The organism is Pseudomonas sp. AL 58, from assembly GCF_036348395.1.
GTDB lineage: Bacteria > Pseudomonadota > Gammaproteobacteria > Pseudomonadales > Pseudomonadaceae > Aquipseudomonas > Aquipseudomonas defluvii.
The window spans coordinates 1-46,551 of record NZ_JAZBQR010000009.1; the positions used below are offsets into that span (position 1 = coordinate 1).

The window sequence follows — 46,551 nt, forward strand, 5'->3', positions numbered from 1 at the left end:
GTGCCTGTGAGTGCGCGGCGTCTGTATCGCGGGCAAGACCCGCTCCCACAGCTAGCGCGGACTCTGTTGGAGCAGGCTTGCCTGCGATGGCCTCGGCTCGGTGCCTGTGAGTGCGCGGCGCCTGCATCGCGGGCAAGACCCGCTCCCACAGCTAGCGCGGCCTCTGGGATGCCTGCATCGTTAGCCTAAAAACAAACCCCCGCTAAAAAGCGGGGGTTTGTCAGCAGCCTGGTTCTGTTACCCCGGCATCAGAGCGTCGACTGACCGCTCAACGCCAGGTCCACCAGTTCACGGTTGGCCACGGCATACATCGCGTAGTCCGTCCCCGTCGCCGCACGCAACTCCTCAAGCATGACGCGCCAGCGCTGCACCATCACCGCATGCTGCCCCATCCACAATGCCACCCGGGCGTCCATGTCCTGCGGGGCATCGACCATCTGCAATACCGAGATGGTAATTGCTCGCTGCTGCAGGTCGATGTCGTCACGGAACGCTTCGCGTGCCAGGGCCTGCCAGTTGTTTTCCACTGGCAGGTTGCTGATTTCCTGCAGGTACCAGGTCAGGTCCAGGGCGCTGCCCACGGCGAAGAAGGCCTTGGCCACTTCGGCCGGGTCTTGCCCGGTCACGTCGGACGCTTCGATGATCGGCAACAGTGTGTACAGGTGCGTCGTACCGGCAACCATTCGCGCCAGCAACTCCGGCACACCGGCTTCGACGAAGCCCTGGTAGCGGGCCTGCCAGCGTTCACGGGTCGGGCCTTCCAGCAGCTCGTCCAGTTTCAGGCCCAGCGCAGCGATTTTCGGCCCGAAGTGCGCCGCGTCGCGCCCGGCATCCTGTTCGTTACGACGGCTACGCAGGAACCAGCGAGTAGCGCGACGCCCAAGACGCATCAGCTCGTCCATCAGGGTCAACTGCACCTCGGCCGAAACCTGATAGTCCAGTGCCTCGATCTGGCGGAACCAGTGCGGCAGGTGGAAGATGTCGCGCACGATGACATAGGCGCCGGCAACGTTCGCCGGGCTCATGCCCGTGGACTCCTTGAGCCGCTGGACGAAGGTGATGCCCATGTTGTTGACCAGGTCGTTGGCGATCTGGGTACTGACGATCTCGCGTTTCAGGCGATGGCGACGCATGGCCTCGGCGAACTTGTTGACCAACGACGGCGGGAACGCCGTCTCCATGTCACGGGTCAGGTAGTCGTCGTCCGGCACCAGCGACTTGAGCAGCGCCTCCTTGAGGTCGATCTTGCTGTAGGAGATCAGTACCGACAATTCAGCGCGGGTCAGGCCCTGGTTTGCCGCCAGACGCTCAGCCAGTTGCTCTTCGCTCGGCAGGAACTCGATGGCGCGGTCCAGCTTGCCACGGCTTTCCAGGTCAGCCATCAGGCGCTTGTACTCGGCAATGCGCTCCTTGGCACGGCGTGCGGCCAGCGACAACGCCTGGGTCTGCTTGTAGTTGTTGCCCAGCACCAGCGCGGAGACTTCCTCGGTCATGCTGCCCAGCAGCTGGTTGCGCTGCTTCTCGGTCATGTCGCCAGCCTGCACCACTTCGTTGAGCAGGATCTTGATATTGACCTCGTGGTCAGAGCAGTCCACGCCACCGGCGTTATCGATGAAGTCGGTGTTGGTTGCACCGCCGTTCAGGCCGAACTCGACACGGCCAAGTTGGGTCATGCCGAGGTTGCCGCCCTCGCCCACCACTTTGCAGCGCAACTCGTTACCGTCGACGCGCAGGGCGTCGTTGGCCTTGTCGCCCACATCGGCGTGGCTCTCTTCACTCGATTTGACGTAAGTGCCGATACCGCCGTTCCACAGCAAGTCAACCGGCGCCTTGAGCAACGCATTGAGCAACTCGGTCGGGGTCAGCTTGTCGGCTTCGATGGCAAAGCGCGCTTTCATCTGCGGGGTAATCGCGATGCTTTTGGCGCTGCGCGGGAAGATCCCGCCGCCCTCGGACATGATGCTGGTGTCGTAGTCGCTCCAGGCTGAACGCGGCAAGTCGAACAACCGCTTGCGTTCGGCGAAGCTGCTGGCGGGCTCCGGGTTCGGATCGATGAAAATGTGCAGGTGGTTGAATGCCGCGACCAGTTGCAGCTTGTCGGACATCAGCAAGCCGTTACCGAAGACGTCACCGGCCATGTCGCCAATGCCGATCACACTGATCGGGTCTTCCTGGACGTTGATACCGCGCTCGCGGAAATGCCGCTGCACACCAACCCAGGCGCCGCGGGCCGTGATGCCCATCTTCTTGTGGTCGTAACCGGCCGAGCCGCCCGAGGCGAAGGCATCGCCGAGCCAGAAGCCGTAGTCGATGGCAATGCCGTTGGCGATGTCGGAGAAGGTCGCGGTGCCCTTGTCGGCCGCGACCACCAGGTACGGGTCATCGTCGTCGTGGCGCACCACATTGGCCGGCGGCACCAGGGCGCCGTCCTTGAGGTTGTCGGTAATGTCCAACAGGCCAGAGATGAAGATGCGGTAGCAGGCGATACCTTCAGCCTGAATATCATCACGGCTGCCGCCCAGCGGCAGGCGACGCGGGAGGAAACCACCCTTGGCACCGACCGGGACAATCACCGAGTTCTTCACCTGTTGCGCCTTCACCAGGCCCAGCACTTCAGTCCGGTAGTCTTCCTCACGGTCGGACCAGCGCAGGCCACCGCGCGCTACGTTGCCGAAACGCAGGTGCACACCCTCGACCCGTGGCGAATAGACGAATATCTCGAACTTCGGCACTGGTTTTGGCAGTTCAGGGATCAGCTTCGGATTGAACTTGAAGCTGAAGTAGGACTTGTTATGGCCATTGGCATCAGGCTGGTAGAAGTTGGTCCGCAGGGTGGCCTTGATCAGGTCCAGGTAGCGTCGCAGGATGCGGTCTTCGTTGAGCACCTGAACGTCGTCCAGGGCACTGAGGATCGCCTGCTCCAACCGTTGCTGCTTGTCGTCCAGGTCTTCAACGTTGAGTTTGCGCGCCAGGTAGAAGCGGGTCTTGAACAGTCGCACCAGCTCGCGGGCGATATCCGTGTGGTTGTTCAAGGTACTGGCGATGTAGCCCAGATCGAAGCCCAGGCGAATCTGCTTGAGGTAGCGGGCATAGGCACGCAGCAGCGCAACATCGCGCCATGGTAGGCCTGCAGTCAGTACCAGACGGTTGAACGCGTCGTTCTCCGCATCGCCATTGACGATGTGGACAAAGGCATCCTGCAAGGTGTCGTTGAGTTGCTGGATGTCCAGGTTCAGGCCTTCGCTGTAGGTGAAGGCGAAGTCATGAATCCAGAATTCGCGACCATTGGCATGACGCAGGCGATACGGGAACTCGCCCAGTACGCGCAGGCCAAGGTTTTCCAGGATCGGCAGCACGTCAGACAGCGCCAACGGCGTATCGGCGTGGTACAGCTTGCAAAACAGTTGATGCTTACCGGTCTGGGTCAGCGGCTGATAGAAACTCATTACCAGCGGCTTGTGCTCGGAAAGCGCCAGCAGGTGCTGCATGTCGACCACCGCCGAATGGGCGGCAAAGCGCTCGCGGTAACCGGCCGGGAAGCCTTTAGGGAAGTCCGCCAGAACATTGGTGCCCTGAGCTTCACCAAAGCTTTCTACGGTCAGGCTGACGTAGTCGTCCTGCCACGAACGGCAGGCCTGAATGACTTCGTTTTCCAGCTGCTGCGGATCGATTTCGATGCGGTTCTTCGGGTCAACCCGCAAAATCAGCTGCACACGCGCCAGCACGGACTCGGAGAAGAAGGTCCAGAACTCGCAATCGGTGGCTTTCAGGCGATCCATCAGGACCTGCTGGATTTTCTGCCGCACTTCGGTGGAGTAGATGTCACGCGGCACATAGGCTAGGCAGTAGCAGAAGCGGCCGTAAGGGTCCTTGCGCAGGAAGACGCGGATCTTGTTGCGTTCCTGGATCTGCACAATCGACATGACGGTAGTGAACAACTCGTCGACTGGCGTCTGGAACAGGTCGTCGCGGGGCAGGACTTCCAGCACCTGCGCCAGTTCCTTGCCCAGGTGCGCCTTGGGGTCGAAGAGCGAACGACGCTCGATTTCGGCAACCTTGCCGCGAATATAAGGAATCGCCCGCACGCTCTCCCCGTACACCGTCGAGGTGTAGAGGCCCATGAAACGGCATTCCTTGATCACCTTGCCGTCAGCATCCAACTGGCGAATCGACACGTAATCCGGGTAGGCCGGACGGTGTACCCGACTCGGATGAGCCGCCTTGGCAAAGGACAGCAGCAACGGTTCCCTGAGGTAGTTGACCGCGTAGTCTTCAATGCGCAATTCATCGACGGTCAGGCCGGTGCGCAGCAAGCGGGCCAGGCCCAGGAAGGACTGTTCGTCGTACTGCAGATGAGCGCCTTGGGCATCATTACCGACCACGAACTCCTCGTAGCCAAGGAAGGTGAAGTGGTTGCCCACCAGCCACTCGAGGAAACCCTTGACCTCGGCCTTTTCAGCCTCGGCCGGGGCATAGGCGGTCTGCTCGACCAGCGCGAGCATTTCTCGCACCTTGGCTTTCATCGGCTCGAAATCGGCAACGGCAACCCGTACTTCAGCCAGCACCTGCTCCAACTCGCGGGTCAGCAGGTTCAGCTCGGCGGCGTTGGCGCAGCGATCAATCTCCAGGTACATCAGCGATTCTTGCAGAACGCCCTCTGCCTGGGTGCCCTTGGGCAGAATGTCCAGCAGTTCGCCCTTGGCGCCGCGGCGGACACTCAATACCGTGGTCTGCAGCGTGTGGATGCTGTAGCCGCGCCGGTTCAGCTCGGTGCGTACCGAGTCGACCAGAAACGGCAGATCATGATGCAGCACTTCGACGGCGGTATGCGTCGACTGCCAGCCATGACGTTCGTAGTCGGGGTTGTAGACACGAACCTGCGGCTGGGCGTGATCGAAACGCTCCAGCATGCGCCAGGCTGAAAGGGTGCAGCCCGCCAGGTCGGAAAGGCGACGCTGGGTCAGTTCGTCCAGAGAGATGATGCCGAAGAATTGCTCGGCGAACAGCGCCACTTGTGGCAGTGCCTGTTCGCTGATGTGCTGCGCCAGGGCCGCTTGCAGTTGATGCTGGAAGTCGGCTTTGCTGGCTGCGGTGAAGAACGCCATCTGTGGTACTCCGCTTGGGCTTTATTATTGAGAGAAGCGTCGTGCGCGTGCGCCTGATACGGGTCAACGATAGCCAACCCTGAGCAGGAAGACGGTAAAACCATTGGTCACATTCACCAATTCAACGGATGAGCATCTGCAAAAACGACTGCCGCTCCAGAGCTAGGCTGTGTCTTTACGGGTGACCATCGACAACGCAGCTTAACGAGGCCTGGGAGGCACCTGCTTGCGCCGCTGCGACATATTCGGTCATTGACGTGCAGGCTGACGTTTATCCGCCAGCTGAACACTGGCAGAATCATGCCTCACCTTATTGATCGAGCCTTCCATGCAACTGACCACCGCCCAATTGATGGCCACCCCGTGCGACGACGAAGAAGACAACATGGCGACGCTGTGTTGCATCAGTGACAAGGGCGAAATGTTCCTGATGACCCGTTACCCGGACGAAGACGAGGTGGAAATCACCCTCGATGACGAGCCTTCGACCCTCGACGGCCTGAAGATCACCCTCGGCCCGCAACGCCTGTTGATCGAGGTTGCGCCTGGCGACGCGGATGCACTGGGCGGTGACGATCACCTGGAAATCACTCACAGCACGCCGGACAGCGACCTGGCTGAAGTCGAAGAAACCCTGCAGAACATCCTCAAGGGCACCGGCACCTACGTCAGCGAACTGTAAGGAGGTTAGTCGCCGGGCCCCTGGATAGATTAAAGTATCAACCCCTGCCGACGGCTTTTTCAGACTGCACCTCGGCTCTTTATCCAGGAACCCTCGACGATGGAACATCGTGAAGCGCTGATCGCGCTGCGCACCTTTCTTTCAACCCAGATTCTTGGCCAGGAAAAACTGGTCGAGCGCTTGCTGATCGTGCTCCTTGCCGATGGCCATATGCTGGTGGAAGGCGCGCCGGGCCTGGCCAAGACCAAGGCGATCAAGGAACTCGCCGAGGGCATCGAAGCCGAGTTCCACCGGATCCAGTTCACCCCGGATCTGCTTCCGGCCGACATTACCGGCACCGAGATCTACCGTCCGGAAACCGGCAGCTTTGTCTTCCAGCAAGGCCCCATCTTTCACAACCTGGTGTTGGCCGATGAAATCAACCGGGCACCGGCCAAGGTACAGTCGGCCTTGCTTGAAGCCATGGCCGAGCGTCAGGTCAGCGTCGGGCGCAGTACCTATGAGCTCTCCCCCCTGTTCCTGGTGATGGCCACCCAGAACCCGATCGAACAGGAAGGCACTTACCCGCTGCCTGAAGCACAGCTCGACCGCTTCCTGATGCACGTGAAAATCGGTTTCCCGGATGCCGCCGTCGAGCGACGCATTCTTCAACAGGCTCGTGGCGAAGCCCTCAACGGCGAAACCAAGCCGGAACGTCGCGTCAGTCAGCAGGCCATTTTTGCCGCACGCAAGGAAATCCTCGGCCTGTACATGGCCGATGCGGTGGAGGAATACCTGGTACAACTGGTCATGGCCACCCGCACTCCCGCCAAATTCGACACCGAGATGGCCGACTGGATCGCCTATGGCGCCAGCCCTCGTGGCTCCATCGCCCTGGACCGTTGCGCACGGGCTCACGCCTGGTTGGCGGGCCGAGACTTTGTCAGCCCCGAAGACATTCAGGCAGTACTGTTCGACGTACTGCGTCACCGCATCATTCTCTCCTTTGAAGCCGAAGCCGCCGGTATTGACCAGGACCGGGTGATCCAGCGCATCCTCGACGTCGTTGCCGTGGCCTGATCCCATGCCCTCTCAACTGCTGGCGGCCCCAGGCATTCGCATCGGTCTTTCAGAACTGATCGAAATGCGGCATCGCGTGCGCGAGGTGCAGCTGTTTGCCGCCCCCGGCCAACGCAGCCCGCTGATCGGCTTGCACCATTCGAAGCTGCGCGGACGTGGCGTGGACTTCGATCAGGTGCGGGTCTATCAAGCCGGAGACGACGTGCGCAATATCGATTGGCGAGTGACGGCGCGCACCCAGGAGCCGCACACCAAGCTGTTCCACGAAGAGCGCGAGCGCCCCATCTACATCCTGGTGGAACAAAGCCAGCGGCTGTTCTTCGGCTCCGGCCTGATGTTCAAGTCGGTACTTGCCGCCCAGGCTGCGGCGCTGATTGGCTGGGCGGCGCTGGGCCACAATGATCGTATCGGTGGCCTGGTCTTCGGCGACAACGCCTATTACGAGATCAAGCCGCGGCGCAGCAAGCAAAGCCTGCTGCAGTTGCTCAACCGACTGGCCCGCGCCAATCAGGCGTTGCACACCGAAGCGCAACCGCAAGGCGATACCCTGGGCATGGCCTTGCGCCGCGCGCGGGAAGTTCTGCGCCCCGGCAGCCTGGCCATCGTAATCTGTGACGAGCGGGCGCTGAGCACCAGTGTCGAACAACAACTGAGCCTGCTCTCACGCCATTGCGACCTGCTGCTGTTGCCGCTTTCCGATCCACTGGATCATGCCCTGCCGGCAGCCGGTTTGTTGCGTTTCGCCCAACGGGGGGCGCAACTGGAGCTGGACACCCTCGACGCCAACCTGCGCCAGAGCTACCGCAGCCAGGGCGAGGCGCGCATCGAGCGCTGGGAGCTGCTGGCACAGAAGCTGAGGGTGGTGCTCATGCCCTTGAGCACCCAGAGTGAAATGATCGAGCAACTGCGCGAGTACCTCAATCCGCAACGTCCTGGGCAAAAACGATGAACGGCCTGGAACAGTTGCAACCCTTGATCGCGCCGGAGCCGATTGGTCTGTGGCCACCCGCACCTGGCTGGTGGGCCTTGCTCCTGCTCCTGCCGCTGCTCGGCTGGGGCGCCTGGCGCCTGCGTCACTGGCGGCCGGGGAAAAAACCCATCGTGCGTGCCGAGTTGCCGCTTGACCCCATACGCCTTGAGGCCCTGGCCGAGTTGGCGCGCCTGACCAAACCCTACGACGGCGCACCCGCCGGTGCCTGGTTGCAGCAGATCAATGCGCTGCTCAAGCGGCTCTGCCGCAATCATTACCCTGGCAGCCATAGCCACACCCTCAATGGTCGGCAATGGCTGGCGTTTCTCGACAATCGCTGCCCGGCTGCCGGCCTGACGCGTTGGATGGTGCTGGTCGAAGGTGCCTACAAACCCGAGTGCAAGCTCGATGACAAAGCAATCGCCGGGCTGACCCAGGCGGTTGAGATCTGGATCCGCAAACATGTTTGAGCTGGCATGGCCGTGGGTCTTCGCCCTTTTTCCGCTACCCTGGCTGGCGCGCTGGCTGCTGCCCGCCGCCGACAGCGGCGAACCGGTGCTCAAGGTTGCCTTCCTCGATGAACTGGAAGGCCTGGCCGGACGCCGCGCCCGGCTGAACCTGCCCACGTGGCGGCAACAGACGCCGTTTATCGTCGTCTGGCTGTTGCTGTTACTGGCCGCCGCGCGGCCCCAATGGCTCGGTGAGCCTGTGCCCGTGGCGGCCAGCGGCCGTGATCTTATGGTCGCCGTGGATGTTTCCGGCTCGATGGACTTTCCCGACATGCGCTGGCAGGACGACGACGTCAGCCGCCTGACCCTGGTAAAGCAGCTATTGGGCGATTTTCTCCAGGCCCGTCAGGGTGACCGCATCGGCCTGATCCTGTTCGGCAGCCAGGCCTACCTTCAGGCCCCCCTGACGTTCGACCGGCGCACCGTGCATACCTTCCTCAACGAAGCGCAGATTGGCATCGCCGGCAAGAACACCGCCATCGGTGATGCCATCGGCCTTGCCGTCAAGCGCTTGCGGCTACGCCCGACACAAAGCCGGGTGCTGATTCTGGTCACCGACGGCGCCAACAATGGCGGGCAGATCCATCCGCTGACCGCCGCACGCCTGGCAGCTCAGGAGAGCGTGAAAATCTACACCATCGGCATCGGCGCAGACCCCGAACAGAGCGGTACTGCTGGCCTGCTTGGCATCAACCCAAGCCTGGACCTGGATGAAGCCTCGCTCAAGGAGATTGCCGAGTTGACCCATGGCGCCTATTTCCGCGCGCGCGACGGCAAGGAATTGACGGCTATTGGCGAAACACTCGACCGCCTGGAGCCCGTCGCCCAACAACCGACGCAGGCCCGCACTGCCGAGGCGTTGTACAGCTGGCCACTGGCACTGGCGCTGCTGCTGAGCGTGTTGCTGGTGGTGCGTGAGCGCTGGCACGACAATCCGCTGCAACGCCTGCTCAGCAGCCGACACTTCCTGCAACCGCACCCTGAATGGCGCGAACGCCTCAAGCGTCTGCGCCTGCGGAGGCGTCGATGATCGAACTCTGGCCACAATGGCTACGCCCTGCCTGGCTGCTGGTACTACCGCTGCTGGGCTGGTTGCTGTGGAAGCTCTGGCATCGCCAAAAGCGTGCCGGGCGCTGGCAGATGATCTTGCCTCCGGCATTCCACGCCGTACTGCTGGGTGGTGGCAGCGGTCGCGACAGCAAGTTGCCGTGGGTGGCATTGGGGGTGGCGTGGCTCGTGACGGTCATCGCCTTGCTGGGGCCGAGCTGGCAGCGCCTGGAGGAAACCCGACAGCGCCCAGCCGATCCTCTGGTGGTATTGCTGGAGCTGACACCGCAAATGCTTGCGACTGACAGCCCACCCAACCGCCTGGAGCAGGCACGTCGAAAACTGCTCGACCTGCTCGAGCATCGCCGCGACAGCCAGACCGCGATCATCGTCTATGCCGGCAGCGCGCATACACTGGTGCCGCTGTCCGACGACCTGGACACCAGCCGCAACCTGCTTGAAGCCCTGGACCCCTCAATCATGCCGCAAACCGGGCAACGCGCTGACCTGGCCGTACGCAAAGGCCTGGCCCTGCTGTCACAAGCTGGCCTTGGCCAAGGCCGTTTGCTGCTGATTGGCTCCTCGTTGAGCACCGAGGAACGGCAAGGCATCGTCCAGGCGCTGGGCCGCAAGGGACCAAAGCTGCTGATGCTAGGTATTGGCAGCGCAGAGGGCGCACCGGTAAAACAGAGTAATGGCGAATTCCTCAAGGATGCCGAGGGCACGATTCTCATGCCCCGCCTGGACAGCGCAAGCCTGAGGGAGTTTGTCATGGAAACCGGCGGCAAGTACCGCCATGCCCGAATCGACGACCTGGACCTGCGCGGCCTCGGCCTGTTCGCCCCGCCCCGGGCATTGCATGACGATGGCCAGACGGTGCAGTTGGACAGTTGGGCCGATCAGGGCTACTGGCTGCTGCTGCCGCTCTTGTTGCTGGCGGCCTGTGCGGGCCGTCGCGGCTGGCTGTTCTGCCTGCCGTTGCTGTGGGTGCTGCCACAACCCAGCCATGCCTTTGAACTTGATGACCTGTGGCTACGCCCGGACCAACAAGGCCAGCGCCTGCTTGAACAACAACGCCCCGCCGAGGCAGCACAACGCTTCCAGAACCCGCAATGGAAAGCCCTGGCACTGTACGAGGCCGGTGACTATGCCGGCGCGGTGCGCCTGTTCGCTGAAAGCAACACGGCGGCTGCCCACTACAATCGCGGTAACGCCCTCGCACGCAGCGGAGAGTTGGAGGCTGCCGTGGATGCTTATGAACAGGCGCTGGAGCGCCAACCGGAACTTCAGCCGGCCATTACGAACAAAGCACTGGTCGAGCAACTACTGCGCCAGCAAAAAGCTGCCGAGCAGGAACAGGCGGCGGCCACTGAAACGGAAACCGAACAGAACGCGCCCGGTACAACGACTGACAGCAACACGGATAGCCGCAGTACCGCCGCGGCTGACAGCGAGCAAGACACTCAAAGCGCACAAGAACAGCAAGGCCAGAACCCGTCGTCAGGTGCAGAACAAACGCAGCAAGGGAACAGCGGCGACCAGGATGATGAAACCACTCATCCGCCGCAACGGCCAAGCGACAGCAGCCTTGACGCCGAACAGCGCCAGGCCCTTGAGCAGTGGTTGCGACAGATCCCGGACAACCCTGCCGAACTGCTGCGCCGAAAATTTTGGTATGAACAGCAACAACACCAGGAAACTCATTGATGAGACGCGCCTGCGCCCTCGTTTTCAGCCTTGCCCTCAGCCTGCAGGTACAGGCCGCCGCGTTGCTTGCCAGCGTCGACCGCACACGCCTGAACGCCGGTGAAACGCTCGAGCTGACCCTTCAAACCCAGGACATCACCCAGTTCGGCAAGCCAGACCTGGAGCCCCTGCAGGCCAATTTTGAGGTTCGCGATACTCGCCAGGTGAACAACCTGACCACCCTCAATGGCGAAACCCAAGCCAGTACACGCTGGATCATCACCCTGCTTCCGCGTCAAAGTGGCAGCCTGCAAATACCCGCGCTGCAGCTGGGCGAGGTCAGCAGCCAGCCGATTGAGCTTCAGGTGCTGCAAGCACAGGATAACGTGGTCGAGAACCTGGCTCCGGTGTTCATCGAAGCCAGCCTCGACCAGGACAGCATTTATGTTCAGGCCCAAGCCGTTTTAACCCTGAGGATCTACCACTCGGTAGCCCTGTACGATGACAGTAGCCTGAGCCGGCTCCAGCTGGAGGGCGCGAAGGTAGAGCCGCTGGGCGAATCACGGACCTACGAGAAGGAAATCAACGGTGTACGCCATGGCGTGATCGAAATGCGCTATGCGATCTACCCACAGCAAAGCGGCAACGTGACCATTCCGTCCCTGACCTTCAGTGCCACCACCGTAGAACCGGCGACAGATCAAGACAGCGCCCCGCGCAGTGGCAAACAGACCCACGTGAGCTCTGCACCGATTACCTTGTTGGCCAAACCCATACCAGCCACTTACCCGGCCAACACGCCTTGGCTACCGGCGCGCAACCTGACCCTGGAAGAACACTGGAGCCCGGACCCGACGCAAGCCTCAACCCAGATTGGCGACTCCCTGACCCGTACAGTGACCATCAAGGCCGAAGGCCTGTCCAGCACACAGATACCACCGCTGGCGAACACTGAGGTCATAGGCCTGCGCCACTACCCTGACCAACCGCAACTGCGTAACGAGATCAACGACCGCGGCCTGCTCGGTAGTCGCGAAGAGCGCGAGGCGCTGGTGCCAACGCATGCGGGCACACTGGAGCTGCCCAACCAGGAGGTCATTTGGTGGAACACCCGAGAAGACCATCTGGAGCGCAGCAGTCTGCCCGCGCGAACCTTGCAGATTCAGGACAACCCGGCACTCAGCGCTGAAACGCCGAGCACGTCGACCCCCCTTGAAAACGGCCCGCTCTGGCCCTGGCAACTCAGCACACTGATACTGGCCCTGACCACCTTGAGTGGCTTTGCCCTCTGGTGGCGGGCCCGCTCACAACCGGCCGTGCTGCGTGCGGCTCAAAGCGGCCCGAGCCCGCGCACCCTGCTCGACGACCTCAAACGCGCCTGCCAGGCCAACGACCCGCAGGCCACCCGGCAGGCCCTCGACGCCTGGGCGCGCCAGCAACCCGAAACCCTTGCCGAAATGGCGGCTCGCTTCGTTCCATTGTCCGATGCCCTGGATGGTCTGAACGGCGCGCTTTACAGCGAAACCGGACAATACTGGCAAGGCGAAGAGCTGTGGCGGGCCATTGGCACTATCCCAACCGCTGAACAGACTCAACCGACACCCGGCGAAAGTAGTAGCCTGCCACCCCTCTATCCCAAGTAATCAGCCGCTCTAGCCTGCGCACCTTCAGGCTTCCTTAAGAAAACTCGTCGACACTTGCTCCCAACGATATACAGGAGCAAGCACGATGCCTGAGCCCACCGACACCATTTGGCCCTTCGCTTTACCGCTTCGGCTGGCACCTGAGAACAGCGCGATGTTGAGCCTGGCGCACGCGTTGCCCAACAGCGATGAGCGCCCACTGTTCGAGGACTTCATCCGCCAGCGTTTTAGCTTGGTACATGGCGCCGACATACGTCACTTCATGCCTGAGCTGTTTGGCCTGAAAGACCAGAACAATGCCTTGTGTGCCGTCGCAGGCCTTCGCCGCGCCAGCACCTCACGGTTGTTTCTGGAACAGTATCTGGATGCGCCAATCGAGCACTACATCCCGTCAGAGAACGAGCAACCGACGCAGCGCGACTGCATTGTCGAAGTCGGCAATCTGGCCGCCAGCGATACCGGCAGCGCCCGCCTGAGCATCATCACCATGACCTGGCTACTAGGTGCTGCAGGCTTTCAGTGGGTCTCGTTTACCGGCAGTACCGGCCTGGTCAACAGTTTCCATCGCCTCGGTTTGAAACCTACCACCCTGTGCGCAGCAGATCCTCAGCGCCTGGGCGATGAGCGCCACACGTGGGGCCAGTATTACGACAGCCGCCCGAGTGTCCACATCGGCAACATCTGCAGTGGTTTCCAACACTTGGCCAAGGCCGGGCTGTTCAAACGACTTGGCTTGCCACCCGTCGACCGGGAGACCTGCAATGTCGCCTGAACTGAGCCTGTTTGAAAATCAACTGCAACGCCATGCACAGGAGCGCCCTTTTGCTCTGGCCCTATGGGGTGACGAACTGCGCCTGGACTATGAAGCGCTGTGGTCAGAGGTCAATTATCGCCGCCGGTTACTCAGCGAGCAGCCTGAAGGCTGTGTAGTGCTCGCGCTGGACAACAGCCCCGAGGCGATGCTGTGGGACCTGGCCGTGCTCTTTGAAGAGCGCCCATGCCTTACCCTGCCGCCCTTTTTCAGCCCTGCGCAACGCCAGCACTGCCTTGAGCAATGCCAGGCACCGCTGGTCGTCGCTGACTCCGGCATGGCAAGCGAACTCGAAGCGGCAGGCTACCGCTTCCAGGGCACCCTGTGGAGCAAGGCCGCGGTCTCAGCCGTGGTACTGCCAGAGGGAACCGCGAAGATCACCTTCACATCGGGCACGACCGGCGCCCCCAAAGGCGTGTGCCTCAGTGCCGACAGTTTCCTGCGGGTGGCCCGAGAGCTGGCGGCGGCCAGTGAGCCTGTAAAGCCTGATCATCACCTGGCACTGCTGCCCTTGGCGATCCTGCTGGAAAACCTCGGTTGCTATGCCGCCCTCTTTGCAGGTGCGGTGCTAAGCCTGCCTAGCCAGGCCCGCCTGGGTATTCGTGGCGCCAGCGGCGTCGATACCCCGACCTTCCTGCGCTGCCTGGCAGAACGCCGCCCACACAGCCTGATTCTGGTCCCGCAATTGCTGCAACTGCTAGTAGGCGCCACGCAAGCGCAGGCATTCGATCCTTCCTGCCTGCGCTTTGCCGCGGTAGGCGGTGCACGGGTATCCCCAGGCCTGCTTCAAGGTGCACACCAACTCGGCATACCGGCCTATGAAGGCTACGGCTTGTCCGAGTGCGCCTCGGTGGTGTGCTTGAACGTACCTGGCGCTATCAGGCCGGGAAGCGTTGGGCGACCATTGCCCCATGTACAGGTCAAGCTGGCTGATGACGGCGAAGTACTGATTCAAGGCTCGACCATGCTCGGCTACCTGGGCAACCCGGCCCAACCGGCAGCGTGGCTGGCCAGTGGCGACATCGGTGAGTTCGATGACGAAGGCTTTCTGTACATCAAGGGCCGCAAGAAGCATCAGTTCGTCACCAGCTACGGCCGTAACGTCAATCCCGAGTGGGTGGAAGCAGAACTCACCCAAGGCGGGGTCATTGCCCAGGCATTCGTGCATGGCGAAGCCCTGCCCTATAACGCAGCCCTGCTCTGGCCTCATGACCCGAGCTGCAGCGACCAGGCCCTTGCCGATGCCGTAGCCAAGGCCAATACAGCCCTGCCCGACTACGCACGCGTTCATCAGTGGCTGCGTTTGCCTCAACCCTTTACCCCTGCCAATGGCTTGCTGACCGCCAATGGCCGACCACGCCGCGATGCCATCCTTGAGCAATACCACGCGGCACTGGACTCCTTTAATCGTTCTGAGGAACTGTCGTCATGAGTTTTTTTGAAACCCTGCAAGCTGCAACCGCCCAGGAACGCAGCGCGCTGTTTGAAGTGCCGGTCATCCGCAAGGCACTGGCCGGTGAGGTCACACTGGAGAGCTATCGGGCCTTCCTGATTCAGGCCTACTACCATGTTCGCCATACCGTACCGCTGATGATGGCCTGCGGTGCACGCCTGCCCGAGCGACTGGAGTGGTTGCGCCACGCAGTGTGCGAATACATCGAAGACGAGTACGGCCATGAGCAGTGGGTACTGAACGATATCGTCGCCTGCGGCGGCGACCGTGAAGCGGTGCGCACCGGCCAACCCGATCAACCCATCGAGCTGATGGTTGCGTTTCTCTATGACCTGATCGCACGTGGCAACCCGGTGGGCCTGTTCGGGATGGTCAACGTGCTTGAAGGCACCAGCATCGCCCTGGCAACCCATGCCGCCGAACGCATTCGCGACCGCCTGGCACTGCCTGAGGAGGCCTTCAGCTACCTGAACTCCCATGGCGCGCTGGATATCGGGCACATGCAGACCTACCGCAAACTGATGGACCGCCTCGACGACCCGGCTGATCAGGCCGCGGTCATTCATGCCTCGAAAGTGGTCTACCGGTTGTATGCGGACATGTTCCGGGCACTGCCGCAAAACACCCAGGCACCAACCCTGCTGGAGAGCAATCATGCGGCTCAATGAAGCCCGGGTCGTACTCACCGGTGCCAGTGGTGGCATTGGTCTGGCAATCACCAATGCGCTGCTCGCCAGCGGCGCTCAGGTACTGGCGGTGTCTCGCCATGAAGACGCCTTGCGCCCAAGCATGACGCGTTACCCCAGCCAGCTGCGCTGGGTGTCGGCAGACCTGACCAGTGCCGCAGACCGGCATAAAGTGCAGAATGCCGCCCAGGCCATGGGCGGCATCAACCTGCTGATCAACGCCGCCGGGGTAAACCAGTTCGCCATGCTTGAGCAACTGGAAGACAGCGACATCAGCCACATGCTGGACCTGAACATCATCGCCCCGATTTCGCTGACACGCTTGCTGTTGCCACTTCTCAGAGAGGCCCCAGCAGCAATGGTGGTCAATGTCGGTTCAACCTATGGTTCGATCGGCTACCCCGGGTACTCCCCCTACTGCGCCAGCAAATTCGCCTTGCGCGGCTTTTCCGAAGCACTGCGTCGAGAGCTGGCCGATACCCGGGTGAACGTACTTTATGTGGCCCCACGAGCGACCCAGACACGCATGAACAGCGCGGCTGCACAGGCGCTCAATGACGCCCTGAAAGCCAATACCGACGACCCGGAAATGGTCGCCAACGCCGTGATCCACGCCATTGCCGGTGACCGCCGCGACCTTTACCTGGGCTGGCCTGAGCGTTTTTTTGTAAGCCTCAATAACCTGCTGCCAAGCCTGGTAGACCGCGCCCTGCGCAAGCAGCTGCCGTTGATCAGACGCTTCAGCCATATTGGCTCCACGGAGAAAAACAAACCATGAAAAAACTGCTGATCGCCCTGCTGGCCACCGTATCAAGCACCTCACTGTGGGCCATGGACGCCACCGACCAACAACGCCTGAGCGATATTCAACAGCAATGGGCAAAAATCCAGTACGAAACACCCGAGGGTAAACGCGCCGATGCCTTCGAGCAGTTGGCCGCCAAGGCCAATGCCTTCTCCAAGGAGCGCCCAACCGCAGCCGAGGCCTGGATCTGGTCTGGCATCGTCACCAGCAGTTGGGCAGGCGCCCAAGGCGGGCTCGGTGCCTTGGGCAAGGTCAAAGAGGCGCGCAGCGACCTGGAAAAAGCCTTGTCGATCGACCCGACGGCGCTGCAGGGTTCCGCCTACGCCAGCCTCGCTGCACTGTATGATCGAGTGCCTGGCTGGCCGGTTGGCTTCGGTGATAGTGACAAGGCCGATACGCTGCTCAAACAAGCACTGCAGATTAACCCCAACGGTATAGACAACCTGTACTTCTGGGGCGACCATCTCTACCGCCAGAAGCACTACGCTGAAGCCAAGGCTGCCTTGCTCAAGGCACAACAGGCTCCTGCTCGTCCGGGTCGAGAAAGCGCCGATAAAGGGCGACACAAGGACATACAGGCGCTGCTGGTTGAAATAGACAAAAAACTCAACTGACCAAGGAGCCGGCATGCGACTGCTGCTGATCGAGGACGATGTTTCGCTGGGTGAAGGTATCTACCAGGCACTGAGCCGCGACGGCTATACCACCGACTGGATCAAAGACGGTAGCAGCGCGTTGCACTCGTTACTGAGTGAAACCTTCGACCTGGCCATCCTCGATCTTGGCCTGCCGCGCATGGACGGGCTGGAGGTGTTGCGGCGTCTGCGCAGCAGCGGCTCGAACCTGCCCGTGCTGATCCTGACCGCGCGTGATGCCACCGAAGACCGCATTGCCGGCCTTGATGCCGGTGCCGACGACTACCTGGTCAAACCTTTCGACCTGGCCGAACTCAAGGCGCGCCTGCGCGCCTTGATGCGACGCAGTGCCGGGCGGGCCCAACTGCGCATCGAACATGCTGGAATCAGCCTGGACCCTGTCAGCCATCAGGTCACCTATCTGGGGCAGCCAGTTTCATTGACCCCCAAAGAGTACCAACTGCTGTACGAGCTGCTGTCACCCCCAGGCCGGGTCATGACCCGCGAACGGCTGACCCAGTTGCTCTACGGCTGGAACGACGAAGCAGAAAGCAACACGCTTGAGGTGCATATCCACCACTTGCGCAAGAAGCTCTCCAGTGACTTGATCCGGACCATTCGCGGCGTTGGCTACCTGGTGCAAGAAGCACGATGAAATCCATCCGGCGGCGAACCCTGACCCTGATCATTGGCCTGTTGATCGGCGGCCTGATGACCCTGTCTGTACTCAACCTGCATGACAGCAACCACGAAATTGCCGAAGTCTATGACGCCCAACTGGCACAAAATGCCCGCTTGCTGCAGGGCATCATGCGCATGCCAATGCACAGCAGCGATCACAGCGAACTGTACCGTGCGTTCAACGAGGCGCTGGGTCAGGCATCCCCTAAGGTCGATGGGCACCCTTACGAAAGCAAAATGGCCTTTCAGGTCTGGAACCTCGATGGCCAGTTACTGGTGCATACCGCCAGTGCACCGAGCTTCACTGCACCGCCGAGCGATGCCGGCTTCAATGATGTGGTCGACCTGAAGAACCAGCAATGGCGTACCTTCGTGCTGGTCGACACCGAGCATTCCCTGCGAATCTGGGTTGGCGAGCGCGACGATGTGCGCAACGACCTGGTCAACCGCATCGTCCGCCACACCTTGGGCCCCAACCTGATTGGCAGCCTGCTGTTAGCGACGATGATCTGGTTTGCCATCGGCTGGGGGCTCAAACCACTGGCCAATATGGCCACGACACTGCGCGCCCGCCACCCCGGGTCGCTGGAGCCCATACAACTGTCACCATTGCCCAATGAGCTGGAGCCGATGCAAGCCGCACTCAATCGGCTGCTGGGACAGATTCAGGAAGTCCTTGGCCGGGAGCGACGTTTCATCGCCGATGCGGCCCACGAGTTGCGTACCCCGCTGGCAGTGCTAAGGGTACACGCGCAGAATCTGCAGGAAGCGCGCAACGACGCGGAACGCCAACAGTCCCTGCACAACCTGATTGCCGGTGTGGACCGAACCTCGCGCCTGGTCAATCAACTCTTGACCATGGCACGCCTGGAGCCACGGCTTGGCAGCGCACCACTACAGCCCATCGACCTGACTGCCAGTGTGCGTGACTCATTGGCACAACTGACCCCCTGGCTGCTCGACAGGGGCCTTGAGGTGAGCCTGGAAGCGCCTGAGGCGCCCCTGCGGATACTGGGCGATAGCGCAACCCTCGATATTGCCTTGAACAACCTGGTCACCAATGCCGCGAATTTCTCACCCAAAGGCGGGCTGATCACCGTGCGCCTGGAGGAGACCGCCAGCGAAGTGCTGCTGAGCGTCGAAGACCAAGGCCCTGGCATCGACCCTGAACACCGTGATCGCCTGTTCGAGCGCTTCTTCAGCCGTGGCAACGACCAAGGCGCCGGCCTCGGCCTGGCCATTGTACAAACCATCGCCAAGCGCCTCGGCGCAAAAGTCAGCCTGGACAACCTGCCGCAGGGTGGCCTGTGTGCAAGCGTGCACTTCCCCCTGGCGCATGCCTGAAGTTCGCATGCCGCCGGTTGTCTCGGCCCTGCTGATCCCGGAAACTGGCAACCCCTGGGCGTAGTCGCGCTACCATAGCCGACCGCCCCTGCTGGCCAACGCTGCCCAGAGCGACCCGGTTTCCTCTGCACAGGACTTTCAATGCGTCTGTTTCACACCTCCGACTGGCACCTGGGGCAAACCCTCCACAGCCAGGAACGTGACTTCGAACATGCCTGCTTTCTCGACTGGCTGCTCGGCCAACTGGCCCTGCGTCAACCCGATGCCCTGCTGATTGCCGGCGACATCTTCGATACGGTCAACCCTCCGGTCAAAGCCCAGGAACGCCTGTACGACTTCATCGTCCGCGCTCACGAACAGCAGCCTGCGCTGGATATCGTGATCATCGCCGGCAACCATGACTCCGGTGCCCGTATCGAACTGCCGGCACCGTTGATGCGCCGCCTGCGCACCCATGCCCTGGGCCGTGTGCAGTGGCTGGATGACGGCCAGCTCGACAGTGATCGCTTGCTGATCCCGCTGACCGATGCCAAGGGCAAAACCCGCGCCTGGTGCCTGGCGCTGCCCTTCCTGCGCCCGGCCGAAGTGACCGGCGCACACGTGGGTGACGATTACCTGCACGGCATCACCCAGGTACATGAACGCCTGATCGCTGCCGCTGAAAGCCGACGCAAACCTGGGCAGGCGCTGGTCGCCATCAGCCATGCGCACATGGCTGGCGGGTCGATTTCGGAAGACTCCGAGCGCAGCCTGATCATCGGCAACGCCGAAGCACTGTCGGCCAAGCTGTTCAGCGACTCGGTGGCGTATGTCGCCTTGGGCCACCTGCACAAACCGCAGCGGGTCAACGGCGAGGAACGCATTCGCTACAGCGGCTCGCCGCTGCCGTTGTCGTTCTCGGAAATTGGCTATCAACACCAGATACTCGAGGTGGAACTGGACGGCGCGGCACTGCGCAGCGTCGAGCCACGGCTGGTACCGCGGGCCGTGCACCTGCAACGCCTGGGCCCTGCCTCCCTGAACGAGGTGCTGGAACACCTGACAGCGCTGCCCGAAGTCGACCTGCTGGCTGACCTGCAACGCCAGCCCTGGCTGGAAGTGCGCGTGCGTCTGGATGAACCACAACCGGACCTGCGCCAGCAAATCGAACTCGCGCTGAACGGCAAGGCCGTGCGCCTGGTACGGATCGCCGTCGAGTACGCCGGCGCTCAACAGGATGACGACGACAGTAGCCCCTTGATTGAACTGGGCCAACTCAGCCCGCAAGACCTGTTCAGCCGCGCCTGGGAGCAGGCCTATGGCAATGCCGTGGACGAGCAGACACTGGCCGACTTCGCCCAACTGCTGCAGGACGTGCAACAGGAGGAGGAGCACCCATGAAAATTCTCGCCATTCGCCTGAAAAACCTTGCGTCCCTGGCCGGCCCTTGCGAAATCGACTTCACCGCCGAGCCCTTGGCCAGTGCTGGCCTGTTTGCGATCACCGGCCCCACCGGCGCGGGCAAGAGCACCTTGCTCGATGCCTTGTGCCTGGCACTGTTCGGCGCTGTACCACGCCTGAACAGCATTGGCCGGGAAACCAAACTGCCAGAAGTCGACAGCGAGATCCTTACCAGCGACCCGCGCACGCTGCTACGCCGGGGCACCGGCAGCGGCTTTGCCGAAGTTGATTTCGTCGGTATCGACGGCCACCGTTACCGGGCACGCTGGGAGACCAACCGCGCCCGCGATAAAGCCAACGGCAAGCTGCAAGGCAGCCGTCAGAGCCTGCATGACCTGGACGGCAACCAGTTACTGAGCAGCCAGAGCAAAAGCGAGTACAAACAGCTGATCGAGGCCAAGCTGGGGCTCAACTTCGAACAGTTCACCCGTGCGGTCATGCTGGCCCAAAGCGAGTTCAGCGCCTTCCTCAAGGCCGACGACAAGGACCGCAGCGAACTGCTGGAAAAACTCACCAACACAGCGATCTACAGCCAGTTGGGCCGACGCGCCTACAGCAAGAGCAAAGAAGCCGAAGATATCCACAAGGCCTTGCAACAACAGGCCAGTGGTATCACCCCGCTCAGCCCGGAGGCACGCGCTGAACTCGACCAGCGTGTTGAACAGGCACAACGCCAACTCAAGACCGAACAGGCGCAACTGCGCCAGTTCGAGCAGCAGCGCAGTTGGCTGACAGAGCTAAGCAACCTGCAGGCGCAACAACGTGCCGCCGCCGAGGACGCCCACAGTGCCCAGCAGCACTGGGAGCAACTGGCCACAGAACGCCTGAACCTGGAGCGGCTGGAGCAGTTGGCGCCGCAGCGCCATCAGTTTGCCCGACAACTGGAGCTGACCGGCCAGCGCTCGCCACTGACCGTTGCCATTGAACAACAGCGCCAGCAACAGGTTGAGTTGCAGGCTGCCCAGCAACAACTGGAACAACACCTGCACCATGCACGCGAGGCACTGAGCCAGGCACTGGCTCATCAGGCGCAGAACGCGCCGTTGCTGCGCCAGGCCTTCGCCGAGCAAGACACCTTGGCGCGCCTGGAACAGGAACTGGCCGACAGCCTTGCCCTGCACCAACAGGCCGAACAGGCCTCCCGCGAGGGCCAGCAGCAGCTACACACCCTGATCGAGCAACAGCAGCTTAACAGCGAGCGTCTGAACCAACTGGGCGAGCAACTCGCGCACAGCGCGCACCTGTCCAGCCTGGGTGACGCCTGGAGCGCCTACCGGGGCCAACTGCAGCAACTGATGCTCATTGGCAACCGGCTCAACAAAGGTCGCGAGGAACTGCCCGCCCTGCAGCAACGCGCCACGGATGCGGCCCGCCAACTGGAAGAACAGCGCACTCACCTGGCGCAGATCTACCACGAAGCCGGCGCTGAACCCGAGGCCCTGGCAGAGCAGATCAGCCTGCTGGGAACGCTGTTGCAAGACAACCGCAAGCAACAGCGTGCGGTTGAAGAACTGACCCGGCTCTGGAACAGCCAGCAGGATCTGGACAAACAAATCCACGCCTTGCGTGAACGCCAGCAGGCCGCGCAGCAGCAACGCGAACAGTTGATCAGCGAGGGGCTGCAAGGCAAACAAGAGCTGATTGCCGCCGAGCAGGCACTGAACCTCACACGACAGCTGCTTGAGCGTCAGCGTCTGGCCCGCAGTGCCAGCGTCGAAGAGCTCCGAGCGCAGCTACAGGACGACCAGCCCTGCCCCGTCTGCGGCAGCCAGGAACACCCGTACCACCAGCCCGAAGCGCTGTTGCAAAGCCTTGGCCGACATGACCAGGATGAAGAAGCCAACGCCCAGCGCCTGGTCGACGGGCTGAAAGAAAAACTGGATGAACTGCGAGCGAAACTGGCCGGCGTCAATAGCCAGATCAAGGAATACCTGCACCAGTACGAGCACCTTGTCACTCAACAGCAAGCGTTGGCCCCCAGCCTCGATGCTCACCCGCTCTACGCCCAGTTGGCCCATCAGGACAGCAACGCCTGCTCGGCCTGGCTGGAGCTTCAACTGCGCCGCCTGAACGATGACATCAACCGGGACGAGCAACGCCAGCACACACTGCTTACGCTTCAGCAGGACGCCGCCCGCCTGCAGCAACAACTGCAGGTAGCCATCGAGGCCAGCCAGCAGGCCACGCTGCACGTGAGCCAGCAACAGCAGGCGCTGAGTGACGACGAGGAACGCCTGGAACAGGCACTGGCAAGCTTCGCCGGCCTGCTGCCCGCCGACATCCTGCAAGCCCTGCGTCAGGAACCGTCAGCCGCCTTCCTGCAACTCGACCAGCAACTGGCGCAGCGCCTGGAACTGGTAGACCGGCAAAAAGACGAGCAACAGGACTACAACGACCGCCAGCAGCAACTGGAAAAGGCCAGCCTGCAACAACAGGCACGGGTACAGAAGCTGGAGGAGCTGCAGCAGCAGGTCGTTGCCCGGCAAACCCAACAGCAGCAGGCAAAAGCAACGCTAGACGGCCTGCTTGGCGAGCACGAAAACGCCCAGCACTGGCAACAGCAACTGGAGCAGGCCGTTGAACAGGCGCGCAGCGTCGAAGCGACCACCCAGCAGCAACTGCAGGACAGCCTCGCCCGCTCGATCGAGCTGACAGCCGAGCTCAAGGCCAAAGCGCAACAGCGAGATGCCCTGGAAGAGGAATGCCGTCAACTGGAGGCCGTCATCGGCCAATGGCGACACGCCCATCCTGAATTGGACGATGCCGGCCTGACGCAATTGCTGGCGTTCGATGACGAACAGATCAGCCAGTTGCGTCAGCGCCTGCAAAACGCCAGAAAAGCCATCGAGCACACTCAGGTGCTGGTGCAAGAGCGCGAACAGCGCCTTCAGCAACATCAGGCCCAAGCCAACGGGGAACTGCCAGCCGATCAGCTGGAACAAGCCATGGCCGCGTTGCAGCAACAGCTGCACACCCGCGAGCAACAGTGTGCCGAACTGCGCGCCGAGCAAGCCGACGACCAGCGCCGCCAACAGGCCAACCAAGCGCTGGCAGAACAGATTGCCCAGGCCTATACCGAGTGGCAACGCTGGGCGCGCCTGAACGCCCTGATCGGTTCTGCCACTGGCGATACCTTCCGCAAGATCGCCCAGGGCTACAACCTCGACCTGCTGGTGCACCATGCCAACGCACAGCTGCGTCAATTGGCCCGCCGCTACCGGCTCAAGCGCGGCGGCAGCCTGTTGGGCCTGTTGGTGCAGGATACCGAGATGGGGGATGAACTGCGCTCGGTGCACTCCTTGTCCGGGGGCGAAACCTTCCTGGTCTCGCTGGCGCTGGCACTGGGGCTGGCGTCGATGGCCTCGAGCACGTTGAAGATCGAGTCGCTGTTCATCGACGAAGGCTTCGGCAGCCTCGACCCCGAATCGCTGCAACTGGCCATGGATGCACTGGACGGTTTGCAGGCTCAAGGGCGCAAGGTCGCGGTGATCTCTCATGTGCAGGAAATGCACGAGCGGATTCCGGTACAGATCCAGGTTCGTCGCCAAGGCAATGGCCTGAGTACCCTGGAGGTCAGTGGATGATCCTCTATTCGTTTCGGCGCTGCCCTTACGCCATGCGTGCACGCATGGCCTTGCGCTACAGCCAATGCCCGGTCGAGATCCGCGAGGTCAGCCTCAAGGAAAAACCGGCCGACATGCTTGCCTTATCGCCCAAAGGTACGGTGCCGGTGTTGAGTGTCGAGGGCAAGGTGCTGGAGGAAAGCCTGGACATCATGCGCTGGGCCTTGGCCCGGCATGACCCGCAAGACTGGCTGCTGAGTACCGACTCACAGGCTGCGCAACAGGCCAACGCACTGATAGCGCGTAACGACAGCCTGTTTAAAGTCAGACTCAACCACTACAAGTATGCCGAGCGCTACCCGGCGCATTCGCGTGAGGAATACCGACAGCTGGCCTGTGAAATCCTTGATGACCTGGAGGCACACCTGGCGCAGCACGACTACCTGCTCACCTCGCACCCAAGCCTGGCGGATGTAGCCCTGATGCCGTTCATTCGCCAGTTCGCCGGGGTCGAACCAAACTGGTTTGCCCAAGCCCCCTACCCCAGGCTGCGAGCTTGGCTGCAGGGTTGGCTGGACTCGGTGCTGTTCAAGGCAATCATGGCCCGCTGAAGCCACCCACCCTGTTGTTGCAGGCTGGCCTGCGATGGCGCCGGTGGGGTGTCAGTGGCTTAGCGGCGTCTGCATCGCAGGCAAGACCTGCTCCTACAACTTGGACTGCCCACCAAGGGTTGGATTTGTGTCCAACTTCTTGGGGGCAGTCCACACCTGTGGGAGCGGGCTTGCCCGCGATGGTCAATTGACGAACTTCAGGTCCGAAGGCGCATCCTGGGCAAGCTTCTGCACAGTCTTGCCCAGCAGGCCGGTGTGCCGGTCACGCTGGATGACCACGATCTGGTTGCTCTTCTGGTTGGCAACCAGCACATAACCACCGCTCGGGTCGAGGCTGAACTCGCGAGGATGATCACCTTCCACCGAGCGCCGTTGCAGCGGCGTCAGCGTACCCAGGGCCGAGTCGATTGCGAACACCAACAGCTGGTTGGCGGTACCGCGATTACTCACGTACAGGAAGCGCCCGTCCGGCGAGAGGTGCAAGGCCCCCGCCGCTTTGCTGGCCGGCGCCTGAGAGTCGCTCAAGGGCAGCCGTTGACGCTCGATGAGTACGCCATCCTGTACATCGAACACCACCACTTCGGCACTCATCTCCAGGGTCAGGTAAGCCTGTTTGCCAGTGGCTGCGAACACCAGATGGCGTGGCCCGCTGCCCGGCGGCAGGTTGACCGCCGCAGGGCGGGCCGGGCTCAAGGGGCGCTCGGGGTTGGCGCTGTCGTAGCGATAGATGAACACCTTGTCGGCGCCCAGGTCGCAGGCATACAGGTAGCGCCCATCCGGCGACGACACCGCCGCATGCACATGGGAGCCGGACTGGCGCTCCGGGTTGACGTAGCTGGGCGGATGGCGTTCTTGCTGCACCACCGGCAACAAGCGCCCGTCTGCCGCCACGGGCAGCACCGACAGGCTCCCGCCCGGGGTTGGCTGCACCGCATAGTTGGCAACGAACAGGTAGCGGCCGTCATTACTGAGGCTGGCGTGGGTCGGCTCGTCACCCAGGCTGTCGAGCCGGCTCAGCGGGCTTATCGCACCGCTGCCGGGGGCAAGCGCAAAGCTGCTGACCTGGCCATGCCCGGCGCCGTTTTCGTTGACCGCAAACAACAGGCGACGGTCACTGGACACGACCAGCCAGGACGGGTTGACGCTCTGCACCACCTGCAGCGGCTCTGGCTCGATCTGCCCGCTCTGGCTGTCAAAGCGGTAGCGATAGATCCCCTCGCTGCTGCCCTGGGTGTAGCTGCCGACCAGCAGTTCGTGGCCTTGCGCCGTAGCCGTCATGGCAACAGCACTATTGATCAATAGACACGTCAGCAGACGTTTCATCGTCATCCTCTTCCGAGGCGCGCAAGGCACTCATGCACACCAGACGGTGCTCGACACCGTCGGCCGCGATCAACCAGTCGCCGCCGTCCGCGCGGGCGGCCTTGATCTGCTCAATGCTGAACTGCCAGCGTTTGAGTGCACGGCCATCCATGCATTCAACCTGCAGACCGGTCTCATCGAAGGTGAAATCAAAGGCATGCAGGCCGTCGATCAACAGCATGTCGCTGGCTTGCAGGGCGTGGGAAAGGGTCGTCATGAGAGAGGTATCATCGTGCGGAAAAGCACAATGATACTCCAATGCAAACAACATCGCCGGCACCCCAGCCCCCGTAGGGGCCGGCGTTGCCGGCGATGCGCTCAACCGAGGCGATCAATGGGCGAAAATCGACCCACCCTCCTTGCCCACCAGTTTCTCCGGCTTGATCAGGAAACGTGCCAGTGCCGGCAACAACCACAATGCGCCGAACATGTTCCAGAGCAACATGAAGGTCAGCATCAAGCCCATGTCAGCCTGGAACTTGATTGCCGAGAAGATCCAGGTCGCGACGCCAATGGCCAGGCACAAACCGGTGAACAGCACCGCCTTGCCGGTGGACTTGAGGGTTTGATAGTAGGCCTCTTGCAGCGGCAGCCCGGCGCGCAGGAAACTCTCCAGGCGACTGTAGATGTAAATGCCGTAGTCCACACCGATACCCACCCCCAGCGCCACCACAGGCAGGGTCGCCACCTTCACACCGATGCCCATGAAGGCCATCAGCGCATTACCCAGCACCGAAGTCAGCACCAGCGGCAGCACGATGCACAAGGTCGCGGCAAACGAGCGGAAGGTGATCATGCACATCACGGCCACACAGATGTAAACCAGGATCAGGATGGTCAGCTCGGCCGACTTGATCACGTCATTGGTCGCGGCCTCGATCCCGGCATTGCCCGCTGCCAGCAGGAACTCCAGGCCGTCCTTGTTGTGTTCATCGGCGAAGGTCTGGGCCGCCTTGATCACGCGATCAAGGGTCTCGGCCTTGTGATCGTTGAGGAACACCAGCACCGGGGCCAGCGAACAGTCGCTGTTGTACAAGCCATCGGCACGGGAGATCGAACTGTTCAGCACATCCGGGTTGCGCGACAAGGTCTCCCATTTCAGGTTGCCCTCGTTCATGCCCTTGATGACCTGCTTGGACACCGTCACCAGTGAAATCGCCGATTGCACGCCCGGGGTGTTTTCCATGGTCCACATCAACTCATCGACCGGCGCCATGGTCGAATAGACCGAGCAGCCTTCGGGTGGCGTCTTGACCATGATCACCAGCACATCCGAGCTGGTCGAGTAGTTACTGATGATGAAACGGTTGTCCAGGTTATAGCGCGAGTCAGGACGTAGCTCAGGCGCTCCCTGGTCGAGGTCACCGATCTTCAGGTTCTGGCTGTACCAGAGGCCACCACCGAACGCGAACAGCGCCAGCACCACTGACACAGGCGCTACCTTGGCACTGGCAAAACCGGACAGCAGCCGCCAGAACGGGTGCTCACGCGTGGCATCGCGCTTGCTGCGCTCGATAGCCTTCTTGCTGATGCCGACATAGGAGATCGCCACCGGCAGCAGGATCAGGTTGGTAAAGACGATCACCGCCACACCGATGGAGGCACCAATGGCCAACTCGCGAATCACCCCGATATCGATGATCAGCAGGGTGATGAAGCCCACCGCGTCGGCCAGGATGGCAATCATCCCCGGCAAGAACAGTTGGCGGAAGGTTCGCCGTGCAGCGGTCAGGGCATTGTCGGCATCGCTGGACTGCAAGGCGATACCGTTGATCTTCTGCACCCCATGGGAAATGCCGATGGCGAAGATCAGAAACGGCACCAGCATCGAGTACGGATCCAGGCCAAAGCCCACTGCGTGCATCAAGCCCAACTGCCAGACCACCGCCACCAGGGTGGTGATCAGCACGGCGATGGTGCTACGGATACACCAGGTAAACCAGTACAGCAGCACCCAGGTGATGGCCAGGGCGATACCGAAGAACATCGCGACCATCATCAGGCCATCGATCAGGTCACCAACCTTCTTGGCAAAGCCGACGATGTGGATTTTTACATTGGGGTTCTGTGCCTGGAACTTGTCGCGGATCTTCTCTTCCAGCTGATGGGAGAACTGCTGGTAATCCAGCTTGATCTGCTTGCCCTGGTCCTGCGGGTCGGGGTAGGACTCCAGCAGTGGTACATCGACAATGCTGGACTTGAAGTTGTTGGCCACCAGGCGACCGATCTGCCCGGACTTGAGCACGTTGCTGCGCAGTTCATCCAGGCTGTCGGCGGAACCATCGTAGGTCTTCGGAATGACCTCGCCACCGGCAAAACCTTCTTCGGTCACCTCGGTCCAGCGAACGTTCGGGCTCCACAACGACTTGAGCGCAGAACGATCGACACCGGGAATGTAGAACACCTCATCATGGATCTGACGCAGGGTTTCCATGTAGTGCTTGTCGAAGATATCGCCATCGACTGCCTCCACCGAGATACGCACCGTATTGCCAAGGTTGGCCAGGTCGTTACGGTGCTCAAGCATTTTCTCGATAAACGGATGCTCAAGCGGGATCATTTTCTCGAAGCTGGTCGAGGGGCGGATCAAGGTGGCCTGCCAGAACAGGAACAGGCTGACGACCAGGCAGATGAAGATGACAGCAGGCCGGTTGTTGAAAATCAGGCGTTCAAGAACCGACGCCTTGTCGTGATGGTGCTGGTGGGTGCCGAACGATTCCCGACTGGTCATGGTTGTACCCTCTCAGCGCCAGATGACGTGGCAACATGGACGCCGCCCTGGCCTACCAGAATCAGCTTGCCATCCGTGACTGCGCTGGCAGCCGCCAGCGCGATACGATCGGCCCGGTTATAGACACTGAAGCTTGCACCATCGTCGGTGCTGCGCAGGACGCTACCGCCATTACCGACCAGCACCAGGCTGCCATCGTCCAGAAGCGTCGCGCTGGACAAGCCGAACTCCAACTGCCCGCGTTCGGCATGCAGGGGAATGGTTTGCCAGGTGTCGCCAAAGTCGGTGGAGCGGAACAGGTTGCCGCGCAAGCCATAGGCCAGCAGCGTGCGTGCTTGCGCCGTACCGACCACACCGAACAACGAGCCCTGGTAGGGCCCTTCCACCCGGTTCCAGGTTTGCCCAGCGTCGGCTGAGCGGAACATCACGCCCTGCTCTCCAACGATGAACAGCCCTGCATCCTTCACCGCCGCGATGCCATTGAGGTGCAGTTGATCTTCGTTATCCAGACGGTCGCTGACCTCTTGCCAGGCTGCGCCGCCATCAACGGTTTCAAGCAGAGCCCCATAAGCCCCCACAGCAAAACCGTGCTGCGCGTCCTGGAACCACACATCCAGCAAGGGCGCTTCACGCTTGAGGTCTTCGAATTGCTTGCTCCAGGTCGCGCCGCCGTCACTGCTGGCGAGGATCTGCGCATCATGGCCTACCGCCCAGCCATGGCGGGCATCGGCAAAGTAAACCGCAGTGAGCATCTGCCGGGTGGGCACCCGTGCCTGGGTCCAGGTCTGCCCCTGGTCATCGGAGAAAAGGATGTGGCCACGGTCACCAACCGCTACCAGCCGGGCGCCGGCCTTGGTGACGTCAAGCAACAGACTGCGAGCGGCCTTATCGGACTCAATGGCGTAGACCGTTGCCGAGGCTGCAGACTCCTGCGCCTGCGCCTGCGCCGCCTCGATAGCATTGGCAAACATGCCCAGGGCCAACGCCAGAAGGCTGCTGCCAACCAACACGGTCGGCCACCTGCGCCCTTGTCCTGCACCATACCCGGTGCGCGCCATGACGGGCTCACCCATAGATCTCTCCCCCGATTTAATTGTTATTTGGGTCAAATCCAGTTGCGGGCACAGCCAGAAACCCTGTTCCAGAGCCCCGCAATAGCTGAGAACCATCCTATCGGGGTTTAGAAAGGGCTGACAACGAACAAGACGTTATCTTTTGTTAAGCGCGGGAAAGGAGGCTGCGGGCGCGTGGCGCCTGCATCGTTGGCAAGCCAACGCCCACAGGGCCTTGTGTAGCCCTGTGGGCGCCAACTTGCCGGCGACGGCATCAGCGAAAGCAGACGCCGACAAGCGTGTCAAAAACCCGATCAAGCCAGGCTTTTGCTGACCACTTCATAGACATCACTGGACAGCGCGCCGGAGGCAAGAATGCGCTCCAGCTCACCCTTCATCAGCGCCTGACGCGCAGCGTCGTACTTGCGCCAGCGAGTCAGCGGTGCCAGTTGCCGCGAGGCAATCTGCGGGTTGAGTGCATTGAGCTCAATCACCAGGTCCGCCAGGAAGCGGTAGCCGGAACCATCTGCCGCATGGAAGTTGACCAGGTTCTGTCCGGCAAACGCACCAATCAGGGCGCGCACCTTGTTCGGATTCTTCATCGTGAAGGCCGGATGCTGCATCAGTGCTTTGACTCGCGCCAAACCGCCCGGCAAGGTGCTGGCCGCCTGGACGCTGAACCACTGGTCCATCACCAACGGGTTATCCTTGAAGTGGTCGGCGAATGTCTCCAGCGCCTTGGCCCGCTCGGCCTCGAACGACGAGTTGACCAACACGGCCAGCGCGGTCAAACGCTCCGTCATGTTGTCACACGCGTCGAACTGCTCCAGGGTCGCTTCCAGCACCTGTGGTTTGCCACTGAGCATCAGGTAGGACAACACGATGTTCTGCAGGCTGCGGCGGGCAAAATGCTCGGCTTCGGCCACATACGCAGTCGTGCGCGACACCGCGCGATTGGCCTGGTAACGGGCCCACAGTGCGTCGAACAACTGCTCGGACAGTTGTTTGCGGGCGAATTCGCGGGCCGCATGGATAGCATCGACATCCGCCACTTCACTGATTTCAGTGAGGTAGGCCTCGCTGGGCAGCGAAAGCATTTCAGCGACCATCGCCTGATCCAGTTGATCATTGCTCAGGACGCTGCCCAGTGCAGTTACCAGGCGCGGGTCGAGTACCAGCTTGGTGCCCTGTTTGTGCTGTTCGATCAGCTCTTGCAGGACCTGCACCGACAACTGCTGGCCGGCTTCCCAACGGTTGAAGCCGTCGCTGTCATGCTGCATCAGGAACATCAATTGGTCGCGGTCATAGGGGAAGCTCAGCTTGACCGGTGCGCTGAAGCCACGCAGCAATGACGGCAGTGGCTTGGCCGCCACATCGACAAAGGTGAAGGTTTGTTCAGCCTCGGTCACCGACAGCACGCGGGTGGTGCCCTCGGCCGCCGCCTCACCGAGCAGACGCAGTGGCAAGTCATTGCCCTGCGCATCAAGCAGGCCCAGCTCTACAGGAATGACGAAGGGCTGCTTTTCCTGTTTGTCCGGGGTTTGTGGATAACTCTGCCGGAAGGTCAGGCTGTAGGTCTGCGCTGCGCTGTCATAGGCATCGCTGACCGCCAGGCGTGGCGTGCCAGCCTGGCTGTACCAGCGTTTGAACTGGCTCAGGTCGACGCCGTTGGCATCTTCCATGGCCTTGATGAAGTCGTCACAGGTGACCGCCTGGCCGTCATGACGCTCGAAGTACAGGTCACTGCCCTTGCGGAAGCCTTCAACGCCCAACAGGGTACGCACCATGCGCACCACTTCCGAGCCCTTCTCATACACGGTCAGCGTGTAGAAGTTGGAAATTTCGATGAAGCTGTCCGGGCGCACGGCGTGGGCCATGGGGCCGGCATCTTCGGCAAACTGGTGGGTACGCAGGTAGGCCACGTCTTCGATACGTTTGACCGTACGCGAGTTCATGTCAGCCGAGAACTCGGCATCGCGGAACACCGTGAAGCCTTCCTTGAGCGACAACTGGAACCAGTCACGGCAGGTCACGCGGTTGCCCGACCAGTTGTGGAAGTATTCGTGGGCGACCACCGCCTCGACACGCTGGTGCGCAGCGTCGGTGGCGGTTTCGGCGCGGGCCAGTACGCAACTGGAGTTGAAGATGTTCAGGCCCTTGTTTTCCATGGCGCCCATGTTGAAGTCGTTGACCGCAACGATCATGAAGATGTCCAGGTCGTACTCACGCCCATAGACCTCTTCATCCCAGCGCATGGACTTCTTCAGGCTGGTCATGGCGTGCTGGCACTTGTCGATGTTTTCCGGCTCGACATAGATACGCAGGGTAACGTCACGCCCCGACTGGCGGGTGAAGGTGTCTTCGACACACCATAGGTCGCCCGCCACCAGCGCAAACAGGTAGGCCGGCTTCATGAACGGGTCTTCCCAGGTCGCCCAATGCCGACCGTCTTCGCTAGGCCCGGTGCCGACCGGGTTACCGTTGGACAGCAGCACCGGGTAGCGATGCTGCTCGGCAATCACCGTGGTGGTGAATTTGCTCATGACGTCCGGACGGTCGAGGTAATAGGTGATCTTGCGAAAGCCCTCGGCTTCGCACTGGGTGCAGAACATGCCGCTCGACTTGTACAGGCCTTCCAGCGCGGTGTTGCTTTCCGGATGGATCTTGACCGAGGTGTCGAGGGTGAAGCGCGCCGCCGTCGGCTGCAGGGTCAGGTGACTGTCGTTCAGCTCATACTCGGTAGCGCTCAGTTCGCGGTCGTCGAGCTGTACCGACAGCAGTTCCAACTGCTGGCCATCCAGCACCAACGGTGGCAAGCCAGCGCCCCGCGCCGGGTTGCGGCGCATGACCAACTGCGCGTGGACCAATGTGTGGTCCTCGAACAACTCGAAGGTCAGGTGGGTCTCGTCGATCAGGTATTCGGGAGCCTGATAGTCCTTGAGGTAAATCACTTGCGGCTGTTCGGTACGCATGTGGCGATCCTTTTACTGATGCACGGCGAGTTGATAGGCCGTGTATTTGCGAATATTGATCACGCCGGTGTCGAAGATCAGGTACTGGCCCTTGATGCCCAGCAGCGTGCCTTCAGCCAGGGGATTCTTGTCCAGGTTGAAGCTGACGATCTTGCTCGGATAGGCCTCGACCGGATAGCGAATGTCGACGGTTTGAGCATCTGACAACGGTTGAATGGCCTGCAGGCCAAAGCGTGCGTGCAGTGCCTGGAGGCCCTCGGCGCACTGCTCGAACAGTTGATCGCGCACGGCGACCAGGTCCACCGCCTCGGCATCGCCCTTGAGCAACGCACGCCAGTTGGTACGGTCCGGTACATGGGCGCGGAACAGGTCCTCGACCAGCCCTGACTGTTGCCGCGTGGCCACACGCATGATCGGCAGCGCCTGGCTGGCGCCCTGATCGAGCCAGCGGGTCGGCAACTGGCTGGCTCGGGTGATGCCGACCTTGAGCCCGGACGAGTTGGCCAGGTAGACGATATGATCCGTCATGCAGAACTGTTCGCCCCAGGCCGGCTCGCGGCAGGTGCCTTGGTCGTAGTGACACTTCTCCGGGGCCATGATGCAGACGTCGCACTGGGCCAGCTTGCTCATGCAGGGGTAACAGTAACCCTGGCTGAAACTGGTCTTGGTCTTGCGCCCGCAATGGATGCAGTGAATTGCCCCCAGGTACTCGAGGCGCACGGTGGTTCCCAACAAGGGGTTGACCGGTACTTCGCTGTCGCCAAGACGAAACGCGTACTGAACCAGGGGCGTCTCAAGACGCGCCGACATTTTGCTGATGGATCCGCGACCGAGCTCGATCAATGGAGCGCATCCGACTTGAACAGAATGTTCGGCACCGGTGCCGACTTCGACGCGCATTCCTGCGGGCCCATGTAGCCGGTGCGCTGCTCTTCCGGCAGGTTCTGCATTTCCCAGGCAATGACGGCCTGCAACGACAGTTCTTTCTGCTCGGCGGTGAGCTTGCGCCCGTCGGACCATTTACCGATTTCCACGGCGAGCTTCAGGCTCTCGTAGATTTCCGGGGTAATGTTTTCGATCATTTGCGAAAAAGTGGACATAGCGTCTCCCAAAATCAAGTCGTCAGTTTACGCCGGGCCAGCGCCCCGCCCAAGAGCCCGCTCAGACAACCGACCAATAACCCACCGACATGGGCGGCGTTGGCGATCTGGCCGAAGCCGAGCAAACTGACAAGGCCGGACAGGCACAGCAACAGCCAGATCAACATCATGACCAACACCCCGCGCGGCATGCGATAGAGCGGGTTGGGCGCGAGCCACTGGTACAACCAGATATACCCCAGCAGGCCGTAAAGCACCCCGGACAAACCGCCAAACAGGCTCGGCCCACCGAACAGGTACTGCGCAGCGTTGGACACCACGCCAAACAAAAGCGTCAGGCCGAGCATGACCCAAGCGCCCTGGCGCCACTCGATACGGCGGCCCAGCTCCCAAAACCACATACCGTTCATGGCCAGGTGCAATAGGCCGAAATGCACCAGCATCGGTGTTGCCAGGCGCCACCATTGGCCAGCGGCCAGGCTCTCGGCCAGCGGTGTGAAGTACAGGTAGTCACCGTGCACGGTGAAATCGAGAAACGTCAGCCAGCTCAAGGTCGAGAGGTTGTCACCCAGGCCGGTCAAGCCCGCCACCACCAGGCATAGCAGCAAGATCGCCGTTGTCGCCTTGCTCGCGCGAAGCTGATCGATAAAGCCGGGGCGTGTCGGTTCACTGTTCGGTAAAGACTCGGCGGCAAACTCAGCATTGCCTTCAGGGAAGCGCTGATACAACGCCAGCACCTCGCCCGCCAGCGGCTCGCTGACCCATAACACCTGCTCGCCGCCCTCCTCACTGACCCGGTGAGGCACCTGCAGGCGCCTCAGCAGGCCGATGAACCCGCTCAGGTCGATGCTCAACGGCAAGCGCAGCACCTCAACCACATTCACCACGCTCATACATTGGCCTCCGGCCGCTCGACATCGACCCAGACGAACTTGTGCGGATCGAGCCGGGTTTCATTGTCCAGCCGATAGGCCACCAGCTTGCCGTACAGTACGGCGCTGTAGTCCAGGCAAGCCAGGTTGGGGCGAATCGGCGCGGGCTTGCCGCTGCGCCAGTAATGGCCGACGAACAGCATAGGCTCGTCCTCACCGTAGCGCAGCAGGTTACTTTTCTGCGTGTGGGTCAGTGGCGTGCTGGCAACCTGCTCGGGCAAGGCATCGGGTTGGAAAACGATGTCGCCGTAGGTCTGCGGGTCTTCTTCCCAGAACTTGGTCCGGAAAAATGCTCGGGTCAGGCCATCGCCACCGGTCAGGGTCAAGCCGCCCGGCAAGCGCATGTCGGTACCCCGCAACAGGCGATTGCATACGACAGAGGCAAAGCTGTCGGACACCGCCGACGCCTGGACAAAACGCTCGTCGATACAACCGTTCGGACGCTCCTGGCGCAGCGGCTCGATCAGGTTGGCGTCCCAACAGGCGTGAACCAGGCGGAAACGCCCGGCATCGAGGAACAACGGCAGCTCATAGAACCAACCGAGGAAATCGTGCCAGTCACCAGGATGCTGGGCGAACTGGGTGAGTGTTGCGTCAATCAGGTGGGCATGACGTGGGGTGTGTTCGCGCACATAGGTCTTGCCACTGCCCGGCAAGGCCGGCGTGCTCCAGCCCAGCGCGCTGAATTCGTGGTTGCCCATGATGCAACGGGCCTGACCGGCCTCGACCATGTCATGAACAAGGTGCAGCGCCTCGCGGATCCGTGGCCCACGGTCAATGATGTCGCCCAGAAACAGTGCCTGACGCTGCGAATGCCGCCAGACACCTCCCAGGCGTCTGTAGCCAAGGGTTTCCAGCAGGTGTTCAAGGGTTTGGGCGCACCCATGTACATCACCGATCAGATCGTAACTGCGCGCGGGATCGAGCATCAGTCGCCTCCACCGCCCAAACGGCTGCCCCAGCCGAGCTTGGTTCTGCACACCTCGTAGTAATTGTGGTCCAGCGGGTGAATCAAGCGCAGCTTTTGCGGCTTTTTGTTCACCGTGATGGTGTCGCCTGGGGCGCAGGTAAAGTGGTTCTGGCCGTCACAGGAAACCTGCGGGTAAATCTGCAGGTCCTTGGACACGACGATCTTCAGCTCGCTGTTGCCATCGACCACGATCGGTCGCCCGGACAGCGTGTGCGGGTACATCGGCACAATGACGATAGCGTCGAGCTTGGGGTGCATGATCGGCCCGCCCGCCGACAGCGCATAGGCGGTCGAGCCGGTCGGGGTGGCCACGATCAGGCCGTCGGCCTTCTGGCTGCAGACAAACTGGCCATCGATGTAGATCTCGAACTCGATCATGCGTGTCGACTTGCCCGGATGCAGCACCACGTCGTTCAGTGCATCGCCCTGGCCAATGGCCTCGCCATGCCGACGGACTTCAGCCTGAAGCAGGAAGCGGTTTTCCACCAGGTAATGGCCATCAAGCACTTCGGCGACCTTCACCTCCAGCTCATCGGGCCGGATATCGGTGAGAAAACCCAGGCTGCCGCGGTTGATCCCCAATACCGGAATGTTGTGACGGGCCAAGGCCCGGGCAGCGCCCAGCAGGCTGCCATCGCCACCGACCACGATGACCATGTCGCAGACTTCGCCAAGCAGCTTGCGCGACGAAGTTTGCAGGCCGTGACCTGGCAGCACTTCGGCGATGGTGTCCTCAAGGATGACGTGCAGATGCCGCGCCAACAGGAATTTTTTCAGTCGGCGAATGGTATCGAGTACCTGGGAACTGCCAAGGCGACCGATGATACCGATATTGCGAAATTGCTCCATGGGGCTCCTGCAAGGCTCTGCGGCGGGTGAAATGGCCAGTGGGCGAAAGACTCCGATTATGGGCGAAAGCGCTGTGCAGCGGCAAACGCTGGCGTTTTTTCGCACTGCAGCGGGCATCAGGGCTATGCTCGCAGAATGAACCCATTTCCTGACCTGACCGACCTGCCCCGCCAACTGCGCCAAGCGCAAGTGCGTGATCTGGCCTGGGTCATCCTGGCCCCGCCCATGCTCAGCGCCACGCCGTGGCCTCAACGCCACCCGCTGCAGGGCAGTGACTGGGTACAACAACCGACGCACCTGAGCCAATGGCTGCAGCGCCTGGACCAGGACAGCAGCGCACTGCTGCTTTGGCTGGCACAGGCCGCCAACCGTCGACTGGGCCTGTACTACGAACGCCTTTGGCAGTTTGCCCTGCATCATGCCCCCGGGATCGAACTGCTGGCCGCCAACCTGCCGATCCGTGACGGTGGGCACACGCTGGGCGAACTGGATATCCTCCTGCGTGACCGCGACGGGGTACATCACCTGGAGTTGGCCATCAAACTCTACCTCGGACCACAGGCAGGCGACGGCAGCGATCCGGCGCAGTGGCTTGGCCCCGGCTGTCATGACCGCCTTGATCTTAAACTGGCCCATCTGGCCCAGCACCAACTTCCCATCTCGGCCCGTGCCGAAAGCCGCGAAGCCTTGGCGGCGCTGGACATCGCGCAGCTCAGCGCACACCTATGGCTGGGCGGTTACCTGCTCTACCCGTGGCCGGGTCATGCCGTATCGCCACGCGGGGCCCACCCCGAGCACCTCAAGGGCCGCTGGCTGCACCAACGCGACTGGCCGGCTTTTTTTGCGCAGAGCCCAAGCGGCCGCTGGCAACACCTGCCGCGCCATGCCTGGCTGGCACCGGCGCGCTACCCGACTGAACAGACCTGGACGGCCGAGCACCTGCAGACCTGGCTAAGCGCCCTCGATCCAATGGCCCCTGCGCAACTCATGGTAAGGCTGGTGGAAACCGGGCCCGGCGATTGGGAAGAAGCCGAGCGCGTGTTTCTGGTGGCGGATACCTGGCCGAATCTGCCCGGCTGACACACACCCTTGGCGCCGTCTAGACAACCGTCAAACGCAGTGCCAGCGCCATCAGGGTGAGTAGCAGCACCGGCACGGTGAGCACGATGCCGACCTTGAAGTAGTAGCCCCAGCCAATGTGCACCCCTTTACGCTGCAGCACATGCAGCCAGAGCAGGGTCGCCAGGCTGCCGATCGGGGTAATTTTCGGCCCCAGGTCACTGCCAATCACATTGGCATAGACCATCGCTTCCTTGACGACCCCAGTGGCCTGGCTGGCGTCGATGGACAAGGCGCCAATCAGTACGGTCGGCAAGTTGTTCATGATCGACGACAGGACGGCGCTGAGCAGCCCGGTGCCCAGTGCCGCCCCCCAGACACCGGAGCGGGCGAACGTGTCGAGCCAGGTGGCCAGTTGCCCGGTCAACCCGGCATTACGCAAGCCATACACCACCAGGTACATGCCCAGCGAGAAGATCACGATATGCCACGGGGCTTCCTTGAGGACCTTGCGTGTGGAAATGGTGTGGCCGCGGGCGGCGACCAGCAGCAAGACAGCCGCACACACCGCCGAGATCGCGCTGATGGGAATGCCGAGCGGCTCCAGGGCAAAACACCCCAGCAGCAAGATCAACAACACCAGCCAGCCGGCCACAAAGGTGGCCGGGTCTTGAATCGCACTGCGTGGCCGATCCAGTTGCAACGGGTCGTAATCGCGCGGAATGTCACGTCGAAAGAACCACATCAGGATACCCAGGGTGGCCGCCACGCTGACCAGGTTCACCGGCAACATGACGGCGGCATAACGGTTGAAGCCGATGCCGAAGAAATCCGCAGAAACGATGTTCACCAGGTTAGACACGACCAATGGCAAGCTGGCGGTGTCGGCCACGAAGCCCGCAGCCATGACGAATGCCAGAGTCGCCGCTGGCGAGAAACGCAAGGCCAGTAACATGGCAACGACGATAGGTGTAAGGATCAGCGCTGCGCCGTCGTTGGCAAACAGTGCCGACACCAGCGCCCCCAGCAACACGATGTAAGCGAACAGCCGCCGCCCGCTGCCACGCCCCCAACGCGCCACATGCAGGGCCGCCCAGGCGAAGAACCCCGCTGCATCAAGGAGCAGGCTGATGATGATCAACGCAATGAAGGTACCGGTAGCGTTCCAGATGATCTGCCAGACCACCGGAATATCGCTCCAGTGCACCACACCGCTGATCAGCGCCAACAACGCCCCGAACGTCGCGCTCCAGCCGACACCGAGGCCCTTGGGTTGCCAGATCACCAGGGTGATGGTCAGCAGGAAGATCAATGACGCCATCAGCATGAGACAACAGCCTTGCAGAAAGTAGAGGGGAAAAGACGGCGGATTTTAACGAGTGTTCGTTTGGTCACTAACGAAATTTTGCTGCTATTTCTCCTATGATCTCTGAAACAAACAATTACAGTTAATGCCCAGCGCCAAGCAAGAGCGCGAAATACGACCTGATAACGAGGAGCTCATATGACGCTAACCAACACCCGGGACCGCTACGGCAGTCTGTCGATTGCCCTTCACTGGCTGATGCTGATACTGCTGGCAGCGGTGTACGCCTGTATCGAGCTACGGGGTATGTTCCCCAAGGACAGCGCCGAGCGCGCCCTGATGAAAGACCTGCACTTCATGCTCGGCCTGAGTGTCTTTGTGCTGGTCTGGCTGCGCCTGTTGCTGCGCGTCATCAGCCCGACACCCCGTATCGAACCTAACCCACCGGCCTGGCAGCGCGGCCTGGCCACACTGATGCATTGGGCGCTGTACGCGATGATGATCGGCTTGCCTGTGGCCGGCTGGCTGATTCTCAGCGCCAGCGACAAACCGATCCCCTTCTATGGCTTCAACCTGCCCGCCTTGATTGCGCCAGATCCAGACCTGGGCAAGCAGATCAAGGGCTGGCATGAGCTGATTGCCTCGCTGGGCTACTGGCTGATCGGCCTGCACGCCCTGGCTGGGCTGTATCACCACTATGTCAGCCGCGACAACACGCTGCGGCGCATGCTGCCAAAAGGCGACTAAACCAGCCCCCGACGGCCTTGCAGGCCACCGGTGTGCAGGAATATCAGCCGCGTGCCGGGCGCGAAGGCGCCCTGTTCCACCTGCTCGTGCAAGGCGAGCAGGGCTTTCCCCGTGTACAGCGGCTCCAGAGGAAGGCCCGACTGCACTTCGCTCGCCTCAATGAACGCCATCAGCTCTGCATCGACCTTGGCGAAACCTGCGCGGCTGGCGTCGTGCAGCACGTAACCTGCCCGGCCTACCCCCAGCAGCCCATCGACCTGTGCGGCAACACCGTGGTCCCCAGGCACCGCCAAGGCCCCCTGCACCCAGTGCGCGCCTGCTTCAGCCGCCACCAGACCGGCCAATGTGGTACCGGTCCCGACCGCTAACCACCAGCCATCGTAGTCAGGCCAACCCAGTGCCGAGAGCTGACATCGCGCCTGCTCTACAATCTGCGCGCACCCTTTGACCCCCAACGCACCACCGCCACCTTCCGGTACACAATGCCAGCCAGGATAGCGGGCGTGCCAAGGTGCCCAGAAGCCCGGTTCATGCCGCGCCCGATAGCCGCCATAACCCAGCCAGTGCAGCTCCATGCCGAAGGCGCGCAGGTCACGTACCGTTGGTGTGTCCTGCGGATGACCGCGCAGCAACCCGACAGTAGCGAAACCAAAGCGCAGGCCTGCCGCCGCGAGTGCATGAAGGTGATTGGAATGCGCGCCACCGAGGCTGATGACGCCAGGAGCCCCGGCAGCACGGGCCTCACGCAGGTGCTCCAGCAGTTTGAACCACTTGTTGCCGCTGATCAGCGGGTCGATGAGGTCAAGGCGCAGCACCGCCGCTTCAACACCGGCACGGCTCAACCAGGGCAGTGACAGCGGCTGGAGTGGGGCCAAGGGAAGTGAATCGAACATTCCGACAACAAACTCGGTACAGGGCGGGAAGCGCAGTCTAGCGCACCCCGCCGTACCTGCCGCATCAGAGTTCGGCAGCCAGCCGTGAGCCCTGATTGATTGCGCGCTTGGCATCCAGCTCGGCCGCAACATCGGCACCACCGATCAGGTGCACCGACTGACCGGCGGCGTGCAAGCCATCGTATAGCTCACGCAGCGGATCCTGGCCGGCACAGATAACCACGTTATCGACTGGCAGAACCTGCGGCTCGCCCTCGCCAATACGGATATGCAGCCCTTCATCGTCGATGCTCAGGTATTCGACACTGTTGAGCATCTGCACCTGCTTGTTTTTCAAACCCGTGCGATGAATCCAGCCGGTGGTCTTGCCCAGACCATCACCCACCTTGGATTTCTTGCGCTGCAACAGAAACACCTGACGGGCCGGCGCATGCGGTTGTGGATGTATCCCGGCAACGCCACCACGGGCCTGCAAGGTGGTATCAATGCCCCACTCTTTCCAGAAAGCCTCACGGTCCTGACTGGTCGCTACCCCCTGGTGAACCAGGTACTCGGACACATCAAAGCCGATCCCACCGGCACCAATGACCGCCACGCGCTGGCCTACCGGCTTGCGCGCCAGCAAGACGTCCAGATAGCTCAACACCTTAGGGTGCCCGATACCGGGAATAGCCGGCAGACGCGGTGCGATACCGGTAGCGAGAATAACCTCATCGTAGCCGCCCTTGAGCAGTTGCTCGACACTCATGCGCTGCTCAAGGCAAACCTCGACACCGGTGGTCTGCAGCTTGCGCTTGAAGTAGCGCAGGGTCTCATAGAACTCTTCCTTGCCCGGCACACGCTTGGCCACATTGAACTGGCCGCCAATTTCACTGGCCGAGTCGAACAGGGTGACCTGATGCCCCCGCTCTGCAGCCACCGTGGCAGCCGCCAGGCCCGCCGGACCTGCACCGACCACCGCAATTTTCTTCAACAGGCGGGTCGGCAGGTAGTTGAGCTCTGTTTCATGGCAGGCACGCGGGTTGACCAGGCAACTGGTCAGCTTGCCGCCAAAGGTGTGATCCAGGCAGGCCTGGTTGCAGCCAATGCAGGTGTTGATTTCGTCAGCACGACCGGCCGCGGCCTTGTTGACGAACTCCGGGTCCGCCAGGAACGGACGCGCCATGGAGACCATGTCGGCATCGCCCTCAGCGAGGATCTGCTCAGCGATTTCCGGGGTATTGATACGGTTGGTGGTGATCAGCGGAATCTTCACCGAACCGCGCAACTTGGCGGTGACTTTGCTGAAGGCGGCACGCGGCACCTTGGTGGCAATGGTCGGAATACGCGCTTCGTGCCAACCGATACCGGTGTTGATCAGCGTGGCGCCGGCCTGCTCGATGGCTTTGGCCAACTGCACGATTTCGTCCCAATCGCTGCCCCCCTCGATCAGGTCGAGCATCGACAGGCGGAAGATGATGATGAAGTTCGGCCCGACCGCTTCACGCACCCGACGAACGATCTCCACCGCCAGACGCATGCGGTTCTCGTAACTGCCACCCCAGCGGTCAGTACGATGGTTGGTATGGGCGGCGAGGAACTGGTTAATGAAATAACCTTCCGAGCCCATGATCTCGACGCCATCGTAGTCGGCGCTCTGTGCCAGCGTTGCACAGGTTACGAAGTCCCGGATCTGTTTCTCGATCCCCTCCTCGTCCAGCTCCTTGGGCTTGAACGGGTTGATCGGTGCCTGAATGGCACTGGGTGCGACCTGCTTGGGGCTGTAGGCATAACGCCCGGCATGAAGGATCTGCAGGCAGATCTTGCCACCGGCTTCATGCACCGCCTGAGTCACGATACGGTGCTTCTGGGCTTCCTCCGGCGTGCTCAGCTTGGCCGCACCGGCATACACGCCCCCTTCTTCGTTCGGGCCAATACCGCCGGTCACCATCAGCCCCACCCCACCCCGGGCGCGCTCGGCAAAATAGGCCGCCATGCGCTCAAAACCACCCGGTCTTTCTTCAAGGCCGGTGTGCATCGAGCCCATCAGGGTGCGGTTGCGCAACATGGTGAACCCCAGGTCCAGCGGAGCCAACAGATGCGGGTATTGGGCAGCGGCCATAACGTACTCCACAACAAGCGTTAATCACGGAATGCAGGCCTCTCACCCGGAGGTGGAACCCGTCAGTTATCTGAGGTCGACATTAAAGAGCTGTTACCCGTCACTCAATGACCGAAAGTGACAACTTATTGATCCAACCGCGCAGCACGACTACCCTAACGGCTTAAATCCTCAGTCGGCCTTGCCCGCCTCATGCAAAAACTCCTGCTCGGGGCTCTCGCCCTGGTTGTCATCACCATGCTTTGCGGCTACGGGCTATGGACAGAACAACGTCCCGCCGGCCATTACCTGTCCGACCTGCGTGTCGAACTGACACTGAACCAGGGCATCCCCGCGAACCAGGGCAACCTGCTCGGTATCGAGCCTGAGCTGTTCCCCGGTGACTACCAAAGCCTGCAACGCTTGCACCTGAAGCTGGCGGCTTACTTGCAGCACGCACGTGAGCAGGGCCTGATCAGCCGTAAAACCGTTGTCATCCTGCCCGAACACATCGGCACCTGGCTTTGGGCGCTTGGCGAAAAGAGCGAGATGTACCAGGTCACCCACCTTGATCAGGCCCGGCAGTGGCTGGAGTTGAGCAACCCGTTGCGCTATGGGCTGGCGATGCTTGGCGCCACAGGGGATGACCGCCGCGCTGACGCACACTTGCGCATGAAGGCGGCCCAGATGGCGAGCGACTACCAGCAACTGTTCGGCGGCCTGGCACGCGAGTTCGACATCACCCTCGTAGCAGGTTCCATCGTCCTGCCCGAGCCGTATGTAGACGGCGGCACTCTGCGGGTGGGCTCAGGTGCCCTGTACAACAGCAGCCTGGTGTTCGCCAATGACGGCTCAATACTGGGCCAACCAGTACGCCAAAAACACCCGGACAACGGCGTACGCCGCTTCATTCATGCCGGCGCACAACCCTTGCAAGTACTCGAGACGCCGGCAGGACGCCTGGGCGTCCTGGTGGGCAGTGACAGCTGGTACCCGGACAACTACCGCCAGCTTGAGCAACAGGCGGTGCAGGTGATCGCCAACCCGGCCTTCATCGGCGTCAAGCATGGCTGGCGCGCGCCCTGGCGTGGCAACCGCCATCAGCCGCTGGCGACACAACTGCCACTCAAACCCGGTGAAGTGAGCGAGGGCGAAGCCTGGCAGCGTCTGATACTTGCCAACAAAGGCCGCGAACAGGCGAGCATGAGCGTGTTCCTGCAGGGGCGCTTCTGGGAAGTCAGCGCCGACGGCGAGGGCTTTGCCAGCCGTAACGGCCAGAACTTTAGTGTCAGCGCCAAACCTGGCGCGCGCCTGCTCAACCTCTGGCTGTAAGACGATGCCTCGTCCACGGGTACGCCTGGGAGATCTTTCGGTAGGGTTCGTACAGAGCCTGGAGGAAACCGTCCGCTACCTCGGCCACGACCCCGCGCCTCTGCTTGCGCACTATGGCCTGGAGCCGGCGCGCCTGGCCGAGCCATGTGCCCGGCTGTCGATACCGCGCTACATGCACCTGGGCCATGCCGCCATCACCCTCACAGGCAACCCGGCCCTGGGCCTGCACATGGGCCGCCTGAGCCGCCTGAGCCAGACAGGCCTTGCCGGGGTGACCGCAGCCCAGGCGCCCACCGTCGGCGAAGCCGCTCGCACCCTGCTGCGCTTTGAACCCCTGTATGCCGCCAACTACCGCGGTCAGTCGACGTTTCATGAAGACCCGCAAGGTGCCTGGCTGCGCTTCTACTCGATCAGCCCATACAACGCCTACAACCGCTTCGTGGTCGACTCACTCCTGGCGGGCTGGCTGGCGCAACTGTCGAGCGTGGCGGGCATGCCGCTACACGCCGAACGTATCGATATCGAATTCGAGGCCCCAGCTTATGCCGAGCAGTATCAGGGGTTGTGCCTGACGCCGGTTCATTTTGCTGCCGAGACCAACCAGCTACGCCTGAACCGTAACCAGTTGGAGTTGCGCAACAGCACCCACTGCCCCAGCACCTGGCAGCACCTGTTGCAGTTGTGCGAACTTGAACTGGAACAGCGCACGCGCATTCGCAGCCTCAGCGAGCGCATCGTGCAACTGCTGGGGCCGCTGCTCAGCGGTGGGCATGAGCCGGACCTGGAAGAAATCGCCAACCGTCTGCAGCTTCCGACCTGGACGTTACGACGCAAACTGGCTGAAGAAGGCACGCAGTTCCGAACGATTCTGAACGACACGCGGCGCGACCTGGCGATGGCCTACATCCGCGATACGGAGCTGGCCTTTGGCGAGATCGCCTACCTGTTGGGATTTGCTTCGGCAGAGGCCTTCCAGCGTGCATTCAAGCGTTGGAGCGGGGTTACCCCTGGCGACTTCCGTCGCAGTCAGCGGCGCACTGCCTAGAGCTCTGTAGCGTCATCTGCAGGCTCTGGCAGATCGAGTTCGTAGGCGTTGTAGTCGAGAAGCTCTTCTTGATAGTCGTCCATTGTCTGCTCCGTTTTTCTCATTCATCTCATTGATTCGTCATTCACCTTAAAGTTGCGCAGTGACGAAAAAATGACAAGACCGCTGTTTGAAATAAACGTAGCAGACGCCGGACGATTTATCCGCGCCGCCTACTGAACCGGTTGCTCCGCACTCACCGTAGGGTTGACCGCAGGTGTCGGCTCACTGAGTGCAGGCGCGAGCGGAGCGGCAGGCACCTCCTGAACCGTGATTGGCGCGGCCTCAACCGGAGGGACAACAGGCTTCGAAGCTGCACCGTCATCGACTACCGGCGTGGCAGATGGCGCGGCGGGCGGCGCAGCGGGTGCAGGCGCCAAGGGAGCAGGCTCAGGCACGCTGGCTGCAGCTGGCGGAGTCGGGGCCTGAGTCGGGGCCGACGCCGGGTTGCTTTCCGGCACCCCCAGTTCAACGGCTGGAGCAGCCGCAGGCGCCGGCTCTGGTGCGTGCTCTGGCGCCTTCTCTGGCTCAGTCGCCTTCTTCTGTGGCTTCTTCTGTTCTTTGGGCAAGAAGCTCTCAACCAGCGCGAAGTAGCGCTCATAGAACTTGGCCGAGGTTACGGTCTCGCTGGCCACCTTGACCATCGAGTCGTCGGTAGAGCCAATCGGCATCGACACCGAACCCAGCACACCGACACCAAGACTGGCCGAGGTATTGGATTTTTTCAGCGCATAACGGTCTTGCAGGGCGTTGGCGAACATGGTTGAGCGCTTGGCGCTGCTGTTGTCAGCCGCACAGACCACGTTGAAGCTGATCTGCATATGAGTGTCGCCAGTCTGCTGGAAACTCTTGTTACCCGTGACCTGACCAGCACTACTGGTAGTGATGATGTAGCCCTGACTGAGCAAGGCACGCCGCGCAGCTTCGCACGAACCGGCCTCGCTCACCGGAAAGCTGCGCGAGAAGGTGCCCGAATCGTCGAAATTCTCGTGTTCGTAAATGGCGGCTTTTTTCGAGGAGCAGCCGGAAACACCCGCCAGCACTAGGGCCAGCCCGAGCGCACCAAAGACGGTTGACTTTGACATTGCAAATCCTGGGGAGAACGTTCGGCGCCTATTGTGCTACACATCGGCGCATCACTGAAGTGTCGAGGCAAGATCGGGCGGTAAATTGCCCGGAGACGCCTTTCGAGATTGAAGCAGCGACCCAAACAAAAAAAGCGACCCTAAGGTCGCTTTCTCTGTTGCTTCGAGGAGTTCAAGGGCCTCGAAGCGGATATGGCGCAGCGGACGGGACTCGAACCCGCGACCCCCGGCGTGACAGGCCGGTATTCTAACCGACTGAACTACCGC

General features: G+C 61.6%; 36 protein-coding genes. 21 read left to right on the plus strand and 15 right to left on the minus strand.

Features of this window, described 5'->3' with window-relative positions; all coding sequences use genetic code 11:
- Positions 1-248: 248 nt before the first annotated feature.
- Positions 249-5,105 (minus strand): NAD-glutamate dehydrogenase, encoded by a 4,857-nt coding sequence (locus tag UIA24_RS12280; RefSeq protein WP_330522955.1) that lies wholly within the window; start codon positions 5,103-5,105, stop codon positions 249-251.
- A 328-nt stretch (positions 5,106-5,433) separates the two neighbouring features.
- On the opposite strand from UIA24_RS12280, the gene UIA24_RS12285 reads away from it, so the two are divergent.
- The 17 genes from UIA24_RS12285 (at position 5,434) to UIA24_RS12365 (ending at position 24,730) form a co-directional block, all read left to right on the plus strand.
- The gene (locus tag UIA24_RS12285; RefSeq protein WP_065758600.1) at positions 5,434-5,787 is read left to right on the plus strand and encodes a hypothetical protein; all 354 of its coding nucleotides are present in this window, start codon (positions 5,434-5,436) and stop codon (positions 5,785-5,787) included.
- A gap of 99 nt (positions 5,788-5,886) precedes the next feature.
- Positions 5,887-6,846 carry an AAA family ATPase gene (locus UIA24_RS12290; RefSeq protein ID WP_099775428.1) on the plus strand — a complete coding sequence of 320 codons (960 nt, stop codon included), beginning with the start codon at positions 5,887-5,889 and terminating at the stop codon, positions 6,844-6,846.
- Positions 6,847-6,850: 4 nt separating this feature from the next.
- Complete coding sequence (locus tag UIA24_RS12295) at positions 6,851-7,795, plus strand: DUF58 domain-containing protein (protein WP_065758598.1); 945 nt, start codon at positions 6,851-6,853, stop codon at positions 7,793-7,795.
- A complete protein-coding gene (locus UIA24_RS12300) occupies positions 7,792-8,286 on the plus strand; it encodes a DUF4381 domain-containing protein (RefSeq protein ID WP_330522956.1) in 495 nt (164 codons plus the stop codon). Before UIA24_RS12295 ends, UIA24_RS12300 begins: the two co-directional genes overlap by 4 nt.
- The gene (locus UIA24_RS12305; protein WP_330522957.1) at positions 8,279-9,355 is read left to right on the plus strand and encodes a vWA domain-containing protein; all 1,077 of its coding nucleotides are present in this window, start codon (positions 8,279-8,281) and stop codon (positions 9,353-9,355) included. Before UIA24_RS12300 ends, UIA24_RS12305 begins: the two co-directional genes overlap by 8 nt.
- The gene (locus tag UIA24_RS12310; RefSeq protein WP_330522958.1) at positions 9,352-11,079 is read left to right on the plus strand and encodes a vWA domain-containing protein; all 1,728 of its coding nucleotides are present in this window, start codon (positions 9,352-9,354) and stop codon (positions 11,077-11,079) included. The genes UIA24_RS12305 and UIA24_RS12310 overlap by 4 nt, the downstream gene beginning before the upstream one ends.
- Positions 11,079-12,701, plus strand: a complete 1,623-nt coding sequence (locus tag UIA24_RS12315; RefSeq protein ID WP_330522959.1) for a BatD family protein — start codon at positions 11,079-11,081, stop codon at positions 12,699-12,701. The genes UIA24_RS12310 and UIA24_RS12315 overlap by 1 nt, the downstream gene beginning before the upstream one ends.
- A gap of 85 nt (positions 12,702-12,786) precedes the next feature.
- Complete coding sequence (locus UIA24_RS12320; RefSeq protein ID WP_442963026.1) at positions 12,787-13,473, plus strand: thermostable hemolysin; 687 nt, start codon at positions 12,787-12,789, stop codon at positions 13,471-13,473.
- Entirely contained in the window at positions 13,463-14,944 is a 1,482-nt protein-coding gene (locus UIA24_RS12325) for an AMP-binding protein (protein ID WP_330522960.1), read from the plus strand. The genes UIA24_RS12320 and UIA24_RS12325 overlap by 11 nt, the downstream gene beginning before the upstream one ends.
- Positions 14,941-15,633 (plus strand): TenA family transcriptional regulator, encoded by a 693-nt coding sequence (locus UIA24_RS12330; RefSeq protein WP_065758591.1) that lies wholly within the window; start codon positions 14,941-14,943, stop codon positions 15,631-15,633. The genes UIA24_RS12325 and UIA24_RS12330 overlap by 4 nt, the downstream gene beginning before the upstream one ends.
- Positions 15,620-16,429, plus strand: coding sequence for an SDR family oxidoreductase (locus UIA24_RS12335; protein ID WP_330522961.1), 810 nt, complete (start codon positions 15,620-15,622; stop codon positions 16,427-16,429). The genes UIA24_RS12330 and UIA24_RS12335 overlap by 14 nt, the downstream gene beginning before the upstream one ends.
- Positions 16,426-17,070, plus strand: coding sequence for a hypothetical protein (locus UIA24_RS12340; protein ID WP_099775432.1), 645 nt, complete (start codon positions 16,426-16,428; stop codon positions 17,068-17,070). The genes UIA24_RS12335 and UIA24_RS12340 overlap by 4 nt, the downstream gene beginning before the upstream one ends.
- Before the next feature lie 13 nt (positions 17,071-17,083).
- Positions 17,084-17,746, plus strand: coding sequence for a response regulator (locus UIA24_RS12345; protein WP_099775433.1), 663 nt, complete (start codon positions 17,084-17,086; stop codon positions 17,744-17,746).
- Positions 17,743-19,116 carry an ATP-binding protein gene (locus tag UIA24_RS12350; protein ID WP_102053340.1) on the plus strand — a complete coding sequence of 458 codons (1,374 nt, stop codon included), beginning with the start codon at positions 17,743-17,745 and terminating at the stop codon, positions 19,114-19,116. Before UIA24_RS12345 ends, UIA24_RS12350 begins: the two co-directional genes overlap by 4 nt.
- A gap of 141 nt (positions 19,117-19,257) precedes the next feature.
- On the plus strand, positions 19,258-20,496 hold the full coding sequence (locus tag UIA24_RS12355; protein WP_330522962.1) for an exonuclease SbcCD subunit D C-terminal domain-containing protein: 1,239 nt from the start codon (positions 19,258-19,260) through the stop codon (positions 20,494-20,496).
- Positions 20,493-24,140 (plus strand): AAA family ATPase, encoded by a 3,648-nt coding sequence (locus UIA24_RS12360; RefSeq protein ID WP_330522963.1) that lies wholly within the window; start codon positions 20,493-20,495, stop codon positions 24,138-24,140. Before UIA24_RS12355 ends, UIA24_RS12360 begins: the two co-directional genes overlap by 4 nt.
- On the plus strand, positions 24,137-24,730 hold the full coding sequence (locus UIA24_RS12365; RefSeq protein WP_330522964.1) for a glutathione S-transferase: 594 nt from the start codon (positions 24,137-24,139) through the stop codon (positions 24,728-24,730). The genes UIA24_RS12360 and UIA24_RS12365 overlap by 4 nt, the downstream gene beginning before the upstream one ends.
- A gap of 183 nt (positions 24,731-24,913) precedes the next feature.
- Here the strand turns inward: UIA24_RS12365 and UIA24_RS12370 are convergent, their stop codons facing one another.
- The 10 genes from UIA24_RS12370 to UIA24_RS12415 all read right to left on the minus strand — a co-directional run bounded on the left by UIA24_RS12370 (position 24,914) and on the right by UIA24_RS12415 (position 36,698).
- Positions 24,914-26,053, minus strand: a complete 1,140-nt coding sequence (locus UIA24_RS12370; RefSeq protein WP_330522965.1) for a lactonase family protein — start codon at positions 26,051-26,053, stop codon at positions 24,914-24,916.
- Complete coding sequence (locus UIA24_RS12375) at positions 26,019-26,309, minus strand: DUF5629 family protein (RefSeq protein ID WP_330522966.1); 291 nt, start codon at positions 26,307-26,309, stop codon at positions 26,019-26,021. Before UIA24_RS12375 ends, UIA24_RS12370 begins: the two co-directional genes overlap by 35 nt.
- Positions 26,310-26,423: 114 nt before the next feature.
- Complete coding sequence (locus tag UIA24_RS12380; protein ID WP_102053344.1) at positions 26,424-28,823, minus strand: efflux RND transporter permease subunit; 2,400 nt, start codon at positions 28,821-28,823, stop codon at positions 26,424-26,426.
- Positions 28,820-29,896: a WD40/YVTN/BNR-like repeat-containing protein gene (locus UIA24_RS12385; protein WP_442963027.1), complete on the minus strand. Its 1,077-nt coding sequence runs from the start codon at positions 29,894-29,896 to the stop codon at positions 28,820-28,822. Before UIA24_RS12385 ends, UIA24_RS12380 begins: the two co-directional genes overlap by 4 nt.
- A gap of 293 nt (positions 29,897-30,189) precedes the next feature.
- Entirely contained in the window at positions 30,190-32,847 is a 2,658-nt protein-coding gene (gene pepN / locus UIA24_RS12390) for an aminopeptidase N (RefSeq protein WP_330522967.1), read from the minus strand.
- Between the two features lie 12 nt (positions 32,848-32,859).
- On the minus strand, positions 32,860-33,690 hold the full coding sequence (locus UIA24_RS12395) for a DUF2797 domain-containing protein (protein ID WP_065758579.1): 831 nt from the start codon (positions 33,688-33,690) through the stop codon (positions 32,860-32,862).
- Positions 33,687-33,947 carry a YeaC family protein gene (locus UIA24_RS12400; RefSeq protein WP_065758578.1) on the minus strand — a complete coding sequence of 87 codons (261 nt, stop codon included), beginning with the start codon at positions 33,945-33,947 and terminating at the stop codon, positions 33,687-33,689. The genes UIA24_RS12395 and UIA24_RS12400 overlap by 4 nt, the downstream gene beginning before the upstream one ends.
- A gap of 14 nt (positions 33,948-33,961) precedes the next feature.
- Positions 33,962-34,831: a rhomboid family intramembrane serine protease gene (locus tag UIA24_RS12405; protein ID WP_102053361.1), complete on the minus strand. Its 870-nt coding sequence runs from the start codon at positions 34,829-34,831 to the stop codon at positions 33,962-33,964.
- 5 nt (positions 34,832-34,836) lie between these two features.
- The gene (locus tag UIA24_RS12410; protein WP_102053348.1) at positions 34,837-35,808 is read right to left on the minus strand and encodes a metallophosphoesterase; all 972 of its coding nucleotides are present in this window, start codon (positions 35,806-35,808) and stop codon (positions 34,837-34,839) included.
- Positions 35,808-36,698, minus strand: a complete 891-nt coding sequence (locus UIA24_RS12415; RefSeq protein ID WP_102053349.1) for an NAD(+) kinase — start codon at positions 36,696-36,698, stop codon at positions 35,808-35,810. Before UIA24_RS12415 ends, UIA24_RS12410 begins: the two co-directional genes overlap by 1 nt.
- A gap of 135 nt (positions 36,699-36,833) precedes the next feature.
- Here UIA24_RS12415 and UIA24_RS12420 point away from each other — a divergent pair, with 135 nt between their 5' ends.
- On the plus strand, positions 36,834-37,778 hold the full coding sequence (locus tag UIA24_RS12420; protein ID WP_330522968.1) for a DUF1853 family protein: 945 nt from the start codon (positions 36,834-36,836) through the stop codon (positions 37,776-37,778).
- A 19-nt stretch (positions 37,779-37,797) separates the two neighbouring features.
- Here the strand turns inward: UIA24_RS12420 and UIA24_RS12425 are convergent, their stop codons facing one another.
- Positions 37,798-39,084 carry an arsenic transporter gene (locus UIA24_RS12425; protein WP_330522969.1) on the minus strand — a complete coding sequence of 429 codons (1,287 nt, stop codon included), beginning with the start codon at positions 39,082-39,084 and terminating at the stop codon, positions 37,798-37,800.
- A 177-nt stretch (positions 39,085-39,261) separates the two neighbouring features.
- On the opposite strand from UIA24_RS12425, the gene UIA24_RS12430 reads away from it, so the two are divergent.
- Positions 39,262-39,810, plus strand: coding sequence for a cytochrome b (locus UIA24_RS12430; RefSeq protein WP_102053352.1), 549 nt, complete (start codon positions 39,262-39,264; stop codon positions 39,808-39,810).
- Here UIA24_RS12430 and UIA24_RS12435 read toward each other — a convergent pair.
- Both UIA24_RS12435 and UIA24_RS12440 read right to left on the minus strand, forming a co-directional pair.
- Positions 39,807-40,703, minus strand: a complete 897-nt coding sequence (locus UIA24_RS12435) for a 1-aminocyclopropane-1-carboxylate deaminase/D-cysteine desulfhydrase (RefSeq protein WP_330522970.1) — start codon at positions 40,701-40,703, stop codon at positions 39,807-39,809. The two genes, UIA24_RS12430 and UIA24_RS12435, sit on opposite strands and share 4 nt — an antisense overlap.
- A gap of 64 nt (positions 40,704-40,767) precedes the next feature.
- A complete protein-coding gene (locus UIA24_RS12440; RefSeq protein ID WP_330522971.1) occupies positions 40,768-42,804 on the minus strand; it encodes an NADPH-dependent 2,4-dienoyl-CoA reductase in 2,037 nt (678 codons plus the stop codon).
- Positions 42,805-42,996: 192 nt separating this feature from the next.
- On the opposite strand from UIA24_RS12440, the gene UIA24_RS12445 reads away from it, so the two are divergent.
- Entirely contained in the window at positions 42,997-44,115 is a 1,119-nt protein-coding gene (locus tag UIA24_RS12445; protein ID WP_065758570.1) for a carbon-nitrogen hydrolase family protein, read from the plus strand.
- 4 nt (positions 44,116-44,119) lie between these two features.
- On the plus strand, positions 44,120-45,160 hold the full coding sequence (locus UIA24_RS12450) for an AraC family transcriptional regulator (RefSeq protein WP_065758569.1): 1,041 nt from the start codon (positions 44,120-44,122) through the stop codon (positions 45,158-45,160).
- Positions 45,161-45,372: 212 nt separating this feature from the next.
- Here the strand turns inward: UIA24_RS12450 and UIA24_RS12455 are convergent, their stop codons facing one another.
- Positions 45,373-46,284: a DUF2242 domain-containing protein gene (locus UIA24_RS12455; RefSeq protein WP_330522972.1), complete on the minus strand. Its 912-nt coding sequence runs from the start codon at positions 46,282-46,284 to the stop codon at positions 45,373-45,375.
- Positions 46,285-46,551 lie beyond the last annotated feature (267 nt).

Bases quoted from the DNA above. Each gene is read 5' to 3' on its own strand.
- UIA24_RS12280 (WP_330522955.1), bottom strand. From the start codon at position 5,105: ATGGCGTTCTTCACCGCAGCCAGCAAAGCCGACTTCCAGCATCAACTG.
- UIA24_RS12285 (WP_065758600.1), top strand. From the start codon at position 5,434: ATGCAACTGACCACCGCCCAATTGATGGCCACCCCGTGCGACGACGAA.
- UIA24_RS12290 (WP_099775428.1), top strand. From the start codon at position 5,887: ATGGAACATCGTGAAGCGCTGATCGCGCTGCGCACCTTTCTTTCAACC.
- UIA24_RS12295 (WP_065758598.1), top strand. From the start codon at position 6,851: ATGCCCTCTCAACTGCTGGCGGCCCCAGGCATTCGCATCGGTCTTTCA.
- UIA24_RS12300 (WP_330522956.1), top strand. From the start codon at position 7,792: ATGAACGGCCTGGAACAGTTGCAACCCTTGATCGCGCCGGAGCCGATT.
- UIA24_RS12305 (WP_330522957.1), top strand. From the start codon at position 8,279: ATGTTTGAGCTGGCATGGCCGTGGGTCTTCGCCCTTTTTCCGCTACCC.
- UIA24_RS12310 (WP_330522958.1), top strand. From the start codon at position 9,352: ATGATCGAACTCTGGCCACAATGGCTACGCCCTGCCTGGCTGCTGGTA.
- UIA24_RS12315 (WP_330522959.1), top strand. From the start codon at position 11,079: ATGAGACGCGCCTGCGCCCTCGTTTTCAGCCTTGCCCTCAGCCTGCAG.
- UIA24_RS12320 (WP_442963026.1), top strand. From the start codon at position 12,787: ATGCCTGAGCCCACCGACACCATTTGGCCCTTCGCTTTACCGCTTCGG.
- UIA24_RS12325 (WP_330522960.1), top strand. From the start codon at position 13,463: ATGTCGCCTGAACTGAGCCTGTTTGAAAATCAACTGCAACGCCATGCA.
- UIA24_RS12330 (WP_065758591.1), top strand. From the start codon at position 14,941: ATGAGTTTTTTTGAAACCCTGCAAGCTGCAACCGCCCAGGAACGCAGC.
- UIA24_RS12335 (WP_330522961.1), top strand. From the start codon at position 15,620: ATGCGGCTCAATGAAGCCCGGGTCGTACTCACCGGTGCCAGTGGTGGC.
- UIA24_RS12340 (WP_099775432.1), top strand. From the start codon at position 16,426: ATGAAAAAACTGCTGATCGCCCTGCTGGCCACCGTATCAAGCACCTCA.
- UIA24_RS12345 (WP_099775433.1), top strand. From the start codon at position 17,084: ATGCGACTGCTGCTGATCGAGGACGATGTTTCGCTGGGTGAAGGTATC.
- UIA24_RS12350 (WP_102053340.1), top strand. From the start codon at position 17,743: ATGAAATCCATCCGGCGGCGAACCCTGACCCTGATCATTGGCCTGTTG.
- UIA24_RS12355 (WP_330522962.1), top strand. From the start codon at position 19,258: ATGCGTCTGTTTCACACCTCCGACTGGCACCTGGGGCAAACCCTCCAC.
- UIA24_RS12360 (WP_330522963.1), top strand. From the start codon at position 20,493: ATGAAAATTCTCGCCATTCGCCTGAAAAACCTTGCGTCCCTGGCCGGC.
- UIA24_RS12365 (WP_330522964.1), top strand. From the start codon at position 24,137: ATGATCCTCTATTCGTTTCGGCGCTGCCCTTACGCCATGCGTGCACGC.
- UIA24_RS12370 (WP_330522965.1), bottom strand. From the start codon at position 26,053: ATGAAACGTCTGCTGACGTGTCTATTGATCAATAGTGCTGTTGCCATG.
- UIA24_RS12375 (WP_330522966.1), bottom strand. From the start codon at position 26,309: ATGACGACCCTTTCCCACGCCCTGCAAGCCAGCGACATGCTGTTGATC.
- UIA24_RS12380 (WP_102053344.1), bottom strand. From the start codon at position 28,823: ATGACCAGTCGGGAATCGTTCGGCACCCACCAGCACCATCACGACAAG.
- UIA24_RS12385 (WP_442963027.1), bottom strand. From the start codon at position 29,896: ATGGGTGAGCCCGTCATGGCGCGCACCGGGTATGGTGCAGGACAAGGG.
- pepN (WP_330522967.1), bottom strand. From the start codon at position 32,847: ATGCGTACCGAACAGCCGCAAGTGATTTACCTCAAGGACTATCAGGCT.
- UIA24_RS12400 (WP_065758578.1), bottom strand. From the start codon at position 33,947: ATGTCCACTTTTTCGCAAATGATCGAAAACATTACCCCGGAAATCTAC.
- UIA24_RS12410 (WP_102053348.1), bottom strand. From the start codon at position 35,808: ATGCTCGATCCCGCGCGCAGTTACGATCTGATCGGTGATGTACATGGG.
- UIA24_RS12415 (WP_102053349.1), bottom strand. From the start codon at position 36,698: ATGGAGCAATTTCGCAATATCGGTATCATCGGTCGCCTTGGCAGTTCC.
- UIA24_RS12420 (WP_330522968.1), top strand. From the start codon at position 36,834: ATGAACCCATTTCCTGACCTGACCGACCTGCCCCGCCAACTGCGCCAA.
- UIA24_RS12425 (WP_330522969.1), bottom strand. From the start codon at position 39,084: ATGCTGATGGCGTCATTGATCTTCCTGCTGACCATCACCCTGGTGATC.
- UIA24_RS12430 (WP_102053352.1), top strand. From the start codon at position 39,262: ATGACGCTAACCAACACCCGGGACCGCTACGGCAGTCTGTCGATTGCC.
- UIA24_RS12435 (WP_330522970.1), bottom strand. From the start codon at position 40,703: ATGTTCGATTCACTTCCCTTGGCCCCACTCCAGCCGCTGTCACTGCCC.
- UIA24_RS12440 (WP_330522971.1), bottom strand. From the start codon at position 42,804: ATGGCCGCTGCCCAATACCCGCATCTGTTGGCTCCGCTGGACCTGGGG.
- UIA24_RS12445 (WP_065758570.1), top strand. From the start codon at position 42,997: ATGCAAAAACTCCTGCTCGGGGCTCTCGCCCTGGTTGTCATCACCATG.
- UIA24_RS12450 (WP_065758569.1), top strand. From the start codon at position 44,120: ATGCCTCGTCCACGGGTACGCCTGGGAGATCTTTCGGTAGGGTTCGTA.
- UIA24_RS12455 (WP_330522972.1), bottom strand. From the start codon at position 46,284: ATGTCAAAGTCAACCGTCTTTGGTGCGCTCGGGCTGGCCCTAGTGCTG.